Below are 47566 nucleotides of genomic sequence, written 5' to 3' on the forward strand. Positions count from 1 at the left end.
CTGATCAAGAATGCCCTGCCGGCCACACACTTCGAGACGGCCTACGCACTCGCCTGCGACGTCGCGGCTGCGGACGGGACGGTTTTCCAGACCGAATTGGAGCTGTTACGCGAAATCCGTTATGAGTTCGATATCGATCCGCTGCATGCCGCGGCCATCGAGCGTGGCGCACGCGCCCGGCATCTGAAGTTGTAAGGGTGCACACCGTTGGCGTGACCTTCTCCTTATGCTGTAGACGTCTTGCGATCCGTATCGTTCCGTCTTTCTATATCCAGCCTCGCGGCAAGTTCGAATTTTGAAGTAAGGGGCCTTCCGTCGTGATGCGACGCGCGGCTGGTCTCGCAGGGCGGCGGGTTCGGCACGACGTTGATCGCCGCAACCCGACCCAATCAAGATCGATTACACTCAATTTACGCACCGCGAGGCCGGCTTGGTGCTTTGGATGTCTCTGACAATCGTCATGCGGCTGGTCGCACGCTGCTAGCGTATAACCTGCGCCGCTTGGCGAAACGACAGCAATCGCTTGCTCTTCTCATCCCACAAATGCAGCCGCGCATTCGCAAAGCTCTCGCGAATGGTCATCCGGTTGCCGTTGGACAGAACGGCGTGATCGCGCAGCACCTCGGGCAGGCGGTAAAACGGGATGCGGCTGTAGAGATGATGGACATGGTGGATGCCGATGTTCGCGCTCAGCCATTGCAGAACCGAAGGCAGAACGTAGTGCGAGCTTCCGTGCAGTGCGCTCTCGTGCAGGTCCCAGTCCTCATCGGACTCCCAGTTTGTCGTCTCGAATTGATGCTGCACATAGAACAACCATACCCCCCCGATCGCGGCCAGAAGAGTCGTCGGTACGAAGATCAGCAGGACGGGCATCAGACCGCCGAAATACACGATCAAGCCAAGCCCCGCGATAATCGCCGCATTCGTGTACATCGCACTGAACCAGTAACGTGCCTGCGCCATCAAGCCCAAGGGAAGACGGTTTTGCAGGAAGAACAGGTATCCCGGCCCCAGACCGAACAGGACGATGGGGTGGCGATAAAGCCGATATTTCAAGCGACCCCAAGTCGACAGGCTCATGTATTCCGCGACAGTCAGCGTACTGATGTCGCCGATCCCACGCCGACCAAGGTTGCCCGAGGAACTGTGGTGGATCGAATGCGACCGCCGCCACACATCATAGGGCGTCAGCGTGAGCACTCCCAGCGCGCGCCCGATCCAGTCGCTGACCGTGCGGCTTTTGAAGAAGGCACCATGGCCGCAATCATGCTGGATCGCGAACAGGCGGATCAGGAAGGCGGCGTTGCAAAGCGAAAGCGCCAGCGTCAGCCAGGGACTGACCGACAGGGAGAGCCAGGCCAGGGCCCACAGAACGATGAACGGCCCAAGCGTCACGGCCAGTTCGAAGGAGCTGCGCCACGCACTCGGTTCGCGGTAATCTGAAAGGATCTTGATCCAGTCGCGTGCTTTTTTCATCTCGGGCTCGGGGCGAGACAATCGGGTTGGATCGGTCATGGGCCTGCTCTTCTAGTTGTTGCCGCCTTGATACCGGAATTGACCCTTAGGGCAACGTCGAACGCCCGTTATCGTGAAACGGGGCGAAACTGTCGCATCTCGGTCTGGCACCAAACGGCCCGGTTCAGCCCGGGCGAACAGGGCAAGATTGCGTTCAGCGAACCATGCCGATGATGTCGTAAACCTGCTCAAGGACGGGGACCGAAATTTCCCGCGCCCGCTCAGACCCGCGCGCGAGGACCCGGTCGATCTCGGCCGGATCCTTCATTAGGCGCGCCATTTCCGTCGATACCGGCGAAAGCTTCGATACCGCCAGATCGGCGAGATCCTGCTTGAAGTAGCCGAACATCTTGCCTTCGTTCGCGGCCAGCACGTCGGCTACCGATGTCTCGGCCAATGCGGCGTAGATGTTCACCAGGTTACGCGCGTCCGGCCGCCCCTCCAGCCCCTCCGGCGTACCCGGAAGGGGGTCGGGGTCGGTCTTGGCCTTCTTGAACTTCTTGGCGATGGCGTCGGCATCATCGGTCAGGTTGATCCGGCTGGCCTCCACCGGATCGGACTTTGACATCTTCTTTGTCCCATCCTTCAGGCTCATGATCCGCGTCGCCGCCCCTTCAATCACCGGCGCGGTCATCGGGAAAAAATCCACATCGTAATCGTGGTTGAACTTGGCCGCGATGTCGCGGGTCAGTTCGATGTGCTGTTTCTGATCTTCGCCGACCGGAACATGCGTCGATTTATACAGAAGAATGTCCGCGGCCATGAGAGCCGGATAAGCGAATAGCCCCAACGAGGCTGCCTCGGCGTTCTTGCCGGATTTGTCTTTCCATTGGGTCATCCGGCCCATCCAACCCATCCGTGCGACGCAGTTGAAGATCCACCCAAGTTGCGCATGTTCGGGCACGCGGCTCTGATTGATCAGGATGGACTTCTCGGGGTCGATCCCGCTGGCGAGGAATCCGGCACACAGCTCGCGCGTGTTGTGGCGCAGCGTATCCGGGGCCTGCGGCACGGTGATGGCATGCAGGTCGACCATGCAGAAGATCGTCTCGTGCGTCCCGCGGTTCTGCCAGTCGACGAATTTTGTCATCGCGCCAAGGTAATTGCCCAGCGTGAGGCTGCCAGACGGCTGGATGCCGGAAAAGACGCGCGGGGTGAACTTCGGGGTCTCGGCCATGGGAGCATTCTTTCGGCGGGGCCCAGTCGGAGGGGCTGGTCACGGATCGGCCCATCGCTTAGCCACCGGGGCACACCCCGTCAACGAGGCCCGCCATGATGGACCCCCGCCAGCAAAGTCCCTTTAACGCCCTGCCGCCCGTCGTGGTGGCACTGGCCGTCGTCATCATCGGCATCGAATTACTGTTCCAGGCCGGTACCGCAGGATTTATCGGCGGGCGAGAGGCCGTGGGCTGGCGATTGGGCGCGTTGCGTGACTGGGCGGTTATCGATTCAGTTTGGGCCTGGATGTGGGAAAATCATGCCTACCCGCCACGACAGGTCGCACGCATTGTGGCGTATCCGTTCCTGCACGGCAGCATGGTGCACGCGGCGTTCGTCGCGGTCTTTGTTCTGGCGATCGGCAATGCGGTCGCGCCCGTCTATCCGAACCTGCGCCTGCTGTTGATCTTCTTCGGGGCTTCCATCGGCGGGGCGCTTGTCTTCCTGATCTTCTTCGATGCGGCCTCACCGCTCTTAGGCGGCTATCCCGGAGTTTATGGTCTGATCGGGGCATTCACATACCTGACACAACGCGGTTTGACACGGGCCGATCCGGAGAAGGCTTTCTTGCTGGTCGGGTTCCTGCTGGCGATTCAACCGGTCTTCGGACTTGTCGCGACGCAGGGATTCGGCTGGTTGCCGGACTGGTCTGCGGACTTGGGCGGGGCGGCGGCGGGTTACGGCCTTGCAATCGTGCTGTTTCCCGGTGCCTTGCGCCGCCTGCGCGACAGAATGCGTCAGCGCTGACGCCGGACGGCACCGCGAATATCGGCAAGTCTGACGGCACCGACCAATTGACCGATGCCAAAATACGACAGGATGCCCATGGCAACAAGGATTGCGAGGGCTAGGCCGCGCCATGCTCCGGTCAACATCGGACCAAGGATCAGCATCGTCACCCAGAGGACAACGCCCATCAGGGCGGCTGCCAATACGATACGCCACGCCCGTTTGCGCGCCCGAACATCCAATGCGGCTACCTGGCCCAGTCCGCGTGCACCGCGCCACAGCAGGACAACCATTCCCCAGGCCGCCAGCGTGGTGCCGAGTGCAGCCGCCGGCCAGCCGATCACCGGTGCAAGGCCCAGCGCGACGGCGGCGTTGATGATCAGCGATGCAATCGCGAAGCGCAGCGGACTGCGCGTGTCTTCGCGGGCGAAATACAACGGTTGCAAAACCTTCTGCAAAACGAAAGCCGGGAGGCCTATCGCATAGATCATCAGGGCGATGGCCGTCGCGGCGGTGTCATCGGCATCAAAGGCACCGCGCTCGAACAGGACCGATACCAGCGGCAGCGGCACCACCAGAAGGGCCACCGCCGAGGGAAACGTCAGCAGCCAAGAGAATTCGAACGCGCGGGAATATGCGGCCTGCTGCCCGCCAATGTCGCCCGCGCGCACCCGGCGCGACAGGTCCGGAAGCAGGACGACACCTATGGCGATCCCCACGACGCCGAGCGGCAGCTGGTACAAGCGGTCGGCATAGTTCAGCCAGGCCACGGCCCCGTCGAAATAGCTGGCCACCTGTCGCCCGACCAGCAAGTTCACCTGCACAACGCCGCCGGCCAACGCGGCAGGGGCGGCGATCATCAACAGGCGTTTGAGGTCCTTCGTCATGCGCGGACGACGACGCGGCCAGAGGCTGTGCCCGGCCCGCGCCGCAGCCCACCAGACCAGCGCCAGTTGTGCCGCGCCTCCGAATGGAACGGACCAGATCAGCGCCTTGCCCACGATCAACTCCGGGATCGGCGTCGCCATCGGCAGCAGGCCAGGGAACATCCAGACCAGCACCATCGCGCCGATGAACACCATGTTGAGTAACGCAGGGGCTGCCGCTGCGGCGAGGAACCGGTTGTTGGAATTGAGCACGCCAGACACCAGTGCAGCCAGCGAGATCAGAAGGATATACGGAAAGGCAATCCGTCCATAGGTCACCGCGAGGCTGAACCGCGCATCCTCGGCAAAGCCGCTCGCCATGGCCACGACCAGCGCGGGCATGAAGACGATCCCGATGACGGAAAATACCGTCAGGATGACCACCATCCCGGCCACCGCATCACGGGCGAAGGCGTCGGCGTCCTCTCCTCCCGCCTCCAGCTTCTTGGCGTAGAGCGGAACGAAAGCCATGTTGAACGCGCCCTCCGCGAAGAAGCGGCGGAACATGTTCGGCAGAGAAAACGCTACGAAAAAGGCCTCTGCGGCTAATCCGGTGCCCAGAAACCGCGCAATCAAAATGTCTCGCGCAAAGCCCAGGACTCGGCTGAGCATGGTCCAGCCGCCAACGGTGACGAAGCCTTTGATCAGGCGGGGGGCCATGGGTGTCCTGTCTTCCTGCGCGTCGGTTTCACCCCCGGTATAGCGCCCGCGGATGGGGTGTATAGGGCGTCGGATTTCAGGGGTGATCCACGGGTGATCGACGTCGGATCTGCGTCATACCCCAATTTCGCGCCTTTCGGGCTCTTTGCCGTGCGCCCGTGCGTGGCGCGGCGGACGGACCAGATCAGCGCGCGCCATCAGATACTCCGGAGGCCAAGCGAGAAAACAAAGCGGTTTCTTGCGATTCCGTTCTGGGCCGATCTGTCTCGCCGCAGGTTCCGCGGTGCCGCGAACCTCAGCTTGGTGCCCGTTCCGGGCAATCGGCCGGAACGTCGGAAAGTGTGCTACACTTAATGATCCGGACACTGTCATGCCGGATCTATAGTGGGGGGAACCATGAAGATTATTCCTATTACGACTTCTGTCCTGATCTTGCTGGCAGCGCCGGCCATCGCTGGATCAATTGACGTTTCGGGAACAGGACACGGCACGGCGACCAATACGGCAATGCCGGTCAGCGAGGATCTGGTCGTTGTTCACGCCAACACCGAGTACACGGGGTTTGAGGGGGATAACCCCGATAACCCGATGACGTCTTTCAAGGGGCCGTGCTTCGGATCGATCCTGATCAAGGCCGGTGTTGTGTCGGGCGGTGGCAATTGCCAATACACTGATGGCGACGGCGAGATGGCTGTCGTGACCTGGAACGCCGACGGCATGAGCGCGGAAGGCCGGACACAGGGCACGTGGGAGATTGTCGGCGGTTCAGGGAAATGGGCGGCTGCTAACGGCGGCGGGCGTTTCGACGCCGGCACTGATGACCAAGGTGGCTACACCAACAAAGTCACGGGTGAAATTAACATGCCCTAACGGGTTGGCGGGCGGCTTGGCCGCCCGTCTTTCCATTCATCGCCGGCACGCAATGAACCAGATCGATTTACGAGGGTCACCGTTTATCCCAGCCGTCACGCACGAGACGAAGCGATTTCGCAAACCACCGGCTTGCGCGGCGAGGGGCGACTGAGTTCCTGACGCAGATATATGGAAACCGCTTTGTCCGCCTGGCACCTCTTGGTGCCTACGCCCCCGCCCGTTCGGCAGCCCTGCTGACCGCTTCGCGCAGCTTTTCAGCCAAGGTATCCTGCTTGGCCTTGGACAGCAGCTTCAGGCCGAACATATCCTTGACGTAAAAGCTGTCCACGACCTGCGCGCCGTAGGTCGCGATGACGGCTTGGCTGATGTAGATGTTCGACTGCGCCAGAACCTGTGTCAGGTCATACAGAAGGCCGGGGCGGTCGCGGGTGTCGACTTCGATGATCGTGTAGATGTCCGACCCTTCGTTGTCGAAACTGATGTTCGTCGGCACGGTGAACTTGCGCTCGCGCTTCTTGATTTCCTTGCCTTCCAGCGCGCGGCGCGTGGCCACCTGACCGCGCAGGATCTTCTCGATCATGTCGCGCAATCGTGGCAGGCGGCTGGGCTCGAAGGGGCGGCCTTCGGCATCCTGCAACCAGAATGCCGAAGTGGCGAACCCATCCTTCGATGTGTATGTCCGCGCATCGACGATGTTCGCGCCCGCCAGCGAAAGCGCCCCTGCCAGACGTGAGAAAATGCCGGGATGGTCGTGACAGGCCATAAGGGCGCGCGTCGCGTCGCGATCCTCGTCGGCCTCCAGATCCAATCGCACTTCGCCGTCGGGCAGATCACGCAGCATTTCAGCGAAGCGAACCTGTGCTGCTGTCGGGATGCCTTGCCAATAGGGGCCATAGTGGCGGCCCAGTTCCGCGCGAAGGGCACTTTCCGACCAGTCGGGCAACGCCTCGCGGAACAGTTTCTTGGCCTTCTTCTCGCGCGTCTCGCGGTTGACGTCCTCCAGTCCGTTCTCCAGCGCGGCGGCGGTCGCGCGGTGCAGCGCGCGCAGCATTTGCGCCTTCCAGTTGTTCCACACGCCCGGTCCGACGCCGCGAATGTCGCAGACGGTCAGCACCGTCAGCAGGTCCAGCCGCTCGCGCGTTTTCACCGCCTTGGCGAAATCGCGGATGGTGCGCGGATCGGCGATGTCGCGCTTTTGCGCCATGTCGGACATCAACAGGTGATGCCGCACGAGCCATTCGACGATTTCGGCATCCTTCGGTTTTAGTCCCAGCCGGGGGGCCACGACCCGCGCGATGCGCGCGCCAAGGACCGAGTGTTCCTCCGGGCGGCCCTTGCCGATGTCGTGCAGCAACATGGCGACATAAAGCACCCGTCGGTTTACGCCGGCCTTCAGGATGGAGGAGGCCAGCGGCAGTTGCTCTATCAGTTCGCCTCGCTCGATCTGAGCAAGGTTTGAGATGACCTGGATCGTATGCTCGTCGACCGTGTAGGAATGATACATGTTGAACTGCATCATCGCCATGACGGGCGCGAATTCGGGGATGAAGGCCGACAGGACCTCCAGCTCGTTCATCCTGCGCAGGGCCCGTTCCGGGTTTCCGTGTTTTAGAAGCAGGCCCAGGAAGAGGCGCGCCGCCTCGGGGGTCTCCCGTAGGTTCCGGTCGATCAGGTGGCGGTTCGCGGCGATCAGGCGCATCGCGTGCGGGTGCAACAACAGACCCGTGCGCAGCGCCTCCTCGAATATGCCCAGCATGTTGAGTGGCGTGCCCAGGAATGCCGCTTCGTCGTCGACGTCCAGCCGACCCTGCCGCTCGATATAGGGTGCCTTGACCCGGCGACGCCGCTTGAAAAGGCCGATCAGCGCTGGCTCCTGCTTGATGTTGTCCGCTTCCAGCGCCACCAGCAGAATGCGGGTCAGCTCACCAACGCGGGTGGCATGACGGAAATAGTCCTGCATGAAATGTTCGACCGCACGCCGCCCCGCGTGATCGCGATAGCCCATGGCCGAAGCGACTTCGTCCTGCATGTCGAACGTCAGCATGTCGGAGGCGCGGCCCGTGATCAAATGCAGATGGCAACGCACGCACCACAGGAAGCGTTCCGCGCCCTCGAAGGCCTTGAACTCTTCGTGGGTGAAAACGCCCATCTTCAGAAGCGCGGCCGGATCTTTGACGCGGTAGCGGTATTTCGCAATCCAGTAGAGCGTCTGAAGATCGCGCAAGCCGCCCTTGGCCTCTTTGACATTGGGTTCAAGGATGTAGCGCTGACCACCCTGTTTGCGGTGGCGTTCGCTCCGTTCCCGCAGCTTTGCATCGATGAAGTCGGGCACAGTCTTCAGGAACAGGTCGTCCCAGAGCCGCTGCGCCAGCCGGTCTGCCAAGCCGTTCTCGCCACAGATGAGGCGCCGTTCCAGCAAGGCGGTTCGGATCGTGTAATCCTCAGCGCCGAGACGGATGCATTCCTTCACTGTACGGGTCGAATGGCCGACCTTCAGCTTTAGATCCCAAAGCATGTAGAGCATCGATTCCACGACGCTCTCGATCGAGGGCGTGACTTTGTAGGGGGTCAGGAACAGCAGATCGACATCGGAATGGGGGGCCATTTCGCCCCGGCCATAACCGCCGACACCGATGACGGCGAAATGCTCGCTCTCGGTGGGGTTCGGGCAGGGATGCAGGACACGGGTCGCTACCAGCCAGGCACATTGCACCAAGCGGTCGGTGAGATGGGCATAAGAGTGGGTTACGCGCCGCGCCCGCGTCGGATCCGCGTCGAAGCCCCGGCGGATCGCCGCCCGGCCCCGGTCTCGCGCCTCGGCCAGGATGCGGACCGTTTCGCGCCGCGTGGCCATGCCGTCCGATGCACCGGAACCGGCGATTGCGGCGTCCAGTTCGCGCAGGACCGCAGAATCCGCGAAGATCTCTTCGAGGGTGGAAATCAACACCGCGTCGGTAGCCGCGGGCAGGTCGCTCGTGGTGAAGGCCGGGGCCGGGATCTTACGACCCGGCGCCGCCGAAGCTGTTAGGGGCAGGGCTGACCACCTGTAATTGACGGTTCATGATTTGCGCGACGGCCAGCGCTCTGTCGTTGGTGCCGTCGCCGCGCAAACGAAATACCCCGCCTGTGCCGGCAAAGCCAGCATTGCTTGTCAAAGAATTGCGCCCGACAGCGGTATTCCGACGCGAGATCGCACCGATCGCAGCCATTCCGTCATAGGCAAGGTTCGCAAGGGGATGGGGGGCAGTGCCGTAGGCCGCACCGTAACGGGACCGGAACTGTGCCAGGGGGCCGGGATCGGGCAGGGCGAAATACCCACCCTGCAGGCCTGGCAGTTGCAGCGCCTCGGACGGGATGTCCCAACGGGCCAGACCAAGAAAACGGAAGTCATCCCCGCCCATTCCGGCTTCGGTCAGGAATTGCGAAATGACAGGCAGATCGCCCGACGTGTTGCCCGTGAGAAATAACGCGTTTGAATTCGTCTCTCGCGCTCGGGCTGCGATGCCGGGTACGGTCGCCTGGATGCCGGCCTGGCTCAGGTCATAGGACATGGACCCGGTGATCTCTGCCCGAGTCCTTTGCGCCGCGCGCAAAACGGCGGCATTGGCGACTTGACCCGTCGCATCGTTCGAATGCGTGATCAGGACCCGGTTGCGGCCCTGCGCGGCGGCGTAGCCCAGAACCCGGCGGGCGGTGTTCTCGAAGGTGTTGCCCAGCACCCAGACGTTGCCGCCGGCAATCGCGGTGTTGTTCGAAAAGCTGAGAACCGGGATGCCCGACCCGGCGGCCGCGACCCCGGCGGCGGCGGCATTGTCCGCATAGAGCGGGCCAAGAATGACCTGAGCGCCTTCCGCCACGGCCTTGCTTGCCGCCGCGCCCGCCCCGCTGGGCGAGCCCTGCGTGGGATAGACTGTGATCGAGACGACACCATCGCCGAGGTCCGCGGCGGCAAGTCGCGCGGCGTTCTCCAGGCTTTGCGCAACGGCGGAGTCGGTTGCGCGGGTGGATCCGTAGGGGACCAGAAGTGCCACCGAGGTCGGGCCGCTGCTCTCTCGACCGGCCCCATCGTTTCCGCCCCCCGCCCCGGGCACCGCGACGTTGCACGCCGCCAGCGCTGCGCCGGTCAATGTGACGATGGCCGCAATCCGCGCGCGACGCGCCACCTTGCGCGCGCTTTGCACGAATGAGACGAAAAGGTTGTGCTTGGTCATGATTTCATTCTCCACCGGAGGTGGCCCCGTCATGGCCACTGTTCTGTGCCACGGATAATACCACGGCACAGGCGAGTAAACGGCGGAACCCGAGGAGACGCGAAATGGCAGAGATCGGCGGCATCGAAGCGGGACTGCATCTGGTCGCCGTGCCAATTGGTACGGCGCGCGACATAACCCTGCGTGCCCTGGACGTGCTGGCCGGTGCCGACATGCTCGCCGCCGAGGATACCCGATCTCTGCGCCGTTTGATGGACATTCATGGAATCGCCCTCGGGGATAGGCCGCTGATCCCGTATCATGACCACAACGGCCCGCAGGCCCTGCCCCGCCTGATGGGTGCGCTGCGCGCGGGCAAGTCGGTGGCCTATGCCTCGGAGGCTGGCACGCCGCTGATCGCGGATCCGGGGTTCCGGCTGGGCGTGGACGCCCGGACCGAGGGCATCGCGGTCCGGGCCGCCCCCGGGGCAAGTGCGGTCCTGGCCGCGCTCTGTGTGGCCGGGTTGCCGACTGACCGGTTCTTCTTCAATGGCTTTCTTCCGCCCAAGTCCGCCGCACGGAAATCGGCCCTTCGGGATTTGGCTGCGGTGCCCGGCACGCTGGTCTTTTACGAATCGCCCAAGCGGCTGGCGGCGATGCTGCGTGATGCGGCCGAGGTCCTGGGCCCGCGCGAGGCCGCCGTCTGTCGCGAATTGACCAAGAGGTTCGAGGAGGTGCAGCGCGGCACCTTGGCCGAACTCGCGGATGTCTACCAGAACGACGACCCCAAAGGAGAGATTGTCGTGCTGATCGACCGGCCCGGCGCAGTCGAGACGGATGACGCCACAATCGAGGCGGCCCTTAGAATCGCCCTTAAGGACGGGTCTCTAAAATCCGCGGCAAAAGACGTCTCCGAAAACTTCGGCATCGCGCGTAACATCGCGTACCAAATGGCCTTGCGGATAAGGGACGAAGGATGAGCGGATCGACATCCTATCATGCCGGACTTGCTGCCGAGGACATCGTCGCACGTCATTACGACCGTTCCGGGCACCGCGTCATCGCACGCCGCTGGCGCGGTAAGGGTGGCGAAATCGACGTTATCGCACAAATGGGCGACGATACGATTTTCATCGAAGTCAAGAAAAGCGACACCCATGCCAAGGCCGCCGCCCGAGTAGGCGACCATCAGATCCGGCGATTGTTCGATTGCGCAGGGGAATTCATGGGAACCCTGCCGGACGGCATGCTCAGTTCGGTCCGCTTCGATGTTGCACTGGTCGATTCGACCGGACGCGTCGAGATCATCGAGAACGCCCTTGCGACCTGACCGCGCCTTGCTTCTGCGCGGCTGCACATTGTCACGGACCAAAGGCTGCGCCATCTAGGCGCAAAGCACTTGCCCCGAGGACGTCTTCATGACCATTTCTAAATCCCTGAAGGTCGGTTTCCAGATGGACCCGATGGAGGGCGTCGACATAAAGGCCGACAGCACGTTTCGCATCGCCTACGAGGCGCAAACGCGGGGTCATTCTCTAGTATACTGGACGCCGGATAACCTGGCGTACATCGAAGGTCAGATCGTCGCGCGGGGCCGATCGATGGAGCTTCGTCACGAAGTCGGCAACCACGTCACCCTTGGTCCAAAGGAGAACTACGACCTCGACGACCTAGATGTGGTGTGGCTGCGTCAGGATCCGCCGTTCGACATGGGCTACATCACCACGACGCATCTTCTGGACCGTATTCACCCCGACACTCTGGTCGTGAACGACCCGACATGGGTGCGCGGCTGGCCGGAGAAGCTGATGGTGCTGGACTTCCCGGAGTTGACACCGCCAACAGCGGTGACCCGTGATCTCGACACGCTCAAGGCGTTCAAGGCCAAGCACGGCGATGTCATCCTCAAGCCGCTCTACGGGAACGGCGGGGCCGGTGTGTTCCGTCTGACGCCCGAGGATCGGAACCTGAATTCCCTTTACGAGGTCTTCACGGCGATCAACAACGAGCCGCTGATCATGCAGAAATTCCTGCCTGCCGTGGCCAAAGGCGACAAGCGCGTCATCCTGATCGACGGGGAGCCGGTGGGGGCCATCAACCGCGTCCCGGCCGAGGGCGAGACCCGATCAAACATGCATGTCGGCGGCCGCCCCGAGAAGGTCGAACTGACCGATCGTGACCGCGAGATCTGCGCCGCGATCGGTCCGCGCCTGCGGGACGCCGGACAGATATTTGTCGGTATCGACGTGATCGGGGACTGGCTGACCGAGATCAACGTGACGTCCCCGACCGGACTGCAGGAGTTGGAGGCCTTTGACGGCACCAACGCCAGCGCGCTCATCTGGGACGCGATCGAGCGGCGGCTGGCCTAGTGGCTCAGCTCCCATTGATCAGGCGATAAGACAGCGCCTCGGCGACGTGTGGGCGGCGGACGTCGGCGCTATCGTCGAGGTCCGCAATCGTCCGCGCAACCTTGAGCACGCGGTGATAGCCCCGCGCCGACAGCCGAAACCGGTCGACGGCCTGCAACAGCATCCCGCGGCCATCGGCGTCCGGTTCCGCGATTTCCATGAGGTAATCCCCGGCGACATCGGCGTTCACCGTGATGCCATCCCGGTCGGCATACCGCGCGGCCTGCAAATCTCGCGCCTTCGCGACGCGTTGTGCGACATGCGCGGAACTTTCGCCTGACGCCGACCGTGACAGGTCGGCGACCTCCACTGCCGGGACTTCCAGGCGAAGGTCGAAGCGGTCCATCAGCGGGCCGGAGATTTTTCCCATGTAGTCTTCCCCGCAGGTCGGAGCACGGGTGCAGGCCTGCTCGGGGTCGAACAGCATTCCGCACCGACACGGGTTTGCTGCCGCGACCAGCAGGAACCGACAGGGATAGCGGACATGGGCGTTGGCGCGAGCGATGGTCACCTCCCCGCTCTCGATCGGCTGGCGCAGGGTTTCCAGCACGGCACGTGGGAATTCGGGAAATTCGTCCATGAAGAGCACGCCATTGTGCGCCAAGCTGATCTGCCCCGGTCCGGCCCGTTTGCCACCGCCGGCGATGGCCGCGACCGACGCGGTGTGGTGTGGTTCCTGAAATGGACGCCGGTGCAGGATGCCGCCTTCCTCCAGCGTGCCGGCAAGCGAATGGATCATGGAAGTGTCCAGCGCCTCACGGGCATTCAAAGGCGGCAAGAGACTGGGCAAACGCGCGGCGAGCATGGATTTGCCCGCGCCAGGCGGGCCGACCATGAACAGGTGGTGGCGACCGGCGGCTGCGATCTCAAGCGCGCGCTTGGCCCGGTCCTGACCGCGCACGTCCCGCAGGCATAGCTCAGTGCCTTGTGTCGGAATGCGCCCGGCAGTGGCGGCAGGCAGGGGGGCCGTTCCAGTCAGGTGATCCATGAGCGCCTTGAGCGACCGCGCCCCGAACACCGACGCCGCGCCGACCCAGGCGGCCTCTGCCCCGCAGGCTTCGGGACACAGCAGTTCCAGGTCCAGTTCCGCCGCCGTCACGGCCGCCGGCAGTGCTCCGGTCACCGCGACAAGACCGCCGTCCAGCGACATCTCCCCGATGCTGAGGGCGCGCGCCACGCGGGGGGCGGGCACGATTTCAAGGGCGGCGAGCAGGGACAGCGCGATAGGCAGGTCGAAGTGCGCACCCTCCTTGGGCACGTCGGCGGGCGACATGTTCACGGTCAGCTTCTTGGACGGTAGGGCGATTCCCAGTTCCGACAGGGCGGTGCGGATGCGGTCCTTGGCTTCCGACACGGCCTTGTCCGGCAGGCCCACGATCGAAAAGCCGGGCAGGCCGGGCGAGACGGCGCATTGCACATCAACGGGCCGGGCCTCCAACCCTTCGAATGCGACGGTCGTGGTGCGTGCCAGCATGAAATCCCTCTGCTCGAAGTGGTTAACGGGCAAGGGGGTTACGGCCTTGGGTAGCAGCCGCACCAAACATTCTGCCCGTTGTGCCGTTACTACCCGGTCATGGTTAACAAGATGAAAATGGGCGGGGCCAGCCGTGAGAGGATGGCCCGTGTCCTGTATGATGTGCTCGCGGAAATCGTTCGGCAGGATGGCAAAGTTGGCCCCCCAAGGCGGAGTTGAAGCGCGAAGGGGTGACTTACGCCCAACTTGTTGAAAAGGTGGCCGACATTGGAATCACCGAGAAGGAAGCGAACGTCCGCAACAAGCTTTCCCGAGGAAAGTTTTCAGCGGCGTTTATGTTGCAATGTCTAAGTTCAATTGGCGCAACGGACCTGCGGCTGGACTAGTCCTGGGCGTTTTCATTTTTTGTATGTCTGGTTGGCTTTTGTGGACCCTATCGGCCAACCAAACTGAACATAGAGTACGAAGCGAAGAAGCAGCCAAGCGTTATACAGAGTATGCTGAGGATCGCGTTGATGAGATGTGTTTCCGGCTTGATGGTCAGGCCCTTAGACGCTGTATTCAGGAGGAAATAGAGACCTCCCATGACCATAATCGCTCCGATCAAGATCTTGATGCGCAGCAGACTATGGCTTTCTTCACCCAAATAATGGGTGCGACCGCGTTGCTCGGGGTTGTCCTTGGCGTTGGCTCCGTCGCTCTGATCTATATGACGCTTTCGGAAACCCGCGAAATGACTGCGCAAGCAAGAGGAATGGGCCGCGACCAGTCCCGAGCGTACGTCCATGCTGACCGCGCGCATTTTTTCTGGGGTGGCGAAAGTCAAAAGCACCCGAGAGTTGAAATTTGGGTTCGAAATACGGGACTTACTCCAGCAAACTGGTATGAAATCCGAATTAAAGACCTTGTTTACCCTCATGAGGGGTTTGACGAAACTACACCGCTTATAGATCAGGTGAAGTTGCCCGAAAAGTTTGAAGGTCCATGGAACGCGATCCCCGCCGACAGCAAAGGGAATAAGGCGACTTTCCACTTCGATAGGGATGAAACCAAGCGTATAAAATTGGCCGCGATGGACGGTCTCGGCTTGTCCGCCCCTACTTATGGCCTGTCGATTGTTGGTGAAATCCGGTATCAGACTTTTTTTGGCGAAGTTTTCGTCAGTCAATTCGTATTTGGAAGAAGCATGTTGCCCGCTTATCGCCTGGAGCGCAGTGAAACCCGCGATGTTGACGGGGTTAAGGTAACGGACAACATCGAAAAACCGATCCACCTCAGCCGATACGCCGCAAAGATTGACACATACAAAAAGGTTCAGAGAGAAGGCTAATCATCCCTCACCCCCGGCTGGTGCGTTTGATGCATAAGGCCGGGGGTTTAGGAACGGTTAACGTCGCCCGGTCAGGTACCTACCCAATCGGAAAGGGCGAAGTCGGCAGGCCCATTTCGTAACTCGGAATAGTTCGGTCCTGCGCTTCTCCCTCCGCGCGCCATGCACGTAGGGGGGCGTGGGCCAGATGGGCATCGACATAGGCACGGCCCAGATCGCTGACCGGCAGATCGTATCCGGCGATGCGCATCGCGACAGGCGCATAGAAGGCATCGGCAGCGGAGTAGGCCCCGAACAACCAAGGACCTTTACCGGCCATGGCACGCGCGGCAGACCAGAGCACCTCGAGCCGTTCCAAGTCTTGCTGAATGGCTTCGTCTGGCGTGAACCCTTCCCATTTGACGCGCAGGTTCATTGTGCAGGTACCGCGCAGGGCGGTGAAGCCGGAATGCATCTCAGCGGTGATTGACCGGGCCAAGGCTCTTGCGCGGGGGTCGGCGGGCCAATGCCCGGCATCGGGATGCCGCTCGGCCAGACCCTCCGCAATCGCGAGGCTGTCAGTCCAGAGTGCACCGTCGCTGGCGCGTGCTGCCGGAACTGTGCGTGCCGGAGCCCACGCCTTCAGTCGTTCGTGGAAGCTGTCGAGATACATCTCGTTGAGCTCCACCCGGACGGGCAGGTCGAACGCCGCGAAGAGGAGCCAGCCGCGCAGGCTCCAGGAGGAATAGGATCGGTCGCCGATCAGCAGGTCATATGTCATGGCGGATGCCTAGCAGCTTACGGCACTGCGGAAAAACGCCGATTCTTGATGCGAGGCTTCACGGATGGTTATTGGCGGAAATCGCGACAGGACCATCCGGTGTCAGGTCAATGCGCGTGAGGCTCAGATTGTCGATCTTCTGCGCCAGCGCATCATAGGGGCGCTGACCCGTCGCGCGCGCCCACTGGGTCAGGATTACGCCCATATGCGCCACGACGATCAGGTCGGGGCCGATGGCCAAACCCTCCAGCGCAAGGTCAACACGCGCCGCAACATCGTTCCAGCTCTCGCCGCCCGGTGCCCGCTGGTCTCCGGGGTCGTCGAAGTAGGACCGTAATTCGGGACTGTCGATCACATCGAAGGACTGATTGTCCCAGCGTCCATAATTGAACTCACGCAAAGACGGCACGTGATCAAGCCGGGGGCGGGTGCCCTGAATGGCGGTCGCCGTGTCGACGGCCCGGATCAGGTCGCTGCTGACGACGGGGGCATGGGGCAGGGCGGCCTCCAGTCGCGCCAGCGCAGCAGTGTCCGACAGATCTGCAGGCAGGTCTGTCCAGCCGACCATCGTGCGGGCGTGGGTCGGGCCATGCCGGATCATCCACAGCCGCGTCATTTCAGCCGTTGCGGCAGACCCGCCGTCACCAGGACCACGCGATCTGCCGCTGCCGCCAGTTTCTGGTTCAGTTGACCCTGCATCCGCTGAAACGCTCGGGCCATTGCATTATCCGGGGTAATTCCTCCGCCAACGTCGTTCGATACGACGATGAATTGCGCGGGCGAATCCCGCATGGCCCCAATCCATGCCTCCGCCGGGGCATGCCAGTCCACCTCGTCCATCAATCGGTTGGTCAGCCACATCGTGGCACAGTCGATCAGAACGATTTCCCCGGCACTCGCGGCGGTGCAGACTGCGGCAAGATCGTCCGGTGCCTCGACAAGATACCAGTCTGACCCGCGTCGCGCCGCGTGATCAGCGACCTTGGCCTGCATCTCTAAATCCCAGATGCGTGCAGTGGCGACATAGTTTTTTTTGCCGTCCAGTCGACAGGCTTCTTCCTCTGCCCACAATGACTTACCCGATGCCGCGTGGCCCAGGGCGAGTGTGAGGCAAGATTTTTTTTGCATGGAATGGGAACTCTTTGTGATCGCGGAACGTACTCAACTGTAGTCGCATTAGAGAGGTCATCTGAAGACCCGGTGCAATGCAGCCTTGGGAGACACTGAGATGGCACTTGATTTCAACAGCGATACCTCACTTTCACGCCGCGCGATGAAAGCAGAGCTACTGGATGCCGAGACGGAACTGCGTCTAGCCTATGCGTGGCGAGACGATCGGTGTGAGGAGAGCCTGCACCGGCTGATCACCGCATATATGCGGTTAGCGATTTCGATGGCGTCCAAATTCCGCCGCTACGGTGCGCCGATGAACGACCTGATCCAAGAGGCGGGCCTTGGTCTGATGAAAGCGGCCGAGAAATTCGACCCCGACCGGGGCGTGCGCTTCTCGACCTATGCCGTCTGGTGGATCAAGGCATCGATCCAGGATTACGTGATGCGCAATTGGTCCATGGTGCGAACCGGGTCGACCAGCAGCCAGAAATCCCTGTTCTTCAACCTTCGCCGCGTTCAGGCCCGGCTGGAACGGGAAGCCGCAGCGGCGGGTGTTGTGTTGGACCGCCAAGAGATGCGTGAGAAAATCGCCACGGAGGTGGGCGTTCCCCTGCGTGACGTGGAAATGATGGAAGGTCGATTGGGCGGTTCCGACTTCAGCCTGAACGCGACCCAGTCTTCCGACGAGGAAGGCCGCGAGTGGATAGACGCGCTTGAAGACGACGCTGCGCAAGCCGATGAGACCGTTGCGTTGAAGCACGATAACGCGATGCTGCGCGAGTGGCTGCTGCATGCGCTTTCGGCGCTGAATGAGCGGGAGCGTTTCATCGTGCGCGAACGGAAGCTGCGCGACGATCCCCGGACACTTGAATCATTGGGCAATGAGTTGAAGTTGTCAAAGGAGCGTGTCCGTCAGTTGGAAGCCGCAGCCTTCGCCAAGATGCGGAAATCACTTGAAGCCGAAAGCAAGGAGGTTTTCGGTTTTCTAGGGTGATGTATCTGGTTTCATTTCTGGCCGTGGCCAGCATCTTGAGTTTTCCGGCCGGGGCGCAAACATTGCCCCCGGCCGACGTGTATGTACTTGGCGAGATCCATGATAATCCCGATCATCACGTCGCGCAGGCACAGCTCGTCGCCCAAATCGATCCGGAAGCCGTGGTGTTCGAGCAGTTGACGGATGAGCAGGCCGACCGCATCGGCCCTGACACCCCGCGCGATGCTCAGGTATTGGGAGAATTGCTGGACTGGGCCGAAAGCGGCTGGCCTGACATCGCGATGTACGCGCCGATCATGGCGGCGAGCGATGCGCCGATATTGGGCGCATCGGGATCGCCGGGCGACCTGTCCATGTACGGATTGGATGAACCGCTTCCACCCGAGCAGCAGGCGGCGCGCGAACAATTGCAGGCGGATGCGCACTGCGGGGCGCTGCCGGAACGGCTCCTGCCGGATTTCGTGAAGCGTCAGCGGGCGACGGATGCCCTGTTCGCATCGCGAACGCTCTCCGCCTTCGACAGGTATGGCGGCCCTGTTGTTCTGATCGCGGGCAACGGCCACGCGCGCACCGACTGGGGCGTGCCCGCGGCCATCGCTCGTGTCCGGCCCGAATTGCGCGTCGTGGCGTTGATCCAGGGGGAGGGGCAGGAAATCATGCCCGGAGACATAACGCGGCATGCCGCGCCCCCGACCCGCGAAGACCCCTGCGCGGCCTTCCGCTAGGGGCCCGACTGCCCTAGGTGTTGGACGCGAAGCGGAGGGGATCATGCTGACTGACAAGACTATCCTGCTGATCATCGGCGGCGGTATCGCCGCGTTCAGGTCGCTGGAGCTGATCCGACGCTTGCGCGAACGCGGGGCAACGGTGACACCGGTGCTGACCTCCGCGGCCGAACAATTCGTCACGCCCCTGTCGGTGTCCGCACTGGCGGCAAGCAAGGTCTACCGCGATCTGTTCGATCTGACCGACGAAGCGGAGATGGGGCACATCGAACTTAGTCGCGCCTCCAATCTGATCCTGGTTTGTCCGGCCACGGCAAACCTGATGGCGCGCATGGCGCAGGGAATGGCCGACGATCTGGCGACGACCCTTCTGCTGGCGACGGATACGCCGGTCATGCTGGCCCCGGCAATGAACGTCCGCATGTGGGAGAACGCCGCGACGCAGCGAAACCTCTCCACACTGCTGACTGACGGCATCAAGGTGGTCGGTCCTGTCGATGGGGCGATGGCCTGCGGGGAATTCGGTCCGGGTCGCCTGTCCGACGTGCCCGATATCCTGGCCGCCGTCGAAGCGCATTTCTCGGGCGGCCCCCTCTCGGGCAAGCATGTGCTCGTCACGTCCGGCCCAACGCATGAACCGATTGATCCCGTACGCTATATCGCCAACCGCTCCTCGGGCGCGCAGGGCACGGCGCTGGCGGCTGCGCTGCGCGACCTTGGCGCGCGGGTGACTTTCGTGACCGGCCCTGCTGACGTGCCGCCGCCCGCCGGGGTCACGGTCGTGCGGGTGGAAACGGCGCGCGAGATGCTCGCGGCGACGCAGGCGGCACTGCCCGCCGATGCCGCCGTGATGGCCGCCGCTGTTGCGGATTGGCGGGTCGATAATGCCAGCGGGTCCAAGATCAAGAAGGACGGATCGGGCAAGGCCCCTGCGCTGGAGTTCGCGGAAAACCCCGACATCCTGGCAACCGTGTCCAAGGGGGCGAGTCGTCCCAGTCTTGTCGTGGGGTTCGCTGCGGAAACCGACGACGTGACGGCCCACGCAGCCGCGAAACGCGTGCGCAAGGGGTGCGACTGGATCGTGGCGAACGACGTGGCGCCGGCGACGGGCATTATGGGCGGATCCGAGAATGCCGTGACCTTGATCACTGACACAGGGACGGAGGACTGGCCCCGCCTTTCCAAGGAAGAAACCGCCCGGCGGCTTGCGGGTCGCATCGCGGAGTACCTCGTATGAGTGTCACGATCGAGGTCATCCGAACCCCTGGGTCCGATCCGAACTTGCCGCTCCCGGCCTTCGCGACACCCGGAGCGGCTGGCGCAGATATCCATGCCGACACCGGCGGCAAGACCGTCACCCTGTCCCCTGGAACCCGCGCGCTGATCGGTACCGGCCTGCGCATGGCAATCCCGCAGGGTTACGAAGTGCAGGTGCGTCCTCGCTCGGGGCTGGCCCTGAAGCACGGCGTGACGTTGGCCAATGCGCCAGGAACAATCGACAGCGATTATCGCGGCCCGCTCGGTGTGATTTTGATCAATTTGGGCGATGTGCCCTTCGACGTCACCCATGGCATGCGCATTGCGCAGTTGGTCGTGGCCCCGGTCGCGCAGGCCCACTTTGAGATCGTGGCGACGCTTGACCAGACGGATCGTGGGGCCGGCGGGTTTGGATCGACCGGCATCGGGCACAAGCGGCCATGATGCTCGTCCTGATTCTGGCCGCCGCGATCTGGGGGATGGGGGCGTTCATGAAGACGCCCGTGCAGGCCCGTGGTCTGATGTTGGCGCTGTTGTATGTCGCGGTGCTGTTCGTGCAGTTCGCGTTGCCCAGTGGGCACCCTTTGCGAGAGTCTCTGGGCGGGTCGCCGGGGCAATGGCTGGTTTTCGGTGCGATGGTCGGGGGAATTCTGGTTTATCGCCGCATTCTGGGCCGGGTTCGCGCCCGCGCGCAGGCCGCGGAGGCCAAGCGGGAGGAGGCCGAAGCCCCGGCGCAGACCGGACCGTTTTCGGACGTGGAACTGGAACGATACGCGCGGCACATCGTTTTGCGAGAGGTCGGTGGGACCGGCCAGAAAGCCCTGAAGAATGCGAAAGTCCTGGTCGTCGGGGCCGGGGGGCTCGGCTCGCCGATCCTTCTCTATCTGGGTGCCGCGGGTGTGGGGACCATCGGGGTTATCGACGATGATGTGGTCGCTCTCTCGAACCTGCAACGGCAGATCATTCATTCCGACGCGCGCAGCGGGCAACCCAAGGTCTTCTCTGCGGAAGCGGGTATCCGGGCAGTCAACCCGCATGTGATGGTGCGCCCCTACAATCGACGCCTGACCGCCGATATCGCCCCGGAGCTGTTCGCGGACTACGATCTGATCGTGGACGGCTCCGACAGTTTTTCAACCCGCGATATGGTCAACGCCGCCGCTGTTGCTGCGCGCAAACCTTTGATTGCGGGGGCAATTACGCAATGGGAGGGGCAGGTCACGCTCTACGATCCCGCGAACGACGCACCCTGCCTGACTTGCCTGTTCCCCGATGCGCCCGCGCCGGGCCTGGCCCCAAGCTGTGCCGAGGCGGGCGTGGTCGGCGCGCTCCCCGGCATCGTCGGGTCGATCATGGCGCTGGAAGTGATCAAGGAGATCACGGGGGCCGGAACCACCCTGCGCGGCACGATGCTGCTTTGGGATGGGCTGGACACGGATGCGCGGCGTGTAAAGATCGGGCGCCGTGCCGGTTGCGCCACCTGCGGGGCCGTCTGACCCCTTGGCACCTTCGCCCGACGCCTGCATCATGTACCGACTCAACCCCGGAGATTGCCCCAGATGAAGACCCTCGCCTTGCTCCTGACCGTCGGCTTGGCCGCGCCCGCTTTCGCCGATGGGCATCTGCCCGATCTTGGCGGCCGGACCGTCACCATCGCAACCGAGGACGCCTATCCGCCGCTCCAGTTCAAGGACCCGGCCACCGGGGAGGCTATCGGATGGGAATACGATGCGATGGCTGAAATCGCCGCGCGCCTGAACATCACGCCCGTTTACGAAAACATCAGCTGGGACGCGATGATTCCGGCCGTTTCGGAAGGACAGATGGATATGGGCATGACCGGCATTACCATCCGCGACGACCGCAAGGAGGTTGTCGATTTCTCGGATGCCTATATGCGCTCGGAAATGGTGATGATGGTCCGGGGCGAGGAAGACCGGTTCACGGATGCCGCTGGTTTCGCCGCCAATGACGATCTGCTGATGGCCGCGCAACCCGGTACCACGCCTTTCTATGTGGGTGTCTACGACGTGCTGGACGGGGACGAGGGAAACCCGCGCATCAAGCTGTTCGAAACTTTCGGGGCAACAGTTCAGGCCCTGCGCGCGGGCGACGTTGACCTAATCTTGACCGATGGAACGGCGGGCAACGGCTATGTCGAAGCGTCGGACGGCGCGCTCAAGATCATCGGGGAGACGTTGGGGACCGAGGACTTCGGCTTCATCTTCCCCAAGGACAGCGATCTCGTATCCGCGATCAACGCCGCCATTGCTTCGATGAAGGATGATGGAACGATCGATGCGCTGAACCGGAAGTGGTTCCTCGACTACAAGCTGGGTGGTTAGGAACCTTGATCCGACACACCATCCAAGCGCCTTTGTCGTAGGCGCTTGCCCCCGCCATTGAAATCCGACCGCGACTTTCCGTGGTGGCTCCTGGCCGTGGCCGTCCTCTTGGGGACAGCCTATGTCGTGATTCTGATGGACGATGGCGCGCGGCAGGTTCTGAGCACGCTCAGGCGCGGCATCTGGATCACGGTGCTGGTGACCGTCACGGGTTTTGTCGCGGCGTCGGTCGTCGGTATGGTGCTTGCGTTGATGTCGCTGTCCGGATCGATCGTGGCTCGGCAGGCAGCGCGATTCTATATCGAGATCATTCGCGGAATCCCGATCCTCGTCCTGCTGCTCTACGTCGCCTTTGTTCTGGCCCCGGCGCTGGTGGCACTGTGGAACTGGATCGGCCTGCCCGAGGCTCGTACCCGCGACTTCCCGCTGTTGTGGCGGGCGGTCCTCGCCTTGGTAATCGCCTATTCCTCCTTCATTGCCGAAGTGTTTCGGGCCGGATTGCAGTCGGTCGACGCGGGGCAGATCGAAGCTGCGAAGGCATTGGGCCTGAAACGGTTCCACATCTTCCGGCACATCGTTCTGCCGCAGGCCGTGCGGACGATCCTGCCGCCGCTGGGGAACGATTTCGTCGCGATGGTGAAGGATTCCTCGCTGGTTTCGGTCGTGGGCGTGATGGACATCGCGCAATTGGGCAAGCTGACGGCGGCGGGCAACTTTCGCTATTTCGAGACCTATAATGTCGTCGCACTGATCTATCTCACGATGACGATCCTGCTGTCGCTTGGCCTGCGGAAGCTGGAGCGAAAACTCGGCACGTTCGAGCGCCGCGGGTAAGTTGTCGCACCCCCCTGTCATTTGCATGGCAGGGCGATACATCCGTTTCAGAAATTACTGAAACGGCGAACATGACACTTACACCGCTCCAACAGGACTTCATTCTGCACTTCGGCGAAATGGGCAGCCGTTGGGGCATGAACCGTACGGTTGGGCAGATCTATGCCCTGCTCTTCCTGTCCAGGGACCCGCTGAACGCCGAGACGATCACCGAGAAACTGCGCGTCAGCCGCTCGAATACGTCGATGGGCCTGAAGGAATTGCAGGCGTGGAACCTGGTTCGCCTGCGCCACATTCCCGGCGATCGGCGCGACTATTTCACCACGCCAGACGACCTTTGGGAGATCGTGCGAACACTGGTCGCGGAGCGGCGTAAGCGAGAGGTGGACCCCACTTTGACCAAGCTTCGCGAGATCGAACTGAGCGGCCCACAGGGTGATCCCTACGCCGAGGCGCGGATCGCGGAATTGCGCGAGATGATTGAAATGATGACGCAATTCCACGACGAGATGAACCGTTTGGAAACCGAGCGGTTGGTGCAACTGATGACGATGGGCCGAAAGCTGGGCGGAATGCTCGAAAAGGCCCCCCGCTTGAATCCCTTCCGGAGGACAACGAAATGATGGACACCCTGATACTGAGCCGAATTCAGTTCGCGGCCAACATCTCGTTCCATATCCTGTTTCCCACGATCACCATCGCGCTGGGTTGGTTTCTGCTGTTCTTCAAGCTGCGCTTCCAGTGGACGGGCGACCTCAAGTGGATGGAGGCCTATCGCTTTTGGGTGAAGATTTTCGCCCTGTCGTTCGCGATGGGTGTCGTGTCGGGAATCACCATGTCGTTTCAGTTCGGGACAAATTGGCCGGGTTTCATGGAGACCGTCGGCAACATCGCGGGTCCGCTGCTGGCTTACGAGGTGATGACCGCCTTCTTCCTTGAGGCTGTATTCATCGGTATCATGCTCTTCGGGTTCAGCCGAGTTCCCGGCTGGTTGCACACGACGGCGACCTTCCTCGTCGCGTTCGGCACGACCGTCTCAACGTTCTGGATCATCGTGCTGAATTCCTGGATGCACACGCCCCAAGGCTTCGAGATGATCGACGGTGTGGCCTTTGCGACCAGCTGGTGGGACATCATCTTCAACCCGTCGATGCCGTACCGTCTGGCGCATATGCTGCTGGCGTCGGGTCTCACCGTGTCCTTCCTTATCGCAGGGATATCGGCGTTGCGCTGGCTCTTGGGCGACCGCAAGAAAAGCGTCCGGTCGTCGATGCGCGCCGGGCTTATCTTCGGTGCGATCCTGATCCCTATACAAATATTCGCCGGTGACATGCATGGCCTGAACACTCTGGAGCATCAGCCGCAGAAGGTCGCCGCGATGGAGGGTAATTGGGAAACCGGGCCGAATACGCCGCTGGTCCTGTTTGCCCTGCCGAATGAGGAGACGCGTTCGAACGACTACGAGATCGCGATTCCGGATTTGGCGTCGATCATCCTGACGCACTCCGCCGACGGTGTGGTTCCCGGCCTGAACGATTTCGTGGCCGAGGACGGGACGGTACTGCACCCGCCCGTCGGCAAGGTTTTCTGGTCGTTTCGCGTTATGGTGGCAACGGGCATGGCGATGCTCCTCCTTTCCTGGGGGTCGGTCGCACTGATGGCACGCAAGAATGCTGAAGGCCGCCGCCTGCAGATCGACCGCTTGCCCAAGCTTCTGCTTATCGCGCTTGTGCCGATGGCGCTGTCGGGTTGGGTTGCCACGTTGGCCGGCTGGTATACGACTGAAATCGGGCGCCAACCTTGGCTGGTCCAAGGCGTGATGACGACCGAGATGGCAGTGGCCGATGTGCCCGCGCCGTTGGTTCTTTCGACGCTGCTTGGCTACCTGGCGATCTATGCAGCCCTGCTGCTGGCCTACATCGGGGTGGTCGTCTACCTCGCCGTCAAGGCGCGACATGATGATCCCCTAGACAGTTTGACGCCCTCTTCGGGCGAGGCAGTGGTGGACGTGATCTCGCGCGATAAGCGCGGGGCCGCGATCCCGGCGGAGTAGAGCGCATGGAACTGTTCGGATACGCTGATGAGATCTGGCTGCCCTTCGTCTTTGCGACGCTGATGGGTGTGTCGATCCTGCTTTATGTTATCCTCGACGGCTATGATCTGGGCGTCGGCATCCTGACGCTCTTTGCCGAGGATGACGCGCAGAAGGACATGATGGTCGCGTCGATCGGGCCATTCTGGGACGCGAATGAAACCTGGCTGGTTCTGGCAATCGGGCTTCTGCTGGTGGCGTTCCCGGCAGCGCATGGGTTAATCTTGTCGACACTTTATCTGCCTGTTTTCTTCCTCTTGGTCGGGCTGATCCTGCGTGGCGTCTCGTTCGAGTTTCGGGTGAAGGCGCGCGCCAAGTATAAAAGCTTCTGGAACGGCATGTTTTTCGCGGGATCCCTTCTCGCCACGTTGAGTCAGGGTTTCATGCTGGGCCTCTACGTGATGGGCCTTCAGTTCAACACCGGGACGTTTGTGTTTGCCGTGCTTTGTGCGCTGGCGCTGACGGTGGGTTATGCGTTCATCGGAGCGACATGGCTCATCCTCAAGGGCGAGGCATCGTTGCAGGTGAACGCTGTACGCTGGGCCAAGAACTGCATCTGGGGACTGGTCGTGGGGATTGGTGCGATTTCGGTCGCGACGCCCTTGGTCAGCACGCGCATTTTCGACCGTTGGTTCGTTTGGCCCGACATGCTTTGGCTGTCACCAATGCCGATCCTGTCTCTGGCGCTGTTGGCGCTGCTCTGGCGGTCTTTGGCGCATCTGCCGCAGGAAAACGACCGCTGGGCCTGGGCCCCGTTCGTATCGGCGCTGGGACTGTTCACGTTGGCCTTCCTTGGTCTGGCTTACAGCTTCTATCCCTATGTCGTTCCCGAAAAGCTGACCATCTGGGAGGCGGCGAGCGCGCCGGAAAGCCTTATCATTATCTTGATTGGGGCGTGTGTCGTGGTACCGACCATTCTGGCCTACACGGCGCTGGCCTATTGGGTGTTCCGCGGCAAGGCCAAGGCTCTGCGCTACGATTGACGGACGAACGGGCACGAAAAAGGATCCGGCGTTTCGCAACGCCGGATCCTTGTCGTCTCTCCGGTTGGTTCAGGCGGCCGAAGCGGCGCGCCGGGCCGGATCAGCGGCTTCCACGGGGACCAGCGCCTTGACCAGATCGCGCATGTGCAACAGGCCGATCTGCTGGCCGTTTTCCATGACACGATAGTGCAGGTTCGTGTCGCCCTCGGATATTGAGATGACCGACTCCAGGTTCTGCATCGGGTCGACGTCGCCCGCGATGTTGGTGCCCGGCTGGTCGGTCTTCTCCATGATCGACCGGACGCGCAGAACACGGGCGCGGTTGATGTCGGCAATGAAGTCGATGATGTAATCGTCATTCGGGTTGAGCAAGATATGCTGCGGCTCACCCTGCTGTACGACGGCACCGTCTTTCAGAATGACGAGGTGATCGGCCAGCTTCAGCGCTTCGTCCAGGTCGTGAGTGATGAACACGATGGTCTTGTGCAGTTCGCGCTGAAGCTCAAGCAGCAGGTCCTGCATGTCGGTCCGGATCAGTGGGTCGAGGGCCGAGAAGGCTTCGTCCATCAGCATGATCTCCGAGTCGGATGACAGGGCGCGGGCGATGCCCACACGCTGCTGCATGCCGCCCGAAAGTTGGCCGGGGTAATGCTCCTCGTAGCCCTTGAGCCCGACCCGTTCGAGCCACTTGCGCCCCTCTGTGTCGGCGATCTCGGGCGACTCGCCGCGAACGCGACGCGACATGCCAGCATTTGCCAAAACCGTCTGGTGGGGGAACAGCGCGAACTTCTGGAAAACCATCGACATGGTGTTCTGTCGCAATTCGGCCAAGCGCGCCTCGTTGTAGGCCAGCACGTCCTCGCCGTTAACAATGACCTCCCCCGCCGTCGGATCGATCAGGCGGTTCAGGTGCCGGATCAGGGTTGATTTCCCTGACCCTGACAGACCCATGATGACCGTGATCTCACCTTCGCGGATATCGACGTTTATATCCTGAAGGCCCAGCACATGGCTGTACTGGTCAAGCAGTTCCGGTTTCCCGAGGCCGGCCTTCACGTGCTCCATCATGGCTTCGGGGTTGGTGCCGAAGATCTTGTAAAGATGACGGATCGAAACTTTGATTTCCTTACTCATCAGCGCGCACTCGTATCGATACGGCCAAGAGCGGCCTTGGTGGAGCGGTCCAGAAGGACCGCGAGAAGGACGATGCAGAAGCCGGCCACCAGGCCGACGCCCAGTTCAAGGTTCCGAATACCGGCAAGGACCTTCACGCCCAGACCCGGTGCGGACACCAGTGAGGCGATGACGACCATGGCCAGCGACATCATGATGGTCTGGTTGATGCCCGCCATGATGTTGGGCAACGCCAGCGGCACCTGCACCCCCCAGAGTTTCTGCCGCGAGGACATGCCAAAGGCGTCGGCCGCCTCGATCACGTCCTTGTCCACCAGGCGGATACCAAGGTCGGTCAGGCGGATCACCGGGACGATTGCATAAAGGATGATCGCGATGCCGTAGAGCTTGGACTCGGTCACGGAGAACAGGAAGATGAGCGGAACAAGGTACACGAACGTCGGCAGCGTCTGAAGCATGTCGAGGACTGGAATCGCCATCTTCTGCAAAATGTTAGACCGGGACATCGCGATGCCGATAGGCACGCCTAAAAGAACTGCGATTATTGTACAGACGAAGATGATCGACAGCGTCTTGATCGCGTCGTCGTAGTAATTGATGAACGCCATGAAGAGGAACGAGCAAGCGACCAGCGCGGTCACCCCGACCTTTTTGGTGGCGAACCAGGTTATGATCACCAAAAGCGGGATCATTATGAACCACGGCACGGCCTCGAAACCGACCAGAGCCCAGTCCAGCATCCATGACAGCGGTTGCGTGATCGGGTCCAGAACGACCTTCAGCGGGTCCTTGATGGCCAGGAAACCCTGCTCGACCGATTCAGTCATATCGCGGGAACGGGGGATCGATGCGCAGGACTTGTTGAGCGCATCCAATGACGGAAACGGCGTCTGCATAAGGGGGACGCCCGGATCCGGCGCGCCTTCGACCGGGGCGGTATTGTTCGCCCGTGCCATCAGTTCCGCCATGGTCATGGGGCCGTCTGTCTTGCCCCCGCCGCACCAATCTCCGAGACCGATCGACTCGAACAGTCCGTCATACGTTGCCATGGATTTTCCCCGTTAGTCGTCTGTTTTTATTTTTGGATCGTAAGATTATTCGTATCTGTCGAAACGAGAAACGGGCCCCGGAGGGCCCGTTTCCGAAATATGCTTACTGGAGCAGCGCAGCCAGCTTTTCACTCGCTGCGTCATTGACCCAGTCCTTCCAGGTGTCCTGGTAGGTGGTGAGGAAGTAGACAGCGGCTTCATCGGCCGATGCGTTGTTGTCCTCCTGCCAGGCCAGAACTTCACCCATCTGCGCGTTGGTGAAGCTGACGTTGGTCATCAACTCGGCCAGATCGGGATGACGCTCGACGAAGTCGGTGGTGACGATGGTCTTGACTGGTCCCACGGGGTAGGACGACAGGCCGGCTTCTTCGCAGTCCGGGTCGGCGTTGCAGAGGTGGATTTCTTCATTGTATTCGCCCAAGTCGACCGAAACCATCTCGTACTTGCCCAAAACGGACGTCGGGGCCCAGTAGTAACCGAGCCAAGGCTCCTTTGCCTCGAAAGCGGCGGCGATCGACGTTGCCATCGTTTCGCCTGAACCATGCTTGAATACCTCGAAGCCGTTGCCTTCAAGATCAACCGCGGCCGCCAGCGAGGCGTTCACGTTCATGCAGCCCCAGCCTTCGGGGCACTGGTGAAAGCGGCTGTCGACCAGCTCTGGGTTAGCCAGAAGACCTTCCAGCGTTGCCAGCTCGGGATGCTCGTCGACGACGTACTTGGGAATCCACCAGCCTTCGATACCACCGTCCGAGAGGACGTCGGTAAGTGTGGTGATCGTGCCAGCCTCGGTGAGCTTGTCATAGGACGGCGCACCATTGATCCACAGCTCGGTCACGATATCGGGCTTGCCGGTCTCGGAAACGGAGGCCAAAGCAGGCGTCGTTGAGGACGGAATCTTGGTGACATCGCAGCCGTAGCCTTGCTCCATCAGGAATGCCGAGATGGAGGTCACAATCGCGGCCGAAGCCCAATTCATTTCAGTGATCGACACTTCACCGCAAGCGGCGTGGCCATCGGCCATGGCGGCGCTGGTGAAGCCAGTCGCAGCGGTGGCGGCGAAGGCCGTCGTGATCAAAAAATTCTTCATATTTCCACTTCTCCCTGTGTGGATAACTTGCCTTCTGCCGTCGAACCAACAGGTTCGTTGGACCAACGGCGACATCTTGCAAACCTGAATTTACGTTTCGGGTAGGGCCGCAAAATCGCAAGGCCTGACCGGGAGGTCAACCGGATAGTCGAAAAACGACATTTCCCTGTCGTTTCCGGGGAATACAGGGAGGGCGGCCGCCGGAGAACTGTTCAAAGCGTCGCAATATTCTCGGGGTGGTTACATTGCCGTAACGTAAAGTCAGCGCTGGACGCGCGCACCGGGGCGTGGCGATTCCGGGTAACGACGGGCCCCGAAGGGCCCGCTGGAGAGTTGCTTCAATTACTGGAGCAGCGCGGCCAGATTTTCGCGCGCCGCGTCGTTGACCCATTCCTGCCAGACGTCGGAATAGGTGGTCAGGAAGTAAACCGAGGCTTCCTGGACCGAGGCGCTGTTATCATCCTGCCAGGCGAGGACCTCGCCCATCTGGTCATTGGTGAATCGCACGTTGTTGAGCAATTCGGTCAGGTCCGGGTGCTCTTCCTGAAAGGTCGTGGTGACCACCGTCTTGACGGGCACGACAGGGTAGGAGGTCACGCCAATTTCTTCGCAGTTCGGGTCGGAGTTACAGTCAAATGTCTCTTGGTCGAACGGGCCGAGGTCGACCTGCGTCATGTCGTACTTGCCCATAATGCTCGTCGGCTCCCAGTAGTATCCGAGCCACGGTTCCCCGTTCTCTACGGCGGAGGCCATGGACGTGGCGAGTGTCTCGCCCGAGCCGTGCTGGAAGACTTCGATGCCGGCCTCCTCGAACCCCGCGGCGCGGGCGTAGGCAGTCGTGGTGTTCTTGCAGGCCCAACCATCGGGGCAGCTGTGCAGCCGACCCCCGATCAGTTCTGGATTGGCCAGGACGCCCTCCACCGTCGCCAGCTCAGGATGCTCCTCGACCAGGTATGTCGGAACGTAGAAGCCCTGAACCCCGCCATCCGAGAGGACATCGGCGAGCGTCACGATAGCGCCAGCGGCCGAAAGCTCGTCGTAGCCGGGATTACCGTTGGTCCAGACCTCGGTGACGATGTCGGGCGACCCGGTCTCGGCGACGGAAACCATCGCGGGCGTGGTGGCCGAGGGAATGGCGCTCACGTCGCAACCATAACCCTGCTCCATCAGGAACTTTGCGACATTTGTGACGATGGCGGCCGAGGCCCAGTCCATCTCGGTGATTGAAACCTCGCCGCAGGCGGCGTGGCCGTCGGCAAGGGCGGGGCCTGCGAAACTGGTCGCGGCGGTTGCGGCAAAGGCAGTTGTCGTAAGAAATTTCTTCATGGGTCCACATTTCCTTGATGGGTGGCCGATGGATCGACCCCGGCGCGGCTCCGCCGATCCAAGGTGAACCGACCCCCGCCGCACGGTTGAGCAATCGAAGCTGACAAGCCCGGAGGCAGCCGTCAACCGGAAGGACGTGACACCGCGACCACTGGTCACGCCATGCCGGTCAGGTGGAGATTGTTCAGATGACGACGTCCACGCCGGGCAGGTTGAGCGAACGGATTAGATCCCGTACTTCCTGCCGGGCGGCCACGTTGCTCAGGTTCAGGTTTGCGATCCCGATGTCCTTGAGGTCCAGCAAGGTCATCCCGCGGGGGAAAAGCTCCCGGAAGATGACCCGCTCGGTGAAGCCGGGGGCCACACGGAAGCCGATGCGCTTGGACAGGTCTTCCAGCGCCTGGCCCATCTTACGCTTGTTGTGCATCTCCTGCGCGCCAAGACGGTTACGCAATACGATCCAGTCAATCGGCTTCAGGCCTGCTTTCGCGCGCAGTTGCCGGGCGTGCCAGACCATCTCGGAGTAAACCGATGGGCCCATGATCTTGCCTGTGTCCGGGTCGATCCGGGCCAGCAGGTCGAAATCCACGAAACTATCGTTCAACGGCGTGACCAACGTGTCGGCGAGGCTGTGCGCGACCTGGCTCAGGCGGGTATGACTTCCGGGGCAGTCGATGACGATGAAATCGACCTTCTCCTCCAGTCCCGCCACGGCCATGGACAAGGATTTGTCAAAGGGGTTTTCCCCTTCGGCCAGATCTGCCCGGTCGACCTTGGGCAGGCCCATAACCTCTGGCGTCGGCAGTGTTACACCGTGTCGCGCGCCGTAATCGACCCGATTTTCAAGGTACCGCGTGAATGTCCGTTGCCGCAGGTCAAGGTCCAGGACCCCCACGTTCAAACCATTGCGCACCAGTGCCGTCGCCGTGTGCATGCACGTGGTCGACTTGCCCGATCCGCCCTTTTCATTGCCGAAGACGATGATGTGCGCCATTGGCCCGACCCCTGTCTGTCCTTGCCCGTTCGTCGGGCCTTACCCCTGTCTTAAGGTGTGTTTTCACGGTTGCCCAGAAAGTGCGAATCGGTTCGTGGGGAAAAAGCTGTAGCGTTGCCAAAAAAGCCGCGGCCCGCGAATGTGGGGAAGCGAACGACCGGGCTTCCGTGCTCGCAAACGAAAAACGCCGCCCCGGAGGGCGGCGCTTTGATCAACAGGCTCGGTCGTGGCTCAGAAGCCCAGACCGGCGTACTTGTTCTTGAACTTCGACACGCGGCCACCGGTGTCCATCAGACGCGACGTGCCGCCGGTCCATGCTGGGTGGACCGAGGGATCGATGTCGAGCGACAGTTGGTCGCCCTCGGCTCCCCAGGTCGACTTCATCTGAACGACAGTGCCATCGACCAGTTTGACGTCGATGGAATGGTAGTCGGGATGCAGGTCCTTCTTCATCACAACTCTCCTTAGCTTGCTTTGGGGGCGCGGTAGTTGGTCTGCTCGACGATGCGAGCCGACTTACCACGACGGGTGCGCAGGAAATACAACTTCGAGCGACGGACGCGGCCACGGCGCACGACGGTGATGCTGTCGATGTTGGTCGAGTGCAGGGGGAACACACGCTCCACGCCCTCACCAAAGGAGATCTTGCGAACCGTGAACGCGCCGGCGATGCCGGATCCGTTCTTGCGGCTGATGCAGACGCCTTCGTAATTCTGAACGCGCGTGCGCGTGCCTTCGGTCACTTTGAAGCCGACGCGAATCGTGTCGCCAGCCTTGAAGTCCGGAATGTCGTTGCCGAGTGCGGCAATTTGCTCCGCCTCGATCTGTGCGATCAGGTCCATTGGACCCTCCTATGATACGACGCGGTTTGCCCGCGGATGATGTCCTGCACCTTTGCGGCGCGGCTGTTCTTTATTAGAAACGCAGAGCGCCCCGGTGAAACGGGGCGATACGCTTGGCGCGGCGATACATCGAAGTGCCCGTCGGTGCAAGACCCGGGAGGCTGCGCCTCAATCCTTCCGGCGATACAAATTCCAAAGGTCTGGCCGCCGTTCGCGCGTCAGAGCCTCGGACTGTTCGCGCCGCCATTCCGCGACCTTGCCATGGTTTCCCGATGTCAAAACCTCGGGGATGATGCGCCCCATCCACTCGGCGGGTTTGGTGTATTGCGGATGTTCGAGAAGCCCGTTGGAGAAGCTTTCCTCTTCGGTCGAAGCCATGTTCCCGATCACGCCGGGAAGCAGGCGGACCGTCGCATCCAATAGGGCCTGCGCCGCGATTTCCCCGCCAGTCAGGACGAAATCACCAAGGCTCACCTCGGTCATGTCAAAATGGTCCAGGACCCGCTGATCGACGCCCTCGAACCGGCCGCAAAGCAGCGTTACACCGGGTCCGGCGGCCAGTTTTTGCGCCATGCTCTGGTCAAAGGGCCGACCGCGCGGGCTCAGGTAGATCATCGGACCGGGGCCGCGCGCATCTTGCAGCGCTGCGGCAACCACGTCGGGCCGCAGGACCAGCCCGGCTCCACCACCGGCGGGCGTGTCGTCGACTTTGCGGTGCTTGCCTTCGCCATAGCGGCGCAGGTCTGTCGTTCGCAAAGACCAAAGCCCTTTGTCCAAGGCGGTTCCCGTCAGGCTGTGGCCAAGAACGCCCGGAAACGCCTCCGGGAAAAGCGTTACGACATTGGCTTGCCAGGATGTCGGACTGACCTGCGCCTCGTCCATCAGGTCACGCGGCTGCAACGAGGCGCGGATCGACTTCTGGCCGTGGGATCTGGTCGGAGCGGACATGCCCGTCCCTTAGCGAAGGGACGGGCGCGGGGGAAGGTGCTTCAGGCGGCGAAGACGCCGAGCAGACCGAGGATGCCCAAGACGAGTGCAGGGACCACGAGGATCGTAGCCCCCGACAGGGCGACGCCCGAGAACTGACCGAGGCCAAGAAACGCCGCGATGGCGGCGGCAACGATGAGGATGATGATTCTCTGTAGCATTTCGAGTTTCCTGCAGGTTGGTCACGGCCAAAGCGCCGCGGGTCTCGAAGCAGTTTCCTTGGACATGAACGAAGTATGACTTGCCCGAATTCCGTGGAATCAATCGATGGGCGGCATCTCTTCGTCGTCGCTTTCGTCGCCGGGCAGCAGGCCACGAGGCGGGTCGACGACGATGCGCCCCGCAGTCAGGTCGACCGTAGGCACGATTGCGCGGGTAAAGGGGATCAGGACGGGTGTACCGCCGATCCGCACTTCCAGAATGTCACCGGCACCGTGATCATGCACCGCGTGAACACAGCCCAGCGTCTCGCCGCCGGTGTCCACCGCGGTCAGGCCGATCAGATCGGAATGGTAAAATTCATCGTCGGGCAGGGCGGGCAGGGCGTCGCGGTGCGCCCAGAGACGTTGACCCTTCAGGGCGTCAGCCGCCTCCTTGTGTGGGACGCCTGACAGGCGAACGGCATAGCCGCCCTTGATCGGGCGGATCACGGTCAGCTTGGCCGTGGTGCCATTGTCGAATGTGACGGGGCCATAGTCGCCGATGGCGCTGGGGTCGGCGCAGAAGCTCTTGACCCGCGCTTCGCCGCGCACGCCGTAACTTCCCATGACGGCTCCAAGGCAGACGTGATCTTTCATGACGTTTCCACAACGAAAATGAAGGCTACGGCGCTGACTGCGGCGCTGGCAAGAATGCCGGCACCCATCCAGCGCAGCCAAGGGACGCGCGGCTGGATCATGGCAACGAATGCGCCGGTCAGAACCAGGCTGCCGATCGCCAGAAGCGGTATGAAGACATGGGCGGGCATCGTGTGGCTGTCGGACATGAAACGGACGGACCGATGTGGCCCGCCCGGATGCCGGTCTTACTCGGCGGTTTCTTCGGCGGCGGCCTCTTCGGCCGGGGCTTCTTCCGGAGCCGGAGCGTTCTTGGCTTCCTCGGCGGCGGCGGCGGCGGCTTCAGCCTTCTCGGCCTTTTCCTTGGCTCGGTCTTGTGCGGCCTTGCCGGGCTCGCCCTTCTTCAGGTTTGCGCGCTCCTTCTTGGGCAGCACGTCAGCCGCTTCCAGGAAGCGCGACACGCGGTCGGTCGGCTTGGCACCCTGATCCAGCCAGTACTGCACGCGCTCCATGTTCATCTTCACGCGATCTTCCGAGTCCTTCGGGAGCAGCGGGTTATAGGTGCCCAGCTTCTCGATGAAGCGGCCGTCGCGGGCCATGCGGCTGTCGGCGGCGACGATGGAGTAGTGCGGGCGCTTCTTGGAGCCGCCGCGGGCGAGGCGAATTTTCATGGCCATGATATATAGTCCTTCGGTTTGAGTGTCTTACGATTGATGTTGTTTATGGTGCTGGATGACTTCCTCGATGATGAAGGCGAGGAATTTCTTGGCGAAGTCGGGATCGAGCCCGGCTTCTACGGCGAGCTTTTCAAGGCGCGCGATCTGGTTGGCTTCCCGGTTGGGATCGGAGGGCGGAAGGTCGTGCTCCGCCTTGAGGACGCCCACCGCCTGCGTATGCGAAAACCGCTCGGCCAAGGTGTAGACGAGCACCGCATCAAGGCGGTCGATGCTGGCGCGGTGATCGGCCAGCAAGGCGGCGGCGCGGGTGACGGGGTCGCTCATGCTGCACCTTCCTGCATCTGGTGCCAGAGCAGGACGCGCCCGCCATGGCCGGACACCCGTAGGGCTTCACCCGGGCAGGAAAGCGCGGCGACCCGCAGTATAGCAGGGTTTGCGACGGCAACGATGATCACAGGCCCAGCTCCTCTGGCGATGTGCCATCGAACAGCGGGCGGGTGAATGAGCGGTCGTAGCGGCGGATGCAGTTGGCTTTCTTGGCAAACTCATAGGCCCGCAGGCAATCCGCGTCCTTCCACATGTCTGCGCGATACGCCTCATAGGCGGCCAGCGACGGGAAGGAGAAGTGACAATAGGCTATGTCATTCGGCCCCTCGTGCGGCATGTGGTAGCCGTGGTGCGTGCCGCCCATCGCCGGGATTTTCCCGAGCCAGAACTTGGCATAGGTCTCGAACTCCGACAGCTTGTCGGGGTCGATTTCGTATCTAACGGTGCAGGTGATCATGCGGCGATCTCCTGCGGGGCGGGGTGGCGCCAGATCTTGAGCTCACCGAATTTCGGATGTTGGAAAGCGCCGTCGCGCCGCGCGCCCATACGTTCGGCCAAGGCGATCGAAGCCTTGTTCTCGCCGTCGATGGAAGAAATGAGGGTGGTCATACCGCCCGGACCATAGGCCCAGTCGCGGGCCGCACGGGCCGCTTCGATACCGTATCCCTGGCCATTGGCCCACAGCATCCAGCCGATCTCGGGTTCGGGCCAGTCTAGCGGGTGATGCAGGCCGATAAGGCCGATGGCCGCGTCGTCACCCTTGCGGGTCACGATCCAACGCCCGAAGCCGCGAAACGCCCAGTGTCCGACCACACCGGCAAGGTAGCGCCAGGCTTCCCAACCGGCCTGCGGACCGCCGACGTAGCGGGCTGCATCCGACGCGTAGAATTCGGCGAACGGCGTCACATCCTCGGCCCGCGGCGCACGCAGGGTCAGGCGCTCGGTCGCGAGCGTGGGGATATGAAAGCTCCCGTCGGTCATTTCTTGCCGCCAAAGCCCTTGGGCAGGGTCATGCCGCCGGGCATGCCCGGCATCCCCTTCATGGAGCCGAGTTGCTTGGACGCGGCCTCGAGCGCCGCGGGGTCCATCTGCGACGGATCGGGCATCCCGCCGCCCTTGCCGCCCATCATGGCCATTGCTTTCTTGAGCATACCGCCCTTGCCCATCTTCTTCATCATGTCGGCCATCTGGCGGTGCATCTTCAGAAGCTGGTTCAACTCCTGCACTTCCAGACCGGCCCCCTTGGCAATTCGCTTCTTCCGACTGGCCTGAAGCAGGGCGGGCTGGGCACGCTCCCGCTTGGTCATCGAGTCGATCAGGGCGATCTGGCGCTTGAGGACGTTGTCGTCGAGACCGGCCTTGTCCATCTGCTTGGCCATCTTGCCCATGCCGGGCATCATGCCCATCACGCCTTCCATGCCGCCCATCTTCTGCATCTGCGTGAGCTGACCTTTGAGGTCGTTCATGTTGAACAGACCTTTCTGGAAGCGCTTCATCATGCGCTCCTGGGCCTCGACCTCCATGACTTCCTGGGCCTTCTCGACCAGGGCGACGATATCGCCCATGCCCAGAATGCGACCGGCGATCCGGTCGGGCTCAAAGGTCTCCAATGCGTCCATCTTCTCGCCCAGACCGACGTAGCGAATGGGCTTGCCGGTGACGGCGCGCATGGACAGGGCGGCACCACCGCGTCCGTCGCCATCCATTCTTGTAAGGACGACGCCGGTGACGCCAACCTTGGCATCGAATTCCTGCGCGACCTCCACCGCGACCTGACCCGTCAGGCCATCGACCACCAACAGTGTCTCGCGCGGTTGAACGGCGGCGTGGACGGCGGCGACTTCGTCCATCAGGACCTGGTCGATCTGAAGGCGACCGGCAGTGTCGAGCATGTAGACATCATAACCGCCCAAGCTGGCCTGTTGCTTGGCCCGCTTGGCTATGTCCACCGGGCGCTGACCCGGCACGATGGGCAGGGTATCAACGCCGATTTGACCGCCCAGAATGGCCAGCTGCTCCATCGCGGCCGGGCGGTTCACGTCGAGCGAGGCCATCAGCACGCGTTTGCCGTCCCGCTCTTTCAACCGCTTGGCCAGCTTGCCGGTCGTGGTCGTCTTGCCCGACCCCTGAAGGCCGACCATCAGGATCGGCGCGGGCGGATTGTCGATCTTCAGCGGCGCGATACCGTCTTCGCCAGCCAGAACGAGTTTCAACTCGTCATGGACGATCTTGATGACCTGCTGGCCCGGCGTGATCGACTTGGTGACGGCGGCACCGGTGGCCTTGGTGGTGACGCGTTTGACGAAATCGCGCGCGACCTCCAGCGAGACGTCCGCCTCTAGCAGTGCCACGCGGACTTCGCGCATGGCGGTGCGGACGTCATCCTCGGACAGGGCACCCTGCTTTGTCAGGCGGTCGAAGACGCCGCCAAGGCGGTCTGACAGGCTCTCGAACATGGGCCACTCTCCTTGTTGCTGGCACCCATATGGGGGCCAACGGCGAATACATGAACGCCCCCGCGGGCGTACAACGCTGGCGGAGGGCGATCCCCGACCGAGCCGGGGACCGGAAGGCACATGCTTCCGGGTTCGATTGGGCCGATACGGATTGTGCGGCACGGAGTCAAGTTGCAGGGCGGGCGCATCCCGACTAGCGGCTGGCCATCAGCCACGCGGAGCAATGACCATGCAAACGATCTATAGCGACCTGCAACAGCTGGGCGGCAAGACCGAGCTGCCCGACAGCCCCGAGACAGCCATGCTGGAGCGTGTGCAGAACCCGCAGGCGGATATCGATTACTGCGTGCGCTTCACCGCGCCCGAATTCACCTCTCTTTGCCCGATGACAGGGCAGCCGGACTTCGCGCATCTGGTAATCGACTACGTGCCCGGTGACTGGCTGGTGGAGTCGAAGTCGCTCAAGCTGTTTCTTGGCAGTTTCCGCAATCACGGCGCGTTTCACGAGGATTGCACGATCTCGATCGCGCGGCGTCTGGCAGATGAGTTGAGCCCCCGGTGGTTGCGCATCGGGGGCTATTGGTATCCGCGGGGCGGCATACCGATCGACGTCTTCTGGCAGACCGGTGCCATACCCGAAGGCGTCTGGATCCCCGATCAGGGCGTGCCGCCGTACCGCGGGCGGGGCTGAGCCGGGTCAGGTGTTTTCAGCGACGTATTCGGCAGCGTAGTCGGAATACATCCGGTCGCCGTCTGGGATGCCCATGTCACGGTTGGCCATCTCCTGCTGTGCGTATCCGATATGATCGACCGCGTTGCCGTAGTTCCCGACGCGGGCGTCATATTCCGCTTTGCGATCGCCGTAATACGCCATCAGGTCGGCATCGGACATGTTGGGATAGACGTCGTTCAGCATCGCCTGGCGATGCGCCTCATTGTGGTCGGGGCCAAGTATGGCAGCGGTGCTCATGTCGGTAATTCCGCTGACGGCGTCGTCGAAGAAGGTGAATTCCACGCTCGTGTCAGCGAGAGTCTGTCCCATGTCGCTGGAGATATCCTCCACTCCGCCGGACACCACGGCCATCACGGCAAGGCCAAGGCCCACAAGGCCGGCGGTCAATACGACCCAGTCAACCGTCACCGCACCGAATTCGTCATCGATAAAATCGATCTGCATGGGTTCTCGCCTGCTCTACAATTTGCGTTAACCATTTTTTACAACAAATTACGGGAGGATACGGATCGAAAATGAGATGTTCGGGGCCGAAACGCAGCCCCGAATAGCCGGGTCACGCAGCCAGCTTATCGATTTCAGCCTTGGCGTCGTTGAAAGAGTCTTCGCCGCGCGCGGCCTGTGCGTCAGCGGCGACGAAGGTCACGTCGGAGATGCCGATGAAGTTCAGCACCTGACGCAGATATGCGTCGCGAAATCGACCGGAGAACCGACGGGTACGCCGCCGGAGGCGACGGCGACGATGGCGCGCTTGCCTTCCAGCAGGCCGATTGGGCCGTTTTCGGCGTACTTGAAGGTGACACCTGCGCGGCAGATAAGGTCGATCCAAGCCTTAAGGCTGCCGGGAACGCTGAAGTTGTAGATCGGTAGCCCAATCAGCAGCGTATCGGCGGCCTTGAGTTCGGCAATCAGGGCGTCTGACTGCGCCAGCGCGGCCTCTTGCTCTGCGGTACGTTGATCGCTGGGCGTGAAGTTGGACGCGACCCAACTGCCGGTGATCTGGGGCAGCGCCTTGCCGCCGACATCGCGGCGCGTGACCGTCCCGTCGAGGCGCGCCTCGAGACGGTCGAGAAGATCGCGCGGAACGGAACCCTCGCTGCGGGCGGAGCTGTCGATGCGGAGTATGTTGGGCATGGTGCATTCAGAAATGGACATATCCAAAAAGCACAAAATCCCAATAATTGCAGGGCTTCTGTGCTAATTTGCGGAGATGTGGGGCGTCTTTAGAGACGCGTGAACATGGCTTTGGGCTCGGCGAGCAAATGTCCCAATCACGACAGACCTTTACCAGCCTGCTTACAAGACCGACATCACGACGGGACGCGCCCACAAGAACCGTCCAGTCGACCGTTACCGAGCCACTGGTGACATGATCGCGCAGATGATAGCCTCATCCCGTAAGATACGTGGAGTGACGCACAGATGGCCTTCAATGACTGGGACGAGGTCCGCACCGCCTTTCAGGTTGCCCGGCTGGGCACGGTTTCGGGGGCTGCGCAGGCGCTGGGCGTGCACCACGCCACCGTCATCCGACACATCGACAGCCTGGAGGGCAAGCTGGGCTCCAAGCTGTTTCAGCGACACGCCCGCGGCTACACGCCGACCGAAGCCGGGAATGACCTGCTGAAGGTCGCGCAATCGACCGACGATCAGCTGGCGCAGCTTGCCAACCGTATTAAGGGCCGTGGCAACGAGGTGACGGGTGAGTTGATCATCACCTCCATTGCCGTGCTGGCCCCGCTGCTGTCGCCCGCGTTGGCCGCCTTCCGCGAGGAGCATCCAGAGCTGACCATCAAGTTTCTGACCGATGAACGCCTTTTCCGTCTGGAATACGGTGAGGCACATGTGGCCATCCGCGCGGGTAACCCGCCGGATCAGCCCGACAATGTCGTGCAGAAGTTCTATCATCAGGAGTTCGGCCTGTACGCATCGAAAGACTACCTCTCGCGCAAAGGACACCCCGAAAGTCTTGAGAACGTGGGGGACCACGTTTTCATAGGGTCCGCCGATGAATCGCCACGTGCACCGTTTTTTGAGTGGCTGCAAAAGAACATCCCTGACGATAACATCGGTTACAAGGTAAACCAGATCACCGCCATACGCCCGGCCATAATGGCCGGTCTGGGGATCGGGTTTTCGACCACTTGGGCCGAGGCCGGCTGCGACGAGACCGAGATCGTCTTCGCCCCTCGCCCCGAATGGAACAGCCAGCTCTGGCTCGTGACCCACGTGGACCTGCATCGGACTGCCAAGGTGCAGACCTTTCTGACATTCATCAAGGACTGGGCCAAGCGCTGGCCCGTATCGGAGTCCTAGGATTGTCGCCCGCGCGGCAGGGTCATGCCGCGATGCTCTTGTTCTCGGCGGTTGTGGCGGGGTCATTCCCGCTGGGGGCGGCGGCGGCGAACGATATCTCACCGTTGGCGCTCAATGCTGTGCGTTTCTTTGTGGCGGCTGCGGTGATCGGGGCGATCCTGGTGTCGCGGGGCCAGATGAGCCGGACAGCCTTTGTCGCGCCCTGGCGGTTTTTGCTGCTGGGAGGAGTGCTGTCGATCTATTTTGTGCTGATGTTCGAGGGGCTCAAGACTGCCGCACCGGTCAGCGCCGCTGCGGTTTTCACGCTGACGCCCATCGTGACGGCGGGGATCGGGTGGGTACTGCTGCGACAGCCGACGACGCCGCGCATCGCGCTCGCGCTGACACTTGGGGCGTTCGGCGCGCTCTGGGTCATCTTCGATGCCGACTTCGAGGCGTTCCTGCGGTTCGAGATCGGCCGTGGCGAGGCGATCTACTTCTTTGGCTGTGTTGCCCATGCCTTCTACACACCGTTGGTCCGGTGGGTGAATCGCGGGGAGAGCGCGCTGATATCTACGTTCGGGACCTTGATGGCGGGGGGCTGCGTGATTGGAGTGGTCGGCGCGGGTGAGATCGCCGCAACCGACTGGACGGCTCTGCCGGCGCGGGTCTGGGTAGCGATTTTCTACACCGCCGTCTTTGCGTCCGCCGGGACCTTCACCCTATTGCAGTTTTCGGTTCTGCGGCTGCCGTCGTCCAAGGTGATGGCCTATACCTATCTGGTACCCGCCTGGGTCACGGTCTGGGGCGTTGGGCTGGGCGGGTCGGTCCCGCCCGCTATCATCCTCATCGGCGTCGGTTTGACGGTATTGGCGCTTCTGTTGCTGTTGAAGGACGATTCGGAACAGATTTCGGCATGATTTTGCCGCGCGAGCGCCAGATTCTTTTGCATTTCTATCTAAAATTGAAACCGCCAAGGAGGCGGACTGGTGAATTCCTGCATGAATCTGCCCTTCTGGGGCGCGTTTTGTATTGGCGATATGACTGTAGATATCGCCGGATATTCCTTGAACCTGTTGCACCCCGGCGTGGCCGTATCGCTCATCTTGGCGTTGGTTTTGTGTACGTTCATCTTCAAAAGCCCGACCTGATTTTTGACAAGCTCGTTGCGCCGGTTCAATCGGTTCGGCGTGCAGTCTATCGGCGATTTCACCATCCTTGGGATTCAGCCAGATCCACAGCGCGCCACGCTTGCCGCAGCGCGGGTGATCTTCACCTGATGCCCGATTGATCCGATGCGTTTACGATTTGGATCGTCAACAATCAGGGTTGTGCAATGGTGCCGCTCATGTGCCGCAAACCAAAGTTCCCACTTCGCGAGACATCCAATCTTTCGAAAATAACTTGTTTTGCGAGATATCAAAAATCGGCGGCGGCTAACTTTTACATTTTTCAAGCAAAGAATACGCATCATAAATTTAACTAAATAAAAAACCGCAGAGATGGAAAAATAAAAAGGCCGCTCAAGAGAGCGGCCTTTCCTGTCGAATTTCAATAGCGTGGTGGCGTTACGCGGGAATTTTTGAAGGGGCGGATCGAAGCATCGAAGTAACGTCGGCAGGCCGATACAGATTCATGCCGATCTGGGATTCCGAATACGCCGGTCGAACCCGATACCGGCGGAGCATTCGCTCGACTGTTCTGCGATCGGTCTCCAACTGGTTCGCGATGTCGCCCGACTTCACGTGGTCATCCCGAAATTGGCGGAGATCTTCGAGCATCACACGCCGGATCACATGATGCTCCGTTCGGCCGAGTATTGACGTCGAGGGCAGTATCGCACCCTCATCTTCATCGATGAGGGCCCAAACCGCTTGGGCCGGGATGCCGATCTTCGCTGCCGCTTGCGAGGGCGAGACGCCGGGAAGGATTTCCCGAATGACTTGGCCCACCTCGGCCGGTTCGACATGGATGGCGGCGTAGCCCCCGATCCCATTGAGTTCGGCCACGTTGGAGAGGAAATCCCCGAGGATCAGGTGAACGAGATCAACGCACGGCACCTTCACCTTCTTGGCAGCCTTTGAGATCGGCACCAGCCCCTACGTAATTTCATCGACGGGTCGAGCGCCTGCCCTCAGAGCTGTGAGAATCGCAAGAGACGCGACGCTGCGGAGACGCTGTTCGGGCAAGCGTTCTCCGTGAATCCGTTCTCCGGGTGCTACTGCCACAGTTTGAAAAATATGCTCTCGGACGATGCGCTTGATGTCCCCAGGCTCCTTGGCCGTCTTGTTCGAGCCCAGCCACTCGTAGAGACGCCCGAAGACATTCCGATGCATCGGCCGCTTGCCTATGGCACGGAACGCGTCCTGAACGCGATGCAAAGCCTCGTGAATGCCGGCCTCACCGCGAGAACAATCAGTCTAGCACAAGACAAGCGCCGGAACTCTAATATCCCTGACTTGCTGGCCTTTTGAAAACGTTGCACCCTTCAGACGTCCCGTTGCCCTCGATTTCGAGGCATGCAGATCGACGGGTAGTTTTCATAACAAGATCGATGCAAGGCCTTTGGGCCATGATTGGAGCAGCCGCGGTGGCGGCGATTACAACGGATGCCGCGGCGCAAATCTATTCCCTCCCTGACGGTCGAGTCGTTACCCCCTTAGAGACGTTTCGCGAATGCGACGTCTGCCCCGAGATGGTTGCTCTGCCTCAGGAACCATTCACAATGGGCACGCAGCCGTGGGAATCCGTCCTCGTTTCCCTGCGGCGTATGCCGTCGGGGGAGCGGCGGGGCAACGACTTCGAGGGACCTGTCCACCGCGTCGAAATGGATCTCATCCTTGCAATGGGGCGCAACGAAATCACCTATGATGAATGGATGGCCTGCGTGGAGGCGGATGGCTGCGATCATACTCCTCCAACCGAGATCGACTATGCTGACAGTCCGGTAGACGTTTCCGGGCGGCCTCCGGTCCTGAACGTGTCTTATATCGATATCCTTGAGTACGCCGCATGGCTCAACGCTCGCGTCGGTGCGCAGGTCTATCGATTACCCACCGAAGCCGAATGGGAGTTTGCCGCCCGCGCAGGCACGACTACGCCCTTTGCACAGGGCGACCGCTTGACGCCTGCGCAGGCGGCTTACTCGGGGCGGCCACGGCACGCTCCGAGGACCGCCCCGAGCCGGCTCGGAACGGCCCAGGCCCTCGCGAACGCCCGGTCGCCGTTGACGCACTCGACGCGGCGAACGGTTGGGGCTTGCGTCACATGTCGGGCAACGCTTCCGAGCAGACCATGTCCTGCTGGGCCGACCGCCATCTGGTGTTGCCCACGGCGTCGACCTACCTTGCCGATGCCCGTGCCGCGCGGTCCTGCCGCCGCGTCGTAAAGGGCAGCACCTTCGATGCGAATATGTTCCTGACCCGACCGGGCGGGCGAGGATCGGGCCGGGAAGAATCTCGGTCGAGATTAGCCGGATTCAGGCTTGTTCGAGAAATGAAAGAGGGGAGCGATCATGAGTAGCTTTGGAGATCGCGGCGATGGTGCGCGAGGTCCGTATCTAGGGGTCGATGAGTCGGTCAGTTTGGAGATTGGCGGTGCCTCCTTCGGCATGCAGATCACCGGCAGTGGGAGCGGAAACACCGCCCAAGGTACCCTCGGGGTCGATTTGGGTGACCTCGGCTCAGTCGGGGTTGTCACGGATTACGATGCCAATGGCTTCGTTTAACGTACAGGACTAGAATTGTCAGGCGACGTTGCCGCAGAACTCGGGGACCTTTCTGTCGACCTTGTGCAGGTGACGATCAATGCCGACAAGATCTCGTTCGAAAGCGATATCGTAGGTGACGTGGATGTCAGTCGAGACGACATCACGTCGGGCCGGTTCGCTGACGAACTTGCACGGCGTTCTGTCGATCCCGCAACCGTCGCAGCTCTCGAATCCGTTCTCCTCTCGAGACACTCGACGCCCTCGGCGGCGACGCAAGCAATCTCGATATTGGTGAATTTTTAGAAACGCAGGGCGACGGCTTCCTGCCAGCGAAGTTCGTTGATCCCTCGGGTATCGAGATCACAGTGGGGAGACGGGGCTTGGACGAACTTGTCGTGACCGATCCGAGCGGCGGAGGGTCAGGGGGGCTTATTGGCGGGCCCGGTTTTACCGGCACGTGGATTGTGTTCACTCGAGAGGGCAATTCATTCGCCCCCTCACCTGCCGACCTGATTGCGGAGTTGCTCGCGGACAATAGTGGTAGCGACCATTTACACATAATCAATGAGTTGGCAGGCTACAGCATCGTGGAGAGCTATCCTGTCACGGCTGCGGGGCGAATCTCAAATGGAACGGACATCGGGGATGCGCAGGCGCTCGACGGCGGCACCATTCAGTTCTCGGGGGGCGGCAGCAACGATATCGCTTTTGCGACTCTCGGTTCCGGCGGAGCCTTGGCTGGCGGCGGTGGGGATGACATTCTTTCGGGTGCTTTGCAGGATGACGAACTCTCGGGCGGCGATCGCGACGACACTGTCACCAGCGGAGGGGGCGACGACCTAGTGGATGGCGGTGCAGGCGCTGACGTTCTGCTCGGTGGCTTGGGCAATGGCGTCTTTATGGGCGGTGCGGGCGACGGCGATCTTTTCGGCGGCGCGGGCAATGACACGCTCAATGGTGGAGAGGGGCACGATTTCCTTTTCGGCGGTGCTGGCGATGATAGCTTTGTTTTCAGATCGGTATTCGGAAACGACATCATCTTCGATCTGTCGGTGATCGACGGTGACGTGATCGATCTGATCGCGATCGAAGGGCTAACCTCGATAGGCCAGCTCTTGCTGGAAGAGGTCGATGGAAATTCAATCCTCGCCGGATCCGGTACGGCGACTTTCATCCCCCTCGACCTCGATCAAGACGGCGTCGCCGACGACGATCAGTCGATCACGGTACTCGGAACCACGGCGTCCGAACTGACGATTGATGCCTTCAATTTCGCCATCAACACCACGCCAGCCGTTCCGACACAAGTCGGAACGGCTGGCGATGACAACATCGCAGGGACGAACAATGACGACGTGATCCACGGCGGCACCGGGAATGATACAATCGTTGGAAACCTCGGCGATGACCACATCATCTACTCGGGTGGCGATGACTTCATAGGCCGGTCCAACCGTGGAAACGACACACTCGACCTGTCTGCCTATGCTGCTACCGATGTGACGTTCTCGATTGCCGGCCATGATGTTCTTATCGAAACCCCCGACGGAACCATCGAGCTGGAATATCAGGTTCGCTACGAGCTGGGGAACGCGCAATCGAACATCAAGGAGATCGTTTTCGCCGATGGAACCCTCGACGCGGCAGGCATTCAGGGCAGGGCGCTGGCCGACCAGGGTACGGTCGGGGACGATTTCGTTACGGGCAGCTACCAGGATGACACGATCATTTCCGGCCTGGGTGACGACACCATTCGAAGCAACAGCGGCGATGATCTTATCGTCTATGAGGGTGGAAACGACTTCGTCCATCGGTAAACGGCGATTTCGATACGCTCGATCTGTCGAGCTATGCCGCGTCCGATGTGTCGTTTTCGGTCAGCGGGCACAATGTCATCGTTACGACACCCGACGGCACGGTCGAGTTGGACTACCAAGTGCGGTACGGGATCGGAAACACCCGCTCGAACATCGAGGAGATCATCTTCTCGGACGGAACGCTCGACGAAGCGGGTATCCATGGCCGCGCGATCTCCGATCAGGGAACGGCCGGCGACGATGCGGTCACGGGCAGTTATCAGAACGATACGATAGAAGCTGGATTGGGCGATGATACGATCAGGGCCCACAGCGGCGACGACTTCGTCTTCTATGGCGGTGGTAACGATGTCATCCATCGGAGCAACGCCGGGTTCGATACGTTGGACTTATCGGGGTACCAGGCGGCGGAGGTCTCGTTCTCGGTGGATGGGCACGATGTGCTGATCCAGACGGCCGACGGAACGATAGAGCTCGACTACCAGGTGCGTTATGATCTGGGCGACAGCCGGCTGAACATCGAGGAGATCGTCTTCGCGGATGCCACGCTCGACGAGATCGGCATTCGCGATCGGGTCGAGGTCGACGCGCTTCTGGTCTGATTGGAAAAGACGGGAATGGCCCGGGATGCCAAAGAGTGCGCCGGGCCGTATCGAGCGCCGAACTCGGTCAATATATTACATCACGCGACTTAAATGCACATCACAGGGACACTTGGTCACCCATCAAAACCCCTCCAAGAACATGCCTTTCTGAAGGTCTGCTTCTGGAAGGCTGCACCGCAGCACAAACGCTTCATACGAATGGCCGCTAAGGGCCGGAAGCGTTCTGATTAGCCCCTAGTTTCCTAGACGCCTTCCTGGTTCACGTTGCGCTGTGTGTTTTCGAAGTCGACGGGTGACAGCATCCCGTTTCTGACATGTTTGCG

The 47566-nt window shown here is 61.6% G+C and carries 55 protein-coding genes and 2 pseudogenes (1 of these 57 running past the window's edge); 28 read left to right on the plus strand and 29 right to left on the minus strand.

All coding sequences use genetic code 11. From position 1 onward, the window contains the following. Positions 1-195 carry the end of a tellurite resistance TerB family protein gene (locus tag BLV27_RS14000; RefSeq protein WP_092647056.1) on the plus strand. The gene continues 222 nt to the left of window position 1, outside the view, so the window shows 195 of its 417 coding nt (coding positions 223-417); its start codon lies beyond the left edge, outside the window; it ends in the stop codon at positions 193-195. Positions 196-480: 285 nt separating this feature from the next. Here the strand turns inward: BLV27_RS14000 and BLV27_RS14005 are convergent, their stop codons facing one another. Then, on the minus strand, positions 481-1515 hold the full coding sequence (locus tag BLV27_RS14005; RefSeq protein ID WP_092647058.1) for a fatty acid desaturase: 1035 nt from the start codon (positions 1513-1515) through the stop codon (positions 481-483). 154 nt (positions 1516-1669) lie between these two features. Next, positions 1670-2692: a tryptophan--tRNA ligase gene (gene trpS, locus BLV27_RS14010; RefSeq protein ID WP_092647060.1), complete on the minus strand. Its 1023-nt coding sequence runs from the start codon at positions 2690-2692 to the stop codon at positions 1670-1672. Between the two features lie 95 nt (positions 2693-2787). Here trpS and BLV27_RS14015 point away from each other — a divergent pair, with 95 nt between their 5' ends. After that, positions 2788-3480: a rhomboid family intramembrane serine protease gene (locus tag BLV27_RS14015; protein WP_244504673.1), complete on the plus strand. Its 693-nt coding sequence runs from the start codon at positions 2788-2790 to the stop codon at positions 3478-3480. On the opposite strand, the gene murJ is transcribed toward BLV27_RS14015, so the two are convergent. Next, complete coding sequence (murJ, locus tag BLV27_RS14020) at positions 3471-5048, minus strand: murein biosynthesis integral membrane protein MurJ (protein ID WP_092647062.1); 1578 nt, start codon at positions 5046-5048, stop codon at positions 3471-3473. The genes BLV27_RS14015 and murJ overlap by 10 nt on opposite strands. A gap of 396 nt (positions 5049-5444) precedes the next feature. Here murJ and BLV27_RS14025 point away from each other — a divergent pair, with 396 nt between their 5' ends. Then, positions 5445-5918 carry a hypothetical protein gene (locus BLV27_RS14025; RefSeq protein ID WP_092647064.1) on the plus strand — a complete coding sequence of 158 codons (474 nt, stop codon included), beginning with the start codon at positions 5445-5447 and terminating at the stop codon, positions 5916-5918. 208 nt (positions 5919-6126) lie between these two features. On the opposite strand, the gene BLV27_RS14030 is transcribed toward BLV27_RS14025, so the two are convergent. Together BLV27_RS14030 and BLV27_RS14035 are read right to left on the minus strand one after the other, a co-directional pair. After that, the gene (locus tag BLV27_RS14030) at positions 6127-8919 is read right to left on the minus strand and encodes a [protein-PII] uridylyltransferase (RefSeq protein WP_425283661.1); all 2793 of its coding nucleotides are present in this window, start codon (positions 8917-8919) and stop codon (positions 6127-6129) included. Between the two features lies 1 nt (position 8920). Next, a complete protein-coding gene (locus tag BLV27_RS14035; RefSeq protein WP_092647161.1) occupies positions 8921-10132 on the minus strand; it encodes a penicillin-binding protein activator in 1212 nt (403 codons plus the stop codon). Positions 10133-10236: 104 nt separating this feature from the next. Here BLV27_RS14035 and rsmI point away from each other — a divergent pair, with 104 nt between their 5' ends. The 3 genes from rsmI (at position 10237) to gshB (ending at position 12483) form a co-directional block, all read left to right on the plus strand. Then, positions 10237-11091: a 16S rRNA (cytidine(1402)-2'-O)-methyltransferase gene (gene rsmI, locus BLV27_RS14040; protein ID WP_092647068.1), complete on the plus strand. Its 855-nt coding sequence runs from the start codon at positions 10237-10239 to the stop codon at positions 11089-11091. Next, the gene (locus BLV27_RS14045) at positions 11088-11441 is read left to right on the plus strand and encodes a YraN family protein (protein WP_092647070.1); all 354 of its coding nucleotides are present in this window, start codon (positions 11088-11090) and stop codon (positions 11439-11441) included. The genes rsmI and BLV27_RS14045 overlap by 4 nt, the downstream gene beginning before the upstream one ends. Before the next feature lie 88 nt (positions 11442-11529). Then, positions 11530-12483: a glutathione synthase gene (gene gshB, locus BLV27_RS14050; protein ID WP_092647072.1), complete on the plus strand. Its 954-nt coding sequence runs from the start codon at positions 11530-11532 to the stop codon at positions 12481-12483. A gap of 4 nt (positions 12484-12487) precedes the next feature. Here the strand turns inward: gshB and BLV27_RS14055 are convergent, their stop codons facing one another. Beyond that, positions 12488-13996 carry a YifB family Mg chelatase-like AAA ATPase gene (locus tag BLV27_RS14055; RefSeq protein WP_092647074.1) on the minus strand — a complete coding sequence of 503 codons (1509 nt, stop codon included), beginning with the start codon at positions 13994-13996 and terminating at the stop codon, positions 12488-12490. Between the two features lie 257 nt (positions 13997-14253). On the opposite strand from BLV27_RS14055, the gene BLV27_RS19800 reads away from it, so the two are divergent. Both BLV27_RS19800 and BLV27_RS14060 read left to right on the plus strand, forming a co-directional pair. Further along, entirely contained in the window at positions 14254-14382 is a 129-nt protein-coding gene (locus BLV27_RS19800; RefSeq protein ID WP_244504678.1) for a DUF6471 domain-containing protein, read from the plus strand. Next, positions 14340-15326 carry a hypothetical protein gene (locus tag BLV27_RS14060; RefSeq protein ID WP_139176662.1) on the plus strand — a complete coding sequence of 329 codons (987 nt, stop codon included), beginning with the start codon at positions 14340-14342 and terminating at the stop codon, positions 15324-15326. The genes BLV27_RS19800 and BLV27_RS14060 overlap by 43 nt, the downstream gene beginning before the upstream one ends. 79 nt (positions 15327-15405) lie before the next feature. On the opposite strand, the gene BLV27_RS14065 is transcribed toward BLV27_RS14060, so the two are convergent. From BLV27_RS14065 to cobU, 3 genes are read right to left on the minus strand one after another with little or no spacing between them, the layout of a single operon-like run. Further along, positions 15406-16086 (minus strand): glutathione S-transferase, encoded by a 681-nt coding sequence (locus BLV27_RS14065; protein WP_092647078.1) that lies wholly within the window; start codon positions 16084-16086, stop codon positions 15406-15408. A 58-nt stretch (positions 16087-16144) separates the two neighbouring features. Next, positions 16145-16702 (minus strand): histidine phosphatase family protein, encoded by a 558-nt coding sequence (locus BLV27_RS14070; protein ID WP_092647080.1) that lies wholly within the window; start codon positions 16700-16702, stop codon positions 16145-16147. Further along, the gene (cobU, locus tag BLV27_RS14075) at positions 16699-17214 is read right to left on the minus strand and encodes a bifunctional adenosylcobinamide kinase/adenosylcobinamide-phosphate guanylyltransferase (RefSeq protein WP_092647082.1); all 516 of its coding nucleotides are present in this window, start codon (positions 17212-17214) and stop codon (positions 16699-16701) included. The genes BLV27_RS14070 and cobU overlap by 4 nt, the downstream gene beginning before the upstream one ends. Before the next feature lie 100 nt (positions 17215-17314). Here cobU and BLV27_RS14080 point away from each other — a divergent pair, with 100 nt between their 5' ends. From BLV27_RS14080 to BLV27_RS14125, 10 genes are all read left to right on the plus strand, one after another. Continuing rightward, positions 17315-18193 carry an RNA polymerase factor sigma-32 gene (locus BLV27_RS14080; RefSeq protein ID WP_092647084.1) on the plus strand — a complete coding sequence of 293 codons (879 nt, stop codon included), beginning with the start codon at positions 17315-17317 and terminating at the stop codon, positions 18191-18193. After that, complete coding sequence (locus BLV27_RS14085) at positions 18193-18918, plus strand: ChaN family lipoprotein (protein WP_092647086.1); 726 nt, start codon at positions 18193-18195, stop codon at positions 18916-18918. The genes BLV27_RS14080 and BLV27_RS14085 overlap by 1 nt, the downstream gene beginning before the upstream one ends. A gap of 43 nt (positions 18919-18961) precedes the next feature. Continuing rightward, on the plus strand, positions 18962-20155 hold the full coding sequence (gene coaBC, locus BLV27_RS14090; protein ID WP_092647088.1) for a bifunctional phosphopantothenoylcysteine decarboxylase/phosphopantothenate--cysteine ligase CoaBC: 1194 nt from the start codon (positions 18962-18964) through the stop codon (positions 20153-20155). Beyond that, a complete protein-coding gene (gene dut / locus BLV27_RS14095) occupies positions 20152-20619 on the plus strand; it encodes a dUTP diphosphatase (protein ID WP_092647090.1) in 468 nt (155 codons plus the stop codon). Before coaBC ends, dut begins: the two co-directional genes overlap by 4 nt. Further along, complete coding sequence (locus tag BLV27_RS14100) at positions 20616-21671, plus strand: HesA/MoeB/ThiF family protein (RefSeq protein WP_092647092.1); 1056 nt, start codon at positions 20616-20618, stop codon at positions 21669-21671. Before dut ends, BLV27_RS14100 begins: the two co-directional genes overlap by 4 nt. 63 nt (positions 21672-21734) lie before the next feature. Beyond that, complete coding sequence (locus BLV27_RS14105) at positions 21735-22520, plus strand: transporter substrate-binding domain-containing protein (protein WP_092647094.1); 786 nt, start codon at positions 21735-21737, stop codon at positions 22518-22520. A 57-nt stretch (positions 22521-22577) separates the two neighbouring features. Beyond that, complete coding sequence (locus BLV27_RS14110) at positions 22578-23354, plus strand: amino acid ABC transporter permease (RefSeq protein WP_244504674.1); 777 nt, start codon at positions 22578-22580, stop codon at positions 23352-23354. Between the two features lie 71 nt (positions 23355-23425). Further along, positions 23426-23977, plus strand: a complete 552-nt coding sequence (locus tag BLV27_RS14115; RefSeq protein ID WP_092647096.1) for a GbsR/MarR family transcriptional regulator — start codon at positions 23426-23428, stop codon at positions 23975-23977. Beyond that, positions 23974-25407 carry a cytochrome ubiquinol oxidase subunit I gene (locus BLV27_RS14120; RefSeq protein WP_244504675.1) on the plus strand — a complete coding sequence of 478 codons (1434 nt, stop codon included), beginning with the start codon at positions 23974-23976 and terminating at the stop codon, positions 25405-25407. Before BLV27_RS14115 ends, BLV27_RS14120 begins: the two co-directional genes overlap by 4 nt. Before the next feature lie 5 nt (positions 25408-25412). Then, on the plus strand, positions 25413-26429 hold the full coding sequence (locus tag BLV27_RS14125; RefSeq protein WP_092647098.1) for a cytochrome d ubiquinol oxidase subunit II: 1017 nt from the start codon (positions 25413-25415) through the stop codon (positions 26427-26429). Positions 26430-26498: 69 nt separating this feature from the next. Here BLV27_RS14125 and BLV27_RS14130 read toward each other — a convergent pair whose 3' ends face one another. The 17 genes from BLV27_RS14130 to ffh form a co-directional block, all read right to left on the minus strand. Next, complete coding sequence (locus BLV27_RS14130; RefSeq protein WP_092647100.1) at positions 26499-27563, minus strand: quaternary amine ABC transporter ATP-binding protein; 1065 nt, start codon at positions 27561-27563, stop codon at positions 26499-26501. Continuing rightward, complete coding sequence (locus BLV27_RS14135) at positions 27563-28612, minus strand: ABC transporter permease (protein WP_092647102.1); 1050 nt, start codon at positions 28610-28612, stop codon at positions 27563-27565. Before BLV27_RS14135 ends, BLV27_RS14130 begins: the two co-directional genes overlap by 1 nt. A 103-nt stretch (positions 28613-28715) precedes the next feature. Then, a complete protein-coding gene (locus tag BLV27_RS14140; protein WP_092647104.1) occupies positions 28716-29699 on the minus strand; it encodes an ABC transporter substrate-binding protein in 984 nt (327 codons plus the stop codon). 342 nt (positions 29700-30041) lie between these two features. Further along, entirely contained in the window at positions 30042-31025 is a 984-nt protein-coding gene (locus BLV27_RS14145) for a glycine betaine ABC transporter substrate-binding protein (RefSeq protein WP_092647106.1), read from the minus strand. A gap of 184 nt (positions 31026-31209) precedes the next feature. Next, positions 31210-32019, minus strand: coding sequence for a division plane positioning ATPase MipZ (locus BLV27_RS14150; protein ID WP_092647108.1), 810 nt, complete (start codon positions 32017-32019; stop codon positions 31210-31212). Positions 32020-32250: 231 nt separating this feature from the next. Continuing rightward, positions 32251-32472: a 50S ribosomal protein L31 gene (gene rpmE, locus BLV27_RS14155; RefSeq protein ID WP_092647110.1), complete on the minus strand. Its 222-nt coding sequence runs from the start codon at positions 32470-32472 to the stop codon at positions 32251-32253. Positions 32473-32483: 11 nt separating this feature from the next. Further along, positions 32484-32861: a 50S ribosomal protein L19 gene (gene rplS / locus BLV27_RS14160; protein ID WP_092647112.1), complete on the minus strand. Its 378-nt coding sequence runs from the start codon at positions 32859-32861 to the stop codon at positions 32484-32486. A 168-nt stretch (positions 32862-33029) separates the two neighbouring features. Continuing rightward, positions 33030-33809, minus strand: coding sequence for a tRNA (guanosine(37)-N1)-methyltransferase TrmD (gene trmD / locus BLV27_RS14165; protein ID WP_092647114.1), 780 nt, complete (start codon positions 33807-33809; stop codon positions 33030-33032). A 41-nt stretch (positions 33810-33850) separates the two neighbouring features. Next, on the minus strand, positions 33851-34009 hold the full coding sequence (locus BLV27_RS14170; RefSeq protein ID WP_092647116.1) for a DUF1328 domain-containing protein: 159 nt from the start codon (positions 34007-34009) through the stop codon (positions 33851-33853). 99 nt (positions 34010-34108) lie between these two features. After that, positions 34109-34645 carry a ribosome maturation factor RimM gene (gene rimM, locus BLV27_RS14175; RefSeq protein ID WP_092647118.1) on the minus strand — a complete coding sequence of 179 codons (537 nt, stop codon included), beginning with the start codon at positions 34643-34645 and terminating at the stop codon, positions 34109-34111. Continuing rightward, positions 34642-34833: a hypothetical protein gene (locus tag BLV27_RS14180; RefSeq protein ID WP_092647120.1), complete on the minus strand. Its 192-nt coding sequence runs from the start codon at positions 34831-34833 to the stop codon at positions 34642-34644. The genes rimM and BLV27_RS14180 overlap by 4 nt, the downstream gene beginning before the upstream one ends. A 39-nt stretch (positions 34834-34872) precedes the next feature. Continuing rightward, positions 34873-35301, minus strand: coding sequence for a 30S ribosomal protein S16 (gene rpsP, locus BLV27_RS14185; protein ID WP_092647122.1), 429 nt, complete (start codon positions 35299-35301; stop codon positions 34873-34875). A 27-nt stretch (positions 35302-35328) separates the two neighbouring features. After that, entirely contained in the window at positions 35329-35625 is a 297-nt protein-coding gene (locus BLV27_RS14190; protein WP_092647124.1) for a chorismate mutase, read from the minus strand. Beyond that, positions 35622-35756: a hypothetical protein gene (locus BLV27_RS20050; protein ID WP_280140307.1), complete on the minus strand. Its 135-nt coding sequence runs from the start codon at positions 35754-35756 to the stop codon at positions 35622-35624. The genes BLV27_RS14190 and BLV27_RS20050 overlap by 4 nt, the downstream gene beginning before the upstream one ends. Then, positions 35753-36085, minus strand: coding sequence for an NIPSNAP family protein (locus BLV27_RS14195; RefSeq protein ID WP_092647126.1), 333 nt, complete (start codon positions 36083-36085; stop codon positions 35753-35755). The genes BLV27_RS20050 and BLV27_RS14195 overlap by 4 nt, the downstream gene beginning before the upstream one ends. Further along, positions 36082-36609 carry a GNAT family N-acetyltransferase gene (locus BLV27_RS14200; RefSeq protein WP_092647128.1) on the minus strand — a complete coding sequence of 176 codons (528 nt, stop codon included), beginning with the start codon at positions 36607-36609 and terminating at the stop codon, positions 36082-36084. Before BLV27_RS14200 ends, BLV27_RS14195 begins: the two co-directional genes overlap by 4 nt. Beyond that, on the minus strand, positions 36606-38084 hold the full coding sequence (gene ffh, locus BLV27_RS14205; RefSeq protein ID WP_092647130.1) for a signal recognition particle protein: 1479 nt from the start codon (positions 38082-38084) through the stop codon (positions 36606-36608). The genes BLV27_RS14200 and ffh overlap by 4 nt, the downstream gene beginning before the upstream one ends. Positions 38085-38313: 229 nt before the next feature. Between ffh and queF the strand changes: the two genes are divergently transcribed. Beyond that, positions 38314-38775 (plus strand): preQ(1) synthase, encoded by a 462-nt coding sequence (queF, locus tag BLV27_RS14210; RefSeq protein WP_244504676.1) that lies wholly within the window; start codon positions 38314-38316, stop codon positions 38773-38775. Between the two features lie 6 nt (positions 38776-38781). Here the strand turns inward: queF and BLV27_RS14215 are convergent, their stop codons facing one another. Both BLV27_RS14215 and BLV27_RS14220 read right to left on the minus strand, forming a co-directional pair. After that, complete coding sequence (locus tag BLV27_RS14215) at positions 38782-39261, minus strand: hypothetical protein (protein ID WP_092647134.1); 480 nt, start codon at positions 39259-39261, stop codon at positions 38782-38784. Between the two features lie 112 nt (positions 39262-39373). Beyond that, positions 39374-39951, minus strand: a pseudogene (locus BLV27_RS14220) (FMN-dependent NADH-azoreductase). Positions 39952-40239: 288 nt separating this feature from the next. On the opposite strand from BLV27_RS14220, the gene BLV27_RS14225 reads away from it, so the two are divergent. The 3 genes from BLV27_RS14225 (at position 40240) to BLV27_RS19405 (ending at position 42263) form a co-directional block, all read left to right on the plus strand. Then, on the plus strand, positions 40240-41133 hold the full coding sequence (locus BLV27_RS14225) for a LysR family transcriptional regulator (protein WP_092647136.1): 894 nt from the start codon (positions 40240-40242) through the stop codon (positions 41131-41133). A gap of 2 nt (positions 41134-41135) precedes the next feature. Beyond that, the gene (locus BLV27_RS14230; RefSeq protein WP_170831465.1) at positions 41136-42032 is read left to right on the plus strand and encodes a DMT family transporter; all 897 of its coding nucleotides are present in this window, start codon (positions 41136-41138) and stop codon (positions 42030-42032) included. A gap of 81 nt (positions 42033-42113) precedes the next feature. Then, the gene (locus BLV27_RS19405; protein ID WP_170831466.1) at positions 42114-42263 is read left to right on the plus strand and encodes a hypothetical protein; all 150 of its coding nucleotides are present in this window, start codon (positions 42114-42116) and stop codon (positions 42261-42263) included. Between the two features lie 74 nt (positions 42264-42337). On the opposite strand, the gene BLV27_RS19160 is transcribed toward BLV27_RS19405, so the two are convergent. Further along, complete coding sequence (locus BLV27_RS19160; RefSeq protein ID WP_139176663.1) at positions 42338-42667, minus strand: hypothetical protein; 330 nt, start codon at positions 42665-42667, stop codon at positions 42338-42340. A gap of 388 nt (positions 42668-43055) precedes the next feature. Between BLV27_RS19160 and BLV27_RS19410 the strand changes: the two genes are divergently transcribed. From BLV27_RS19410 to BLV27_RS14270, 6 genes and pseudogenes are all read left to right on the plus strand, one after another. Then, positions 43056-43196, plus strand: coding sequence for a hypothetical protein (locus tag BLV27_RS19410; RefSeq protein WP_170831467.1), 141 nt, complete (start codon positions 43056-43058; stop codon positions 43194-43196). Positions 43197-43807: 611 nt separating this feature from the next. Continuing rightward, a pseudogene (locus BLV27_RS20225) lies at positions 43808-44278 on the plus strand (formylglycine-generating enzyme family protein); the annotation flags it as partial. A 101-nt stretch (positions 44279-44379) separates the two neighbouring features. Further along, entirely contained in the window at positions 44380-44634 is a 255-nt protein-coding gene (locus BLV27_RS20230) for an SUMF1/EgtB/PvdO family nonheme iron enzyme (protein WP_425283660.1), read from the plus strand. Further along, positions 44627-44839: a hypothetical protein gene (locus BLV27_RS14255; protein WP_092647144.1), complete on the plus strand. Its 213-nt coding sequence runs from the start codon at positions 44627-44629 to the stop codon at positions 44837-44839. Before BLV27_RS20230 ends, BLV27_RS14255 begins: the two co-directional genes overlap by 8 nt. Before the next feature lie 362 nt (positions 44840-45201). Then, positions 45202-46638 carry a calcium-binding protein gene (locus tag BLV27_RS14265; RefSeq protein WP_139176667.1) on the plus strand — a complete coding sequence of 479 codons (1437 nt, stop codon included), beginning with the start codon at positions 45202-45204 and terminating at the stop codon, positions 46636-46638. 47 nt (positions 46639-46685) lie between these two features. Continuing rightward, on the plus strand, positions 46686-47240 hold the full coding sequence (locus BLV27_RS14270; RefSeq protein ID WP_092647150.1) for a hypothetical protein: 555 nt from the start codon (positions 46686-46688) through the stop codon (positions 47238-47240). Positions 47241-47566: the final 326 nt, after the last annotated feature.

The sequence above is a fragment of the Jannaschia faecimaris genome (assembly GCF_900107415.1).
In the GTDB taxonomy this organism is placed as follows: domain Bacteria; phylum Pseudomonadota; class Alphaproteobacteria; order Rhodobacterales; family Rhodobacteraceae; genus Jannaschia; species Jannaschia faecimaris.

Excerpts from the sequence above, each read along its gene's own strand:
- BLV27_RS14005 (WP_092647058.1), bottom strand. The coding sequence starts at position 1,515 with ATGACCGATCCAACCCGATTGTCTCGCCCCGAGCCCGAGATGAAAAAA.
- trpS (WP_092647060.1), bottom strand. The coding sequence starts at position 2,692 with ATGGCCGAGACCCCGAAGTTCACCCCGCGCGTCTTTTCCGGCATCCAG.
- BLV27_RS14015 (WP_244504673.1), top strand. The coding sequence starts at position 2,788 with ATGATGGACCCCCGCCAGCAAAGTCCCTTTAACGCCCTGCCGCCCGTC.
- murJ (WP_092647062.1), bottom strand. The coding sequence starts at position 5,048 with ATGGCCCCCCGCCTGATCAAAGGCTTCGTCACCGTTGGCGGCTGGACC.
- BLV27_RS14025 (WP_092647064.1), top strand. The coding sequence starts at position 5,445 with ATGAAGATTATTCCTATTACGACTTCTGTCCTGATCTTGCTGGCAGCG.
- BLV27_RS14035 (WP_092647161.1), bottom strand. The coding sequence starts at position 10,132 with ATGACCAAGCACAACCTTTTCGTCTCATTCGTGCAAAGCGCGCGCAAG.
- rsmI (WP_092647068.1), top strand. The coding sequence starts at position 10,237 with ATGGCAGAGATCGGCGGCATCGAAGCGGGACTGCATCTGGTCGCCGTG.
- BLV27_RS14045 (WP_092647070.1), top strand. The coding sequence starts at position 11,088 with ATGAGCGGATCGACATCCTATCATGCCGGACTTGCTGCCGAGGACATC.
- gshB (WP_092647072.1), top strand. The coding sequence starts at position 11,530 with ATGACCATTTCTAAATCCCTGAAGGTCGGTTTCCAGATGGACCCGATG.
- BLV27_RS14055 (WP_092647074.1), bottom strand. The coding sequence starts at position 13,996 with ATGCTGGCACGCACCACGACCGTCGCATTCGAAGGGTTGGAGGCCCGG.
- BLV27_RS14060 (WP_139176662.1), top strand. The coding sequence starts at position 14,340 with ATGTCTAAGTTCAATTGGCGCAACGGACCTGCGGCTGGACTAGTCCTG.
- BLV27_RS14065 (WP_092647078.1), bottom strand. The coding sequence starts at position 16,086 with ATGACATATGACCTGCTGATCGGCGACCGATCCTATTCCTCCTGGAGC.
- BLV27_RS14070 (WP_092647080.1), bottom strand. The coding sequence starts at position 16,702 with ATGACGCGGCTGTGGATGATCCGGCATGGCCCGACCCACGCCCGCACG.
- cobU (WP_092647082.1), bottom strand. The coding sequence starts at position 17,214 with ATGCAAAAAAAATCTTGCCTCACACTCGCCCTGGGCCACGCGGCATCG.
- BLV27_RS14080 (WP_092647084.1), top strand. The coding sequence starts at position 17,315 with ATGGCACTTGATTTCAACAGCGATACCTCACTTTCACGCCGCGCGATG.
- BLV27_RS14085 (WP_092647086.1), top strand. The coding sequence starts at position 18,193 with ATGTATCTGGTTTCATTTCTGGCCGTGGCCAGCATCTTGAGTTTTCCG.
- coaBC (WP_092647088.1), top strand. The coding sequence starts at position 18,962 with ATGCTGACTGACAAGACTATCCTGCTGATCATCGGCGGCGGTATCGCC.
- dut (WP_092647090.1), top strand. The coding sequence starts at position 20,152 with ATGAGTGTCACGATCGAGGTCATCCGAACCCCTGGGTCCGATCCGAAC.
- BLV27_RS14100 (WP_092647092.1), top strand. The coding sequence starts at position 20,616 with ATGATGCTCGTCCTGATTCTGGCCGCCGCGATCTGGGGGATGGGGGCG.
- BLV27_RS14105 (WP_092647094.1), top strand. The coding sequence starts at position 21,735 with ATGAAGACCCTCGCCTTGCTCCTGACCGTCGGCTTGGCCGCGCCCGCT.
- BLV27_RS14115 (WP_092647096.1), top strand. The coding sequence starts at position 23,426 with ATGACACTTACACCGCTCCAACAGGACTTCATTCTGCACTTCGGCGAA.
- BLV27_RS14120 (WP_244504675.1), top strand. The coding sequence starts at position 23,974 with ATGATGGACACCCTGATACTGAGCCGAATTCAGTTCGCGGCCAACATC.
- BLV27_RS14125 (WP_092647098.1), top strand. The coding sequence starts at position 25,413 with ATGGAACTGTTCGGATACGCTGATGAGATCTGGCTGCCCTTCGTCTTT.
- BLV27_RS14130 (WP_092647100.1), bottom strand. The coding sequence starts at position 27,563 with ATGAGTAAGGAAATCAAAGTTTCGATCCGTCATCTTTACAAGATCTTC.
- BLV27_RS14135 (WP_092647102.1), bottom strand. The coding sequence starts at position 28,612 with ATGGCAACGTATGACGGACTGTTCGAGTCGATCGGTCTCGGAGATTGG.
- BLV27_RS14140 (WP_092647104.1), bottom strand. The coding sequence starts at position 29,699 with ATGAAGAATTTTTTGATCACGACGGCCTTCGCCGCCACCGCTGCGACT.
- BLV27_RS14145 (WP_092647106.1), bottom strand. The coding sequence starts at position 31,025 with ATGAAGAAATTTCTTACGACAACTGCCTTTGCCGCAACCGCCGCGACC.
- BLV27_RS14150 (WP_092647108.1), bottom strand. The coding sequence starts at position 32,019 with ATGGCGCACATCATCGTCTTCGGCAATGAAAAGGGCGGATCGGGCAAG.
- rpmE (WP_092647110.1), bottom strand. The coding sequence starts at position 32,472 with ATGAAGAAGGACCTGCATCCCGACTACCATTCCATCGACGTCAAACTG.
- rplS (WP_092647112.1), bottom strand. The coding sequence starts at position 32,861 with ATGGACCTGATCGCACAGATCGAGGCGGAGCAAATTGCCGCACTCGGC.
- trmD (WP_092647114.1), bottom strand. The coding sequence starts at position 33,809 with ATGTCCGCTCCGACCAGATCCCACGGCCAGAAGTCGATCCGCGCCTCG.
- BLV27_RS14170 (WP_092647116.1), bottom strand. The coding sequence starts at position 34,009 with ATGCTACAGAGAATCATCATCCTCATCGTTGCCGCCGCCATCGCGGCG.
- rimM (WP_092647118.1), bottom strand. The coding sequence starts at position 34,645 with ATGAAAGATCACGTCTGCCTTGGAGCCGTCATGGGAAGTTACGGCGTG.
- BLV27_RS14180 (WP_092647120.1), bottom strand. The coding sequence starts at position 34,833 with ATGTCCGACAGCCACACGATGCCCGCCCATGTCTTCATACCGCTTCTG.
- rpsP (WP_092647122.1), bottom strand. The coding sequence starts at position 35,301 with ATGGCCATGAAAATTCGCCTCGCCCGCGGCGGCTCCAAGAAGCGCCCG.
- BLV27_RS14190 (WP_092647124.1), bottom strand. The coding sequence starts at position 35,625 with ATGAGCGACCCCGTCACCCGCGCCGCCGCCTTGCTGGCCGATCACCGC.
- BLV27_RS14195 (WP_092647126.1), bottom strand. The coding sequence starts at position 36,085 with ATGATCACCTGCACCGTTAGATACGAAATCGACCCCGACAAGCTGTCG.
- BLV27_RS14200 (WP_092647128.1), bottom strand. The coding sequence starts at position 36,609 with ATGACCGACGGGAGCTTTCATATCCCCACGCTCGCGACCGAGCGCCTG.
- ffh (WP_092647130.1), bottom strand. The coding sequence starts at position 38,084 with ATGTTCGAGAGCCTGTCAGACCGCCTTGGCGGCGTCTTCGACCGCCTG.
- queF (WP_244504676.1), top strand. The coding sequence starts at position 38,314 with ATGCAAACGATCTATAGCGACCTGCAACAGCTGGGCGGCAAGACCGAG.
- BLV27_RS14215 (WP_092647134.1), bottom strand. The coding sequence starts at position 39,261 with ATGCAGATCGATTTTATCGATGACGAATTCGGTGCGGTGACGGTTGAC.
- BLV27_RS14225 (WP_092647136.1), top strand. The coding sequence starts at position 40,240 with ATGGCCTTCAATGACTGGGACGAGGTCCGCACCGCCTTTCAGGTTGCC.
- BLV27_RS19405 (WP_170831466.1), top strand. The coding sequence starts at position 42,114 with ATGAATCTGCCCTTCTGGGGCGCGTTTTGTATTGGCGATATGACTGTA.
- BLV27_RS20230 (WP_425283660.1), top strand. The coding sequence starts at position 44,380 with ATGTCGGGCAACGCTTCCGAGCAGACCATGTCCTGCTGGGCCGACCGC.
- BLV27_RS14255 (WP_092647144.1), top strand. The coding sequence starts at position 44,627 with ATGAGTAGCTTTGGAGATCGCGGCGATGGTGCGCGAGGTCCGTATCTA.